A 57296-nucleotide genomic window follows, 5' to 3' on the forward strand; every position below is an offset into this window, starting at 1 on the left:
GAACGGAATGCCGCAGTCCATGCAGCGCCCGGCCTGCTTGCTGATGATCGGCAGCAGCGAACCGGGAACGTAGACCTCGTTCCAGTCCTTGACGCGATCCGCGACGGGGCGGGTCTCGGCGACCTCTCGGCCGGTGGACAGGAAGCCCTTGGGGTCAGCCATTGGTCGCCGCCTCCATCATCTTCTCGGTGGTCTCCTGCTCGGAGAGACCGGCGAGCTCAGCGGCGTCCTTGGCGGCGAGCACTGCCTTGTACGTGGTCGGGATGATCTTGCTGAAGCGGTCCACCGCAATGGACCACTCGGCCAGCAGCTTCGACGCGACGGTCGAGCCCGTCTCCTCCTGGTGGCGGCGCACGACATCGTGCAGCCACTGCTTGTCGGAGTCGTCGAGGGCCTCGACAGCGCCGAGGTTCCCCACGTTGACGTTGTCGCGGTCGAGGTCGATGACATACGCGACGCCGCCGGACATACCGGCCGCGAAGTTACGTCCGGTCTCGCCGAGCACCACCGCGTGACCGCCGGTCATGTACTCGCAGCCGTGGTCGCCCACGCCCTCCGAGACGACCGTGGCACCGGAGTTTCGGACGCAGAACCGCTCGCCGGTCCGGCCGCGCAGGAACAGCTCGCCGCCGGTCGCACCGTAGGCGATGGTGTTGCCCGCGATGGTGGAGTACTCGGCGAGGTGGTCGGCGCCCCGGTCCGGGCGGACGATGATGCGGCCGCCGGAGAGGCCCTTGCCGACGTAGTCGTTGGCGTCGCCCTCCAGCCGCAGCGTCACACCGCGCGGCACGAACGCGCCGAAGGACTGGCCGGCCGATCCGGTGAAGGTGATGTCGATGGTGTCGTCGGGCAGGCCCGCACCGCCGAACTTCCTGGTCACCTCGTGGCCGAGCATCGTGCCGACGGTGCGGTTGATGTTGCGGATCGCGACCTGCGCACGCACCGGCTGGGCGTCCTCGGCGGAGGCGGCGTTCAAAGCCTCGGCGGCGAGCTCGATCAGCTCGTTGTCGAGCGCCTTCTCCAGACCGTGGTCCTGCTCGACCAGCTGGTGGCGTACGGCGCCGTCCGGCAGCTCGGGGACGTAGAAGAGGGGCTCGAGGTTGAGGCCCTGCGCCTTCCAGTGGTCCACGGCCCGCTCGGTGTCCAGCAGCTCGGCGTGGCCGACGGCCTCTTCGATCGTACGGAAGCCCAGCTCGGCGAGGAGCTCGCGGACCTCCTCGGCGATGAACTCGAAGAAGTTGACGACGTGTTCGGCCTTGCCGGCGAACCGGTCGCGCAGCACCGGGTTCTGCGTGGCGATGCCGACCGGGCAGGTGTCCAGGTGGCAGACGCGCATCATGACGCAGCCGGAGACGACGAGGGGCGCGGTCGCGAAACCGAACTCCTCGGCGCCCAGCAGCGCGGCGATGACGACATCGCGGCCGGTCTTCAGCTGGCCGTCGGTCTGTACGACGATGCGGTCGCGCAGGCCGTTGAGCAGCAGGGTCTGCTGGGTCTCGGCGAGGCCGAGCTCCCACGGGCCGCCCGCGTGCTTCAGCGAGGTGAGCGGCGAGGCGCCGGTACCGCCGTCGTGGCCGGAGATGAGGACGACGTCCGCGTGCGCCTTGGAGACACCCGCGGCCACCGTGCCGACACCGACCTCGGAGACCAGCTTCACGTGGATACGCGCGGCCGGGTTGGCGTTCTTGAGGTCGTGGATCAGCTGAGCCAGATCCTCGATGGAGTAGATGTCGTGGTGCGGCGGCGGCGAGATCAGACCGACACCCGGGGTGGAGTGCCGGGTCTTGGCGACCCAGGGGTAGACCTTGTGGCCGGGCAGCTGGCCGCCCTCGCCGGGCTTCGCGCCCTGCGCCATCTTGATCTGGATGTCGTCCGCGTTGACCAGGTACTCGCTCGTCACACCGAAGCGGCCGGAGGCGACCTGCTTGATGGAGGAACGGCGCTCCGGGTCGTACAGCCGGTCCGCGTCCTCGCCGCCCTCACCGGTGTTGGACTTGCCACCCAGCCGGTTCATGGCGATGGCGAGGGTCTCGTGCGCCTCGCGGGAGATGGAGCCGTACGACATGGCGCCGGTGGAGAAGCGCTTGACGATCTCGGAGACCGGCTCGACCTCGTCGATGGAGATCGCTTCCCGGTCGGACCGGAAGCCGAACAGACCGCGCAGCGTCATCAGGCGCTCGGACTGCTCGTTGACCCGGTCCGTGTACTTCTTGAAGATGTCGTAGCTGCGCGAGCGCGTGGCGTGCTGCAGCCGGAAGACCGTCTCCGGGTCGAAGAGGTGCGGCTCGCCCTCGCGGCGCCACTGGTACTCGCCCCCGATCTCCAGCGCACGGTGCGTGGCGGAGATGCCGGAGGCGGGGTAGGCCTTGGCGTGCCGGGCGGCGACCTCCTTGGCGACGACCGCGAGACCGGCTCCGCCGATCTTCGTGGCGGTGCCGTTGAAGTACTTCTCCACGAAGGCGTCTTCGAGACCGACGGCCTCGAAGACCTGCGCGCCGCGGTAGGAGGCGACCGTCGAGATGCCCATCTTGGACATGACCTTCAGGACGCCCTTGCCGAGGGCGTAGATGAGGTTGCGGATGGCCTGCTCGGGCTCCAGGCCCTGGATGAACGTACCGGCGCTGACCAGGTCCTCGACGGACTCCATCGCCAGGTACGGGTTGACGGCGGCGGCGCCGTAGCCGATGAGGAGCGCGACATGGTGCACCTCGCGGACATCGCCGGCCTCGACCAGCAGACCGACCTGTGTGCGCTGCTTGGTGCGGATGAGGTGGTGGTGCACGGCGGAGGTGAGCAGCAGCGACGGGATCGGCGCGTGCTCGGCGTCCGAGTGCCGGTCGGAGAGGACGATCAGTCGGGCGCCGTCCTCTATGGCCGCGTCGACCTCGGCGCAGATCTCCTCGAGACGGGCGGCGAGGGCGTCACCGCCGCCGCTGACCCGGTAGAGACCGGAGAGCGTCGCGGCGGTCATGCCCGGCATGTCGCCGTCGGCGTTGATGTGGATGAGCTTGGCCAGCTCGTCGTTGTCGATCACCGGGAAGGGCAGGGTGACGCTGCGGCAGGTCGCGGCGGTCGGCTCCAGGATGTTGCCCTGCGGGCCGAGCGAGGAGCGCAGCGAGGTGACGAGCTCCTCGCGGATGGCGTCCAGCGGCGGGTTGGTGACCTGCGCGAAGAGCTGGGTGAAGTAGTCGAAGAGCAGCCGGGGGCGCTGGGACAGGGCCGCGATCGGCGAGTCCGTGCCCATGGAGCCGAGCGGCTCACCGGCGGTACGGGCCATCGGCGCGAGGATGACGCGCAGCTCCTCCTCGGTGTACCCGAAGGTCTGCTGGCGGCGAGTGACCGAGGCGTGGGTGTGGACGATGTGCTCGCGCTCGGGAAGGTCCTCGAGCTCGATCTCGCCGGCTTCCAGCCACTCCTGGTACGGCTGCTCGGCGGCGAGGGAGGACTTGATCTCGTCGTCCTCGATGATGCGGTGCTCGGCGGTGTCGACGAGGAACATCCTGCCGGGCTGGAGGCGGCCCTTGCGGACCACCTTCGCGGGGTCGATGTCGAGGACGCCGACCTCGGAGGAGAGGACGACGAGTCCGTCGTCGGTCACCCAGTAGCGACCGGGTCGCAGACCGTTGCGGTCGAGGACCGCGCCGACCTGGGTGCCGTCGGTGAAGGTGACGCAGGCCGGGCCGTCCCAGGGCTCCATCATCGTGGAGTGGTACTGGTAGAAGGCGCGCCGGGCCGGGTCCATGGAGTCGTGGTTCTCCCACGCCTCGGGGACCATCATCAGCACGGAGTGCGGCAGCGAGCGGCCACCGAGGTGGAGGAGCTCGAGGACCTCGTCGAAGGAGGCGGAGTCGGAGGCGTCCGGCGTACAGACCGGGAAGATCCGCTCCAGCTTCTCGGCTCCGAAGAGGTCGGACACGAGCTGCGACTCGCGGGCGCGCATCCAGTTGCGGTTGCCCTTGACCGTGTTGATCTCGCCGTTGTGCGCGACGAAGCGGTACGGGTGGGCCAGCGGCCAGCTCGGGAAGGTGTTCGTGGAGAACCGCGAGTGGACGAGCGCGACGGCCGTGGCGAAGCGCCGGTCGGAGAGGTCCGGGAAGAAGGGCTCCAGCTGGCCGGTGGTCAGCATGCCCTTGTAGACGATCGTGCGGGCGGAGAGCGACGGGAAGTAGACCCCGGCCTCACGCTCGGCGCGCTTGCGCAGCACGAAGGCCTTGCGGTCCAGCGCGATACCCGTGCTCGTACCGTCCGAGACGAAGAGCTGCGAGAAGGCCGGCATGGTGGCGCGGGCGCCGCTGCCGAGCAGATCCGGGGTGACCGGGACCTCGCGCCAGCCGAGGACGTTCAGGCCTTCCTCGGCGGCGATCGTCTCAATGTGTGAGACGGCGTTGGTGCTGTCGTCGGCCGGCAGGAAGGCGATTCCGACGGCGTACGCACCGGCCTCGGGAAGGTCGAAACCGCTGACCTCGCGCAGGAAGGCATCCGGGACCTGAAGCAGAATGCCGGCGCCGTCACCCGAGTCGGGCTCGGAGCCGGTGGCACCGCGGTGCTCCAGATTCCGCAGTACGGTCAGCGCCTGCTCGACCAGCTCATAGCTGGGAACACCGGTGAGGGTGGCCACAAACCCGACGCCGCATGCGTCGTGTTCGTTACGGGGGTCGTACATCCCCTGGGGGGTGGGGCGACCGTCCATGGGCGACCAGGCGTCGGAACGCATCGGCTCTCCCGTCGTCGTCGTGGCAAATACAGCTACCGAGGGACGACGTTGGCCCTCCGCGAAATTTCGTGCAGATTACATGATGGAGTGCTTCTCGAAAAGTGGATAGCTGGTTCCAGCATGCGGACACCGCGCGAAGCGGTGGAGGTGGGTCAAGTCGGACAGATCGTTGTCCGCAAGCCCGTCGCAGAGCAGGCCTCATTGCCCGCAGTGTGTACGGCTCATGCCCGGTGGTTAAGGACTCGAAACCGTCGAGTAAACGGCTACCTATGTAGCGCCTCGCATAGTGTCTCACTCCTCGGCGGATCCGCAGAGAGGACGTACGTCACAACTTGCGGGACCGGTGCGCATTCGACTGCCCACCGGCCCCTGGCGAGGGGCCGGTGCGCAGGTGTCGGAGGAGGGGGCGGGGTGACTGCCGGAAGGTGTCAGACCGCGGCGCCGAACAGCGCTCCGAGCCCGTAGGTGAGGGCCGCCGCCGCGCCACCGAGGACCAGCTGACGCAGCCCGCTGTACCACCAGCTGCGCGCCGTCACGCGGGCGACGAGCGCACCGCAGGCGAAGAGTCCGACGAGCGCCAGCAGCACCGCCGGCCACAGAGCGGTCGCGCCGAGCAGATACGGCAGTACGGGCAGCAGCGCGCCCAGCGCGAACGAACCGAAGGACGAGATCGCGGCGACGGTCGGCGACGGCAGGTCGTCCGGGTCGATGCCGAGCTCCTCGCGGGCATGGATCTCCAGCGCCTGCTCGGGGTCCCTGGAGAGCTGCATCGCCACCTCACGGGCGAGCGAGGGCTCCACGCCGCGCGCGACGTACAGCGCCGCCAGCTCCTCCATCTCGTCGATGGGGTGCTTGCGCAACTCCCGCCGCTCGACGTCCAGTTCGGCCTGTACGAGCTCGCGCTGGGAGGCGACGGAGGTGTACTCGCCGGCCGCCATGGAGAAGGCGCCCGCCGCGAGGCCGGCCAGGCCGGTGATGACGATGGTCTGGTGGGAGACCGAGCCACCCGCGACACCGGTCATCAGCGCCAGGTTGGAGACGAGTCCGTCCATCGCGCCGAAGACCGCGGGGCGCAGCCAGCCGCCGTTCACATCACGGTGCGTGTGATTGTCGCGGTGCGCTTCGTGGAGCGTCGCTTCGGTTTCGATGATGGACACAGTTCTCCCCTTTTCCTGCAGCGGGCCCGGTGGTCCCGCTCCCCCTTCACCCTCGAAAATACGCACGATGTAAGGGGTCCGCCAGCAAGGCAGGCCGTACTTACCTGGCCGCCGGGCGGGAGACGGTCCGGTGCCGGAGCCGGAGGGCCGTCCGGTGCCGGAGCCGGAGGGCGGTCCGGTTCCGGAGCCGGAGGGCGGTCCGGGTGACAGACACGTTTCTCAGACTCCTCGCGCGTCACATGTGGCACAGATGGAGGAACAGGCTCGGTGCGCGCGAAAGGGGCCCGCCCCATGGAGTTGATTGCATGCAATCCCGCTGATCCGGCCGGCCCCTCCTCCGCCGATATCCGCGAGCGGGCCTGCGGCGCAATGCTCGGTCTCGCGGTGGGCGACGCGCTCGGCGCTCCCGCCGAGAACATGCGGCCGTCCGAGATCCGCCGCCGGTGGGGCCGTATCGAGGGCTTTGTGAGCGAGCATCCGGCGGGCACGGACGACACGGAGTACGCCATCTTCTCCGGCCTCCTCCTCGCCCGGCACGGCTCGGCCCTGACCGTGGCCCATGTGGAGAAGGCGTGGCACCAATGGATCGCGGACCTCGACGAGGGCCCGTTCCGGGGCGCGGGGTTCAGCGAACGCGGCACGCTCGAGAACCTGCGGCGCGGGCTCGCCGCCCCCATCTCGGCGCAGCACCGGCACGCCTGGAGCGACGGCCTGGCGATGCGCGCGGCACCGTTCGGCGTCTTCGCGGCGGGCCACCCGGCGGAGGCGGCGCGGCTGGTCGCGATCGACGGCAGCGTCAGCCATGACGGCGAGGGTATCTACGGCGGCCAGGCGGTGGCGGCGGGCGTGGCCGCGGCGATGGCGGGAGCGGGTCCGGCCGGGGTGATCGGCGCGGCCCTGTCCGTGGTCCCCATGGACTCCTGGACGGCCCGCTCGCTGCGCCGCGCGGTCGTCGCGGCCCAGCACACCTACGCGGACGCGCTCTCCAAGGAACGGGCGGTTCGCTCGGCGGTCGTCATCGGCGGCTACCCGTGGACGGACCTGGCCCCGGAGGCGGTGGGCCTGGCGTTCGGCGCGTTCGCGGCGGCCCGCGGAGACTTCCGTACGTCGGTCCTGACGGCGGTCAACATGGGCCGCGACGCGGACACGACGGCGGCGGTGGCGGGCGCGCTGGCGGGAGCGGTGTCGGGCGCCACGGCGATCCCCGCCGAATGGTCCTCGGTGATCGGCCCGGTCCGCGGGAGCTGCCTCCCGTCGATGAGCGGCTACCACGTGCTGGACATCGCGGAACTCCTGACCCCGGACGACGACCCGCAGGCGGCGTCATGACGCCCGAGCACCAGGCGGCGGCCGGGCCTGAAGGCCAACCCGCGACGAGCCGCCGGGAGCCCACACGGGCCAGGCCCGAAGCGCAGAGCCCCGGAGGCCTCGACAGCCCCCGGCCCTCGCGCGAAGCACCGAGCCCCGGAGGACTGCGGGACCTCGCGCCCGACAGGCGCCCGGGCTCACGCGTAGCCCCGAATCCAGCAGGGCGGTACGACCGCGCGCCCGACGAAGCCCTCGGCACGTGCGAAACACCGAGCCCCGGAGGGCTGCAGGATCTCGCGCCCGACAGGCGCCCGGGCTCACCCGAAGCCCCGAGCCCCGCACGACCGCACGACCCCCCACCCGACGGGCGCCCCAGCACGCCCGAACCGCCCAGCCCCCCAGAACCACACCCCGCATCCGAAGGAGCCCTCGGCACGTGCGAAACACCGAGCCCCGGAGGGCTGCAGGATCTCGCGCCCGACAGGCGCCCGGGCTCACCCGAAGCCCCGAGCCCCGCACGACCGCACGACCCCCCACCCGACGAAGCCCGGGGCTCGCGCGGAGCGCCGAGGGCTTGGCGGGGGGCCGGGGGCCTGCCCCCGGTTTCGGGAAGGGGCGGGGCTGGGGAAGACCACCCGCCGCGCCCCATCGAAGGTCTCCTCCTCGGCCTCGCCGCCGGTGACGCCGCCGGGTGGCCCGCAGCCCGGCACCGCGCCGCCCGGATGCCCGAGTGGACCCGCCGTCTCACCCGTGAGCTCGACACCTTCGCCGAGCAGAACGCCACCACCACCCTCCCCGTCCCCATCGCCCTCAACCAGCCCCCCGAACCCCTCCTCCTCGGCCCCTCCGACGACGCCGAGTGGGCCGCCTTCGCCGCCGAGACCGTGCTCACCGCCGCCGGTGACCTCCTCGCCGGCCTGCCCCCCGGCCGCCGTATGCGCGCCGCCGTCGACCTCGCCTGGAACTCCCTCGCCAGCGAGATCGCCGCAGCCGCCGAGCGCGCCCCCGAGGTCGAGTCCGCCGTACTCCAACTCCGCGCCCGGATCTCCGTACGCGCCGGACTCGGCAATCTCGCCACCGGCCTCCGCCCGCCCGCCACCGGCCACGACAACCCGCACTACTTCGACGACGCCGCCTGCGTACGCGCCGCCGTTCTCGCCGTCGTCCACCCCGGCGACCCGCTCGCCGCCGCCACGCTCGCCGAGTTCGACGCGCGCTACACCCAGGACGGGGACGGAGTGCACGGCGCACGCGCCATGGCCGCCGCCGTGGCCGCGGCGCTCGGCGGCGCGTCCGTCGACGACGCGGTCGATGCCGCCCTCGCCGAGCTCCCCGACGCCACCGAGATCGGCCGCAACGCCCAGCACGCCGTGAAACTCGCCCGCGACGCGAACGGCGCCTTCGAACTCGTACCGCTCCTCGAGCACCAGATCGTCGACCACGTCTACAGCTACGGAATCGCCGCCGCCGAAACCGTCCCGGTCGCCCTCGCCCTCGCCACCGCCGCCCGCGGCCGGGTCGCCGAGGCCGTGCCCGCGGCCGCCTGCCTCTCCCGCGTCGCCGACTCCGCCCCCGCCCTCGCCGGCGCGCTGACCGGTGCGCTCGGCGGCGGCGATTCCGTCCCCGCCACCTGGCGCGACGCCTGCCGCACCCTCGCGGGCTGCGCGCTCCCCCGGCTCGCCGGCACGGATCTGGTCGAACTCGCCGGGCTGCTCGCACACACGGAACTGACTGCCCCGGGTGGACAATTCCGACATGACGACGACGACACTCGAGACGACGCTCGCACTCGATGACCGGATCGCCGGCAGCCTCATCGGAGCGGCTGTCGGTGACGCGCTCGGCGGCCCGGTCGAGGGCTACAGCCCGGAGCAGATCGTGGAACGGCACGGCGGCCGCGTCCACGGCATCGTCGGCCCGTGGAACGGCGAGGCCTGGCGCACCGCCCGCCCCATCGCGCCGTACCACAAGGGCGACGGCCACATCACCGACGACACCCTCATGACGCACGCGCTGATCCGCGTGTACGCGACCGTACGCGACCATCTCGACGCGTACGCCGTCGCCGACCACCTGGTCCCCGACCTGATGTCGACCCCCCGCTGGATCCCGGAGCTCGAGGCGGAGGCGCTGCCCCTGCAACGCGTCTTCCTCGCCGAGAAGTGGATGGTGACCCGCCTCCACTACGGTCACAACGATCCGCGCGAGGCAGGCGCGGGCAACATCGTCAACTGCGGCGCGGCGATGTACATGGCGCCGGTGGGCCTGGTCAACGCGGCGCATCCCGAGGCCGCTTATGCCGAGGCCATCGACATCGCGGGCGCGCACCAGTCCTCGTACGGGCGAGAGGCGGCGGGCGTCTTCGCGGCGGCGGTCTCCGCGGCCTGCCTGCCCGACGCCACCCCCGCCTCGGTCGTCGACACGGCTCTCTCACTGGCCAAGGACGGCACGGAGTCGGCGATCGAGGCGGTGGCCGATGCCGCGGCCGGCTACTCGGACTTCGAATCGGCCCTCGCTCCTCTCCGTACGGCGGTCGCTCCCTTCGACACGGTCGGTCCGGACTACCGCACCCCGTCCCTGGCGGCCCGCCGGCCCTCTCGGCTGCACTCCATCGAGGAACTCCCCATCGCGCTCGGAATGCTGCTGGTGAGCGGGGGCGACTACCGCCGTACGGTCCTGGGCGCCGTCAACTACGGCCGCGACTGCGACTCGATCGCGACCATGGCCGGAGCGATCGCGGGGGCGCTCCACGGAGAGTCCGCGGTCCCGCGCGACTGGGCGAAGACAGTGGCCGAGGCGAGCCGCATCGACCTGCACGGGCCGGCGCGGGAACTGGCGGCGGTCACCCGCGAGGTCTTCACCCGCGACACCGAACGACGCCGATCCCACGAGTCGGCGTTCGCGCGCCTGATGGAGGCACGATGACGAACCTGCGCCTCACCTGGGTCCAGCCGGAGGACCTGCTGGGCCACGAACTGCGCCAGGCGGAGGAGGACGGCCGCGACGCGACGGAGATCCGCACCCGCTGGCAGACGGCGGGCGGCCCCGAAACCCCACCTCACGCGGGAGCCTCCCCGACCCCGGCCCCGCCGCACCTCCGCGCCTTGGCGGTCGAGCTCCTGGCCGAACTGGCCCGGCTGCCTTCCCCGTTGAAGGACGCGGAACCAACGGACCTGCCCACGATCGCCACGGCCTGCCCCACCTGGCCGACAGCGCCGGACCCGCACGCAGCGGGAAGCCTTGCCGGCCCGGCGCCGACCGGCCCACCCCATGAGCCGGCGCAGCCGCCCGACGGCCCGCCCCCACAGGACTCGTTCGAGGCACGGAGTGCGCCCGAGCACGAAGGCAGCCCACCCCCGCCCGGCTCGCGCGAAGCAGCCTGGCCGGGGTCCGGGGGCCCGCCCCCCACTCCGGGAACGGGCGGGGCGGGGGAAAGCCACCCCCATGCCCATGCCCATCCTCACCCCCACGCCCTGCAGGCCGCCTGGCTCGGCCGTGCCGTCGGGTGTCTTCTCGGCAAGCCCGTCGAGAAGCTCCCCCTCACCGCCATCCGCGACCTCGCCCGCGCCACCGGCAACTGGCCCCTCAACACCTGGTTCACCGCCAAAGGCCTCCCCGCCGAGCTCGCCGCCGCCCACCCCTGGAACCGCCGGTCCGCCGCCACCTCCCTCGCCGAGAACATCGACGGCATGCCCGAGGACGACGACCTCAACTACCCCCTCCTCAATCTGGTCCTCCTCCAGCGCCACGGAAGGAGCTTCACCACCGACCACGTCGCCCGGCTCTGGCTCGACGAGCTTCCGGCCGGCCGGACCTTCACCGCCGAGCGCGTTGCCTACCGCAACCTCCTCTCCGGCATCGAGCCCCCGCTCACCGCCCGCCACCGCAACCCCTTCCGGGAGTGGATCGGCGCCGCCATCCGCGCCGATGTCCACGGCTGGACGCACCCCGGCGACCCCGCGGCCGCCGCCGCGCAGGCCCACCGCGATGCCGTGCTCACCCACACCGCCAACGGCGTCTACGGTGCGATGTTCATCGCAGCCACCATCGCCACCGCGGCCGGCGGCCGGAGCGACATCCACCAGTGCCTACGGACCGGCCTGCGCGTCGTCCCCCCGCGCTCCCGCCTCGCCCAAGCCGTCCGTTTCGGTATCGACACCGCGCACAAGGAACCGAACTTCGACCAGGCAGTCGACCGGCTCCACACCGTCTACGGCCACCACCACTGGGTCCATGTCATCCCCAACATCGCCCTTCTCGCCGCCGCTCTCACCCACGCCGACGGCGACTTCACCGGCTCCATCTGCCGAGCCGTGTCCGGCGGCTGGGACACCGACTCCACCGGTGCGACCGCAGGCTCCATCGCCGGGCTGCTCGCCGGCCACCCCGACGCCATCCCCGACCGCTGGACCGCACCGCTCAAGAACCGTCTCGCCACCTCCGTCGCCGGGTTCGACGGCATCGGCTTCGACACCCTCGCCCACCTCACCCACCAGGAGGCACTCCGCCCATGACCGGCATCGTGGTGCTCGGCAGCACCAACATGGACCTCGTCGCGTACGTCGCGCACGCGCCGAAACGCGGAGAGACCGTCACGGGACGTGAGTTCCGTACGATCCCCGGCGGCAAGGGCGCCAACCAGGCCGTAGCCGCCGCCCGCGCCGGCGGAGACGTCGCGATGATCGGCGCGGTCGGCTCGGACGACTTCGGCGTACGCCTGCGGCAGACGCTCGTCTCCTCCGGCGTCGACACCGACCTCCTGCGGACCGCCGACGGCCCCTCCGGCACCGCGCACATCGTCGTCGACGACGAAGGCGGCAACTCGATCGTCGTGATCCCCGGCGCGAACGGCACCGTCACCCACCTCGTCCCCGGCGACGAGGCCCTCATCGCCACCGCCGACGCGCTGCTGCTCCAGCTCGAACTCCCGCTGAGCGCCGTGCTCGACGGCGCCGAAGCCGCCCGCCGCCACGGTGTACGGACCGTCCTCACCCCCGCCCCCGCGCAGCCCCTCCCTCCCGAACTCCTCGCCGCCACCGATCTGCTGATCCCCAACGAGCACGAGGCAGCCACCCTCGCCGGCATCGCCGACCCGCATGCCGCGGCCGAGGCGCTGCTGCATCAGGTCCCCGAGGTCGTGATCACGCTCGGCGCGGCAGGCAGCCTGTACGCCCGGAGAGGGGCCGCGCCCCTCACCGTCCCGGCACCCCGGGTCACCGCCGTGGACACCACCGCGGCGGGCGACACCTTCGTCGGCACTCTCGCCGTCGCGCTCGTCGAGGGCCGCCCCGTACAGCAGGCCCTCAGCTGGGCCTCGGCCGCCGCAGCCCTCTGTGTCCAGCGCGCGGGCGCATCCACCTCCATGCCGTACCGCGCCGAGATCGACGCCTCATGACCTCCACTCCCCTGCACGGACTGCGCGTCCTCGACCTGGCCACTCTCTTCGCGGGCCCGCTCGCCGCCACCATGCTCGGCGACTTCGGCGCGGAGGTCATCAAGGTCGAGCACCCCACCCGGCCCGACCCCTCCCGCGGCCACGGCCCCACCAAGGACGGCGTCGGCCTCTGGTGGAAGCTGCTAGGCCGCAACAAACGCACCGTCACCCTCGATCTGTCCAGCCCCGGTGGCCGCGAGACCCTCCTCCTCCTCGCGAGCACCGCCGACGTGATCATCGAGAACTTCCGCCCCGGCACCCTGGAGAGGTGGCAGCTCGGCTGGGACGAACTGAGCGCGGCCAATCCTCGACTCGTCCTCACCCGCGTCACCGGCTTCGGGCAGTTCGGCCCGTACTCCCACCGCCCCGGCTTCGGCACTCTCGCCGAGGCGATGAGCGGCTTCGCCTCCATCACCGGCGAGCCCGAAGGTCCGCCGACCCTCCCTCCGTTCGGTCTCGCCGACTCGATCGCGGCGCTCGCCACCGCCTACGCCGTGATGACCGCGCTCACCGCCCGCACCGCGACGGGCCGCGGCCAGGTCGTCGACATGGCGATCATCGAACCGATCCTGACCGTGCTGGGCCCGCAGCCCCTCTGGTACGACCAGCTCGGCTACATGCAGCAGCGCACCGGCAACCGCTCCCGCAACAACGCACCACGCAACACCTACCGCACGGCCGACGGCTGCTGGCTGGCCGTCTCCACCTCGGCCCAGTCCATCGCCGAACGCGTCATGCATCTGGTCGGCCGCCCCGAGCTGATCGACGAGCCGTGGTTCGCCACCGGCAGCGGCCGCGCCGAGCACGCGGACGAACTCGACGATGCGGTGGGCAACTGGATCGCCCGCCGCACCCGCTCCGAAGCCATGTCCGCCTTCGAGAAGGCCGAAGCGGCGATCGCTCCGATCTATGACATCCGCGATGTCATGGAAGATCCCCAGTATCGGGCGCTGGACAGCATCACCGAGGTCCTCGACCCCGAGCTCGGCCCCCTCCGTATGCAGAACGTCCTCTTCCGCCTCTCCGACACCCCCGGCGCCATCCGCTGGGCAGGCCGCCCGCACGGCGCCGACACGGACGCGGTGCTCACCGAACTCGGTCTGTCCCTGGCCGATATCACCGCTCTCCGCACCCAGGGCGCCCTATGACCATCCCCCTCACCTATCTGTACGCCCCCGGGGACCGACCCGAGGTCGTGCACAAAGCCCTCGCCTCCGCCGCCGATGTCGTGATCGTCGATCTGGAGGACGCTGTGTCCCCAGGCCGCAAGAAGTACGCGCTGGCCGCCACCGTCGAACTCCTCGCCTCCCGCCATCCCCTCCCGGTCCATGTCCGTATCAACACCCCCCATGACATCGAGTCCCTCACCGGACTTCCGGGCCTCTGTGCGCTGCGTATCCCCAAGGTCGCACACGCCACTGACATTCAGCGGATCGCGGCCCGGGCCCCGGGCGTCCCGCTCTACCCGCTCCTCGAATCCGCGCTCGCCGTGGAGCACGCGTACACGATCGCCACCGCCCACCCCGCCGTCCGCGGCATCGCCATCGGCGAGTCCGATCTCCGGGCCGATCTCGGCGTACGGGACGGCACCGGCCTCGACTGGCCACGCACCCGCATCGTGATCGCCGCCCGTGCCGCGCAACTCCCACCACCCGCCCAGTCCGTCTTCCCCGACATCCGCGACCTGGACGCCCTCTACGCCTCCTGCACCCACGGCCGCTCGCTCGGCTTCCTGGGCCGGGCGGCCATCCACCCCGACCAGCTCCCGGTCATCGAGCGGGCGTTCCGCCCCACGCCCGAGGAGATCGAGGCGGCGGAGGAGATCGTCAAAGCGGCCGCCACGGACGAGGGCGCGCTGGCCCTGCCGGACGGCCGCTTCGTCGACGCGGCGGTCGTGGCCGCGGCGCAGCGCACCCTCGCCCTCGCGCGACGTGAGGAACCCTGATTCCGTACGGCTCGGCGTACTCGTCGTCCGGCCTCCGGATGCGTCGTGTTCATCCCCCGACAGGCAAAGGCCGCCGGAATCCTTGCGATTCCGGCGGCCCCTGCGTACGGCTCGTGCCGTCAGCCCTTCTTGGCCGACTCCGCGTCCGCGTCAGTCTTCTCGTCCCCGTCGGCGGGGTCCTGCGCCGTCCCGTCCGACCCGCCTTCCGACCCATCTGCCGCAGAGTCGTCGCCTCCGGCCTCCGCCGCGGGCTTCGCCACCTCCGACTTCGCCACCTTCGCCGTCTCCGGCTCGACGATCTCCTCGCGCCCCGGCCGCACCCGCGACGAGATCACGATGTAGGTCACCGCCAGCACAAAGACGACGATCGAGGTCCACACATTGAGGCGCAGCCCCAGTACGTGGTGCGCCTCGTCGACGCGCATGTACTCGATCCAGCCCCGGCCCACGCAGTACGCCGCGACATACAGCGCGAACGCCCGGCCGTGTCCCAGCTTGAAGCGGCGGTCGGCCCAGATGACAAGCACCGCGACGCCGACGCACCACAGGGACTCGTACAGGAATGTGGGGTGGTAGAGGCCGGCCTCGCGGTTGGTGCCCTCGGTGATCTTGAGGGCCCACGGCAGATCCGTCGGCTTGCCGTACAGCTCCTGGTTGAACCAGTTGCCCCAGCGGCCGATCGCCTGCGCGAAGGCGACGGCGGGTGCCAGGGCGTCCGCCCAGGCCGGCAGCGGGATCCCGCGGCGGCGGCAGCCGATCCAGGCACCGACCGCGCCCAGCGCGATCGCGCCCCAGATACCGAGGCCGCCCTCCCAGATCTTGAAGGCGTCGACCCAGTTCTCACCCTCGCTGAAGTACAGCTGGTAATCGGTGATCACGTGGTAGAGCCGGCCGCCGACGAGACCGAAGGGCACCGCCCAGACGGCGATGTCGGCCACGGTGCCGGCTTTGCCGCCCCGCGCGATCCAGCGCTTGTTGCCGTACCAGACGGCCACAAAGACGCCGATGATGATGCAGAACGCGTAGCCGCGCAGCGGGAGCGGTCCGAGATGGAGCACTCCGGTCGACGGGCTGGGAATGTAGGCGATATCCATGGCAGGTCCGACGCTACCCTGCCGGGTGGGACGTGCGGCAACCCACCCGGCAACGTCTGGGTAACGAGCCGCGGCTCGAGGCAGTCCGTCAGGCCGCGTCAGGAGGCCGGCGAAGTCGGGCTCGGCGTCGACCGCTTGGTGCCCGGCTTCTTGCCCTTGTTCGCCTCTTCGACCCACTTCTTCAGATTGGCTGTGGTGATCGGCTCGCCGCCCTTGTCCGGGAAGATCGACTCCCCGTTGAGCAGCACGGTCGGTGTACCGCGGAAGCCGCTGTTGCGGAAGGCGGTGTTCGACTTCGCCACCCAGGCGTCGTGCTTGCCGTCCTCGACGCAGCTGCGGAATTCCGGGGTGTCGAGACCCTCGACCTTCCCCGCGAGCTCGATCAGCCTGCTGTTCTTGCCGAAGGCGTCGTCCGTCTCCGCAGGCTGGTTCTGGTAGAGGACATCGTGGTACGGGGCGAACTTCCCGACGTCCTGTGCGCACGCCGCGGCATTCGCTGCGCGAAGCGAGCCGGTGCCGCCCATGTTCCCGTCGATGATGGTGGCGAGGTGGTACTCGATCTTGGCCTGACCCGTCTGCTCCAGCTCGTGGAGGGTGCCCCGGGCGACGCTCTCGAACTTCGCGCAGATCGGGCAGCGGAAGTCCTCCCACACCGTGAGCGTGGACGGAGCGTCGCTCGCGCCCACCGGGATCGCGAGCTGGTCCTTGCCCTGCACTCCCGCGGGCGCGAGGAGAGGACCGGCATCGGAGCCGCTGCCCTTCTTCCCGGAGTTGGCGGCGACCACGCCGACCACGGCGGCGAGGCCCAGTACGCCCACCACCGCCGCCGTCACGATCAGGGTCCGCCGACGCTTCTCCCGCGCCTTCTCCCGCTCACGTTCCTGCTGGAGCCGCTCGCGCGCGGTCTGCTTCTGTCCCTGGTTCTTCTCGCTCACATCCCGCAAACGAACCGGGGAGGCATGTGCATGCCTCCCCGGTCCCTTTTCCACCCGTATGGGCTACTCGCCCCTGCGTACACCCTTGGCGAGGTCGCCCGCCAGCTCCCGTACCGCCTCAAGACCCGCGGCACGGTCCGGTGCGTCGAGCATCCGCTTCACGAACGCCGAGCCGACGATCACGCCGTCCGCGAACGAGGCGACCTCCGCGGCCTGCTCGGCGTTGGACACCCCGAGGCCCACGCAGACCGGCAGTTCGGTGGTGGCCCGGGTACGCCGCACCAGGTCCTGAGCCTGCGCGCCCACGGACTCGCGGGTGCCCGTGACACCCATCAGCGAGGCCGCGTACACAAAGCCGGAACCGGCCTCAGTGATCTTCGCCAGCCGTGCGTCCTGGCTGCTCGGCGCGACGACGAAGACGGTGGCGAGGCCGTGCTTCTCGGCATGCTCGCGCCATCCGCCCGCCTCCTGGACCGGCAGGTCGGGCAGGATGCAGCCCGCGCCGCCCGCCTCGGCCAGCTCGGCGGTGAAGCGCTCGATGCCGTACCGGTCGATCGGATTCCAGTACGTCATGACGAGGACCGGCTTGCCGGTGGCCTCGTGCGCCTCGCGGACCGTACGCATCACATCGGCGATCTTGACGCCGCCGCGCAGCGCGATGTCGTCGGCCGTCTGGATGACGGGGCCGTCGAGGACGGGGTCGCTGTGCGGCAGCCCGACCTCCACCACGTCCGCGCCGCCCTCGAAGGCGGCCTTGACGGCCTCGATCCCGCCGTCGACGGTCGGGAAGCCGGCCGGGAGGTACGCGATGAGCGCGGCCCGGTTCTCGTTCCTGGCCTGCGCCAGGGTGTCGCTCAACAGCTGGATGTTGCCGCTCACTTCGCGTCCCTCCTGATCTCGGCGTAGCCGTTCTCCGCGGAGGCGTCGGCGGCGACCTTCGCGTCCCCCTCGCCGTCGTACAGCCCGAAGTAACGGGCGGCGGTGTCCATGTCCTTGTCGCCGCGGCCGGACAGATTGACGACGATCAGTCCGTCCTTGCCCAGCTCCTTGCCGACCTCCAGGGCCCCGGCCAGCGCGTGCGCGGACTCGATCGCCGGGATGATGCCCTCGGTACGGGACAGCAGGCGCAGCGACTGCATGGCCTCGTCGTCGGTCACCGCGCGGTACTCGGCCCGGCCGCTGTCCTTGAGGTACGAGTGCTCGGGGCCGATGCCGGGGTAGTCGAGCCCTGCGGAGATCGAGTACGGCTCGGTGATCTGGCCCTCCTCGTCCTGCAGGACGTACGAGCGCGAGCCGTGCAGGATGCCGGGCTCGCCCGCGGTCAGGGTGGCCGCGTGCTCGCCGGTCTCGATGCCGTGGCCCGCGGGCTCGCAGCCCACGAGGCGTACATCCGTGTCCGGGATGAACGCGTGGAACAGCCCGATCGCGTTGGATCCGCCGCCGACGCAGGCGACGGCCGCGTCCGGCAGCCGGCCGGCCCGCTCCAGGATCTGGCGACGGGCCTCGACGCCGATGACCCGGTGGAAGTCGCGGACCATCGCGGGGAAGGGGTGCGGTCCGGCGACCGTGCCGAAGAGATAGTGCGTACGGTCCACATTGGCGACCCAGTCGCGGAACGCCTCGTTGATGGCGTCCTTCAGGGTCCGGCTGCCGGAGGCGACCGGGATGACCTCGGCGCCGAGCATCCGCATCCGGGCCACGTTCAGGGCCTGGCGCTGGGTGTCGATCTCGCCCATGTAGATCGTGCACTCGAGGCCGAAGAGGGCGCAGGCGGTCGCGGTCGCCACGCCGTGCTGTCCGGCGCCGGTCTCGGCGATGACCCGGGTCTTGCCCATCCGCTTGGTGAGCAGCGCCTGACCGAGCACGTTGTTGATCTTGTGCGATCCGGTGTGGTTGAGGTCCTCCCGCTTGAGGAAGACCCGCGCACCGCCGGCGTGCTCGGCGAACCTGGGCACCTCGGTGAGCGCGCTCGGGCGGCCCGTGTAGTTGACCATCAGGTCGTTGAGCTCGGCGGCGAAGGCGGGGTCGGCCTTGGCCTTGTCGTACTCGACGGCTACCTCGTCGACCGCGGCGACGAGCGCCTCGGGGATGAACTTGCCGCCGAACGCGCCGAAGTAGCCCTCGGCGCTGGGAACCTGACCCTCCGGGTCCGGGATGAAGAAGTCGCTCGACATTGCGACGTGCTCCTTGTCGGGGCCGTATGCCCCAGAAGTCTGGCTGACACTGGTCACGGTATGCGCGTGCGCGGGTGACTGGCGGGGCGTTGCTCCCCTACCCGCCCCTTCCCGAACCGGGGCTCCGCCCCGAACCCCGCGCCTCAATCGCCGGCGAGGCTTGAGTTCCGCCGGACGGGCGGAAACTCAAGCCCGTCCGGCGATTGAGGACACGCCCGAAGGGCGTACGGGGGGTCTGGGGCGGAGCCCCGGGTTACGGGAAGGGGCGGGTAGGGGAAAGCACCCGCCGGAGACCGCCTAGTGGCAGTCGCACGCGCGGACCGCGCGCCATCGCATGCCGTTGACCTGTCCCGGCTCGGACCCGATGACATAACGCACCCGGCGGCCGTGCACCCGGCGGGCCGGGGCCCGGCAGCCGCGGGGCTTGCAGCCACGGGCGAGCCTGGCGTAGGGGTCGCGCGCGGCGATCGCCGCCAGGCTCGTCCCCGGCGCTGCGGCGAGCACCGAGCCGCGGGAGGCCGTGCCGCGGGAAACCGTGCCGGTCCTCGTGCCCCAAGGGGCGCCGAAGTCTGCCGCCGATACGCGCAGGGCCGCGTCCGCCGTCGCCGGGCGCGAGGGCGTCCGGTACGGCGGTGCGACAGTGCGGGCGGCGGCGGTCATGGGGCGGTCAGCTCCGGCCGTGCCGCAGAGCCGGGTGGGCGCCCGCGGCAACCAGGTCGGCAACGGCCGACTTCGGGTCGCGGCCGGTGACCAGGGACTCGCCGACGAGCACCGCATCGGCGCCGACGTTGGCGTAGGCGATCAGATCGTGCGGACCGCGCACACCGGACTCGGCGATCTTGACGATATGCGCCGGGATCTCGGGGGCGACCCGCTCGAAAACGGAGCGGTCGACCTTGAGCGTCTTCAGATCGCGGGCGTTGACGCCGATGATCTTCGCTCCGGCCTCGACCGCACGCTCGACCTCGTCCTCGTCGTGCACCTCGACCAGCGGGGTGAGCCCGATCGACTCGGCGCGCTCGATCAGCGAGACCAGCGCCTCCTGCTCGAGAGCAGCCACGATCAACAGCACGAGGTCGGCGCCGTAGGCCCTGGCCTCCCACAGCTGGTACGCGGTGACGATGAAGTCCTTGCGCAGCACGGGGATGTCGACCCTGGCGCGAACGGCTTCGAGGTCGGCGAGCGATCCTCCGAAGCGGCGCTCCTCGGTCAGCACGGAGATGACGGCCGCGCCGCCCGCCTCGTAGTCGGCGGCGAGCCCGGCCGGATCGGCGATCGCGGCGAGCGCGCCCTTCGACGGGCTGGAGCGCTTGACCTCGCAGATCACATGGACGCCTTCGCCGCGCAGCGCGGCGACGCCGTCCTTGGCCGCAGGAGCCTTGGCGGCACGCTCCTTGAGCTCGTCGAGGCTGACACGCGCCTGCCGCTCTGCGAGGTCGGCGCGTACGCCTTCAATGATCTCGTCGAGCACACTCACGCGAGCGGCCCCCTTCCGGGACGTGGAGATGGATCAGGATCAGCCATGTCGATGGTATCCGCAGGATGGCCTCGGGCTCACATCCGGTGGACGGCTGTCCCACTAGCTGGGACTTTACGGAGCCAGCGCGGAGCCGAATGGCAGGTTCCGGACCACGCTGAAGATCAGCAGAACACCGCCGAGCGACCACCACCACGCGGGCCCGAGGGTAATCCGCAGGGGCACTCCCCGTACCGCGCGAATCAGCCACATCACCCACACCGCGGCGAAGATTGCGTAGCCCACGACGGCCACCGCGTTGGACCCGAGGGCAGTCCCCAGATCGCCGTGGATGAACGCGTGGGCGCTGCGCAGCCCGCCGCAGCCGGGGCAGTAGATCCCGGTGAAGCGGAACAGCGGGCAGACCGGGTAGTGGCCCGGTTCATTGGGATCGACCGTGCCGACGTACGCGAAGGCCGCCGCGACCCCGGCGAGGGTCGCCAGCGGAGTGGCCAGGCGCCGCGCGAGCGGGGCCGGGCGGGGCTCGCGGGGCTCGCGGGCCGGGCCGGGCTCGCGGGCCGGTGTGGTGGAGGAAGGCATGGCGTCCACCCCGTGATTCTCTCCGTTCCTACGGAAAGGCGCAGCTCATACAGAAAGGCGCAGCCCGGTCGCGCCGGGCTGCGCCTCGTGGAGCTGAACCGCTGCGTCAGGCGGTGGTCTGCGCCTGCGCGGGCTGCGCCGTCGCCTGGGCGGCGTGGTGCCTGGCCCGCACCGAGGCCTCGGACTCCTTCGGCATGCCGAGGCCGGCGGCCTTCATGGCCGCGCCGACCACACCGCCGAGCGCGATGACGCCGATACCGGCCCAGAAGCCGAGCGGGTTGGCCGCCACCATGAAGAGGCCTGCGATGCAGAAGCCGATGAAGGCGATGGTGACACCGGTCCAGGCGGCCGGGGTGTGTCCGTGGCTGGTGCCCGACATTGATGCGCTCCTCGTCGATGTGCTGGGTGAGCTGTTGTTCGGTGGTGAGCACTGAGCTCAACGCTCATTGTCCCGTATGCCGTGCCATGGCATGACGTGGGGTCCGTCACGCCTCGCGCGTCGGGTCCTCGCCGCGGTCCAGAGCCTTCCACAGATCCTCGGGCCGGTCCGGGTCCACCACCGCGGCCTTGCGGGGCCGTGGGGTGCCGTCGCGCTCGTAGCGGCCCGACATGGCGGGCCACTGCTTGCCGTAGCGCAGCGCGAGCAGCCCGGCGAGCAGGATCAGCAGGCCGCCGGCCGCGGTCGCGTAGGGCCAGGCGGTGTGGGTGAGCGCGTCGACCGTGGCGGCCGTGTCCCCGGTGGTCTGCGCGGCCTTCTCGTCGAGAGCCGCGCTGTCGGAGGCCCCGATGAAGGCGGCGAGTGCCGCGCCCGCACCGCTCAGGGCCAGCAGGGCGGAGACGAGCAGCCGGCCTCCGCTGCGTACGGCGAAGACGGCGACGAGAGCGGCCAGACCGACGATGGCGAGCGCCGTGGGGACACCGGTGACATCGCTGCCCGCCGCGTCGAGCGGAAGGCTGCCGCCACCGACGGCGGCCTTGCCCTCGGCCCAGATCTGACCGGCGGCGATCAGCACGACGGCCGCGCCGACGGCGCCGAGGAACAGGGCGGCGGCGAGGGTGCGGCGGCTGATTGTGGCGGAGGCGGCTTCGGCGCGGGGCTGGGGTACGGGTACAGCACTCACGTACCCCACTATCCCTTACCGTCCCGTCGGCTGTTGAGGCGGTTCGCGGTGTGGACGGCACGGAGCACCGCGGCCGCCTTGTTACGGCACTCGGTGTCCTCGGCGACCGGGTCCGAGTCGGCCACCACACCCGCTCCGGCCTGCACGAATGCCGTGCCGTCGCGGAGCAGCGCGGTGCGGATGGCGATCGCGGTGTCGGAGTCGCCTGCGAAGTCGAGATAGCCGACGCAGCCGCCGTACAGTCCGCGCCGCGAGGGCTCCAGCTCATCGATGATCTGCATCGCCCGGGGCTTGGGGGCGCCGGAGAGCGTGCCGGCCGGGAAGCAGGCGGTCAGTACGTCGAAGGCGGTACGGCCCGCGGCGACCCGGCCGGTCACGGTCGAGACGATGTGCATGACGTGGGAGTACCGCTCGACCGACATGAAGTCGACGACCTCGACGCTGCCGGGCTCGCAGACCCGGCCCAGGTCGTTGCGGCCGAGGTCGACGAGCATCAGATGCTCGGCGCGCTCCTTGGGGTCGGCCATCAGCTCGTCGGCGAGGGCCTGGTCCTCCTGCGGCGTCGCGCCGCGCGGCCTGGTGCCCGCGATCGGATGCACCATGGCCCGCCCGTCCTCGACCTTGACCAGGGCCTCCGGGCTGGAGCCGACGACATCGAAGCCGTGGAAGCGGAAGAGGTACATGTACGGCGACGGGTTGGTGGCCCTGAGCACCCGGTAGACGTCCAACGCGCTTGCGTGGCAAGGCGTTTCGAACCGCTGCGACGGTACGACCTGGAAGGCCTCGCCCGCCCTGATCCGTTCCTTGATGTCCTCGACGGCGTCCTGGTAGTCCTTGCCGCCCCAGAGCGCGGAGAACTCCGGCAGCTCGGAGGGCGGCAGCGCGGCGGGCGCGGACGCCAGCGGACGCGTGAGGTCCGACTCCATGGCGTCGAGGCGTGCGACTGCGTCCGCGTACGCCTCGTCGACTCCGGTGTCGAGGTCGTTGTGGTTGATGGCGTTGGCGATCAGCAGGACGGTGCCGTCCCAGTGGTCGAGCACCGCGAGGTCCGAGGTGAGCAGCATGGTCAGCTCGGGAAGCCGCAGGTCGTCGCGCTCGCCGGGCCCGATCTTCTCGAGCCTGCGCACGATGTCGTAGCCGAGATAGCCGACCATGCCGCCGGTGAAGGGCGGCATGCCGGAGGCGAGGTCTTTCGGCGTGTGCAGCGTCTCGACGGTGGTGCGCAGGGCCTGGAGCGGGTCGCCTTCGACCGGGACGCCGACGGGCGGGGTGCCGAGCCAGTGCGCCTGGCCCTCGCGCTCGGTGAGGGTGGCGGCGCTGCGTACGCCGATGAAGGAGTACCGGGACCAGGAGCGCCCGTTCTCGGCGGACTCCAGCAGGAAGGTGCCCTCACGTTCGGCGGCGAGCTTGCGGTAGAGCCCGACCGGGGTGTCGCCGTCCGCGAGGAGCTTGCGGCTGACGGGGATGACACGGCGGTCGGCGGCGAGCTTGCGGAAGGTGTCGAGATCCATGGCGCCCGACCCTACTGGCCCAGAGGAAGGACGTCGGCGTCGAAGCAGGTGCGGTCCCCGGTGTGGCAGGCGGCCCCCACCTGGTCGACCTTGACGAGCACCGCGTCGGCGTCGCAGTCCAGGGCGACGGACTTGACGTGCTGGACATGGCCGGAGGTGTCGCCCTTGACCCAGTACTCCTGGCGGCTGCGGGACCAGTAGGTGCAGCGGCCGGTGGTCAGGGTGCGGTGCAGGGCCTCGTCGTCCATCCACCCGAGCATCAGCACCTCACCGGTGTCGTACTGCTGCGCGATGGCCGGAACCAGGCCGTCGGCGCTGCGCTTGAGGCGGGCGGCGACGGCGGGATCGAGGGAACCTGTGGGGACACTGCTGGTCATACGGCCATTGTGCCGTGCCCGCCGGGGTCGCCGGGCGGTGCGTCCACTGGGCGGACTCGGTGCCGCGGCCGTACGCTGGCAGTCATGTCGACCCATGCAAGGCGTGAACGGCTTCTGCTCGCCGACCTGTTGGAGGCGGCGGGTCCCGAAGCTCCGACCCTGTGCGACGGCTGGAACACCCGGCAGCTCGCCGCCCACGTGGTGGTCCGCGAGCGGCGGGTGGACGCGGCGGGCGGGATCGTGCTGAGCGCGCTCAAGAGCCGCCTCGACCGGGTGCAGGCGGAGTTCGCCGAGAAGCCGTACGAGGAGCTGATCCAGCTGATCCGTACGGGTCCGCCGCGGATGTCCCCGTACGCGATCAAGCAGATCGACGAGGCCGCGAACAGCGTCGAGTTCTTCGTCCACGCCGAGGATGTGCGGCGGGCGCAGCCGGACTGGACGCCGCGCGAACCGGACCGGATCTTCGAGAACGCCCTGTGGTCACGGCTGGAGAAGGCGTCCCGGCTGCTGGGCCGCAGGTCCCCGGTCGGGCTGGTGCTGCGCCGTTCGAACGGCCAGACGGCGGTCGGTCACCGCGGCACCCCGGTGGTGACGGTGACCGGGGAGCCGAGCGAGCTGACGATCTTCATGTTCGGGCGGCAGGAAGCGGCGCAGGTGGACCTCGAGGGCGACAAGGACGCGATCACCCGGCTGCACGAGGCCAAACTGGGGCTGTAGCCCGGCGGCGCCTGAGCGTGCCGGACCGGCGGCGGCTCAGCGCGGCAGCTCGGCGCTGCGCAGCCCCTTGGAGCACAGTGCGTGGACCGCCCCGAGGGCGCAGACGGCCGCGCTGACGGTGAAGACCGGCACGGTGCCCCACAGGCCGACGGCCGCGCCGGTCACCGGGTAGCTGAGCGGCGCGCCGCCGAGGCTGAAGAAGGTCGAGACCGAGGTGACCCGGCCGAGGGAGGCCGGATCGGTCCGGGTCTGCACGAGCGCGTCGCACAGCGCGCCGCTCAGCCCCGCGAGCAGTCCGATCACCACGGCGACACCGACCGCGGCGGCGATGTGCGCCACCACGGCGAGAGCGGCGATCGCCCCGGCTCCGACGATCAGCCCGAGTCCCTGGACGATTCCGGCGTGCGCGATCCGGCCCCGTACCGGTCTCCTCGGCGGTCAGCCGCGGCAGATATTCGCAGCTGAAGTCGGTCCCGCGCCATGCGGCCCCAGACGGACTGCGCGTCGAGGTAGCGGCGGTAGAGCTCGACGCGCTGCTCCAAGGACATCCGGGTGACGGCCGCATGGGTGGCGATCTTCTCGGGTGTGTCCTGGAAGTCCTCGTCGCGGATGCTCAGGCCGTCGGAGGCGACCTGCCACCAGCGCCACGACCGTCCTTGCTCCGCCGCTCGGCCGCCCTGTCGAGCCAGGGGGCCACAGGTCACCAGCGCACGGGCAGCTTCCGTACGCCCCTGATCAGCATTCCGGGCATCCATGGCAGCTCGGCCTCGTCGGCGTCCGGCGCGACGTCCGGGCAGCGCTCCAACAGTGTGCGGATCGCGATACGTCCCTCGAGCCGGGCCAGCGGCGCGCCCAGGCAGTAGTGGAGGCCGTGGCCGAAGGCGATATGGCCGCGGGCGTCCCGACGGATGTCGAACCGGTCCGGGTCCTTGAAGCGCTCCGGGTCGCGGTCGGCGTCGGCCATGGCGATCAGGACGGTGGAGCCCGCCGGGATGACCGCACCGCCCATCTCCACGTCCTCCAGGGCGAGGCGGTCGGTGCAGGTCTCGACCGGTCCGTCGTAGCGGAGCATCTCCTCGACCGCCCCGTCGAGCAGACCGAAGTCGGCGCGCAGGGCGGCGAGTTGGCCTGGGTGTGCGAAGAGGGCCCGCATGCCGTTGCCGATCAGATTGACCGTGGTCTCATGACCGGCGATCAGCAGCAGTACGGACATGCCGATCAGCTCGCGCGGCGAGAGCCGGTCGCCGCCCTCGTCCACTGCGTGGATCATCGCGCTGAGCAGATCCTCGCCGGGCGCGGCCCGCTTGGCCGCGATCAGCTCGCCGAGGTACGCCGGCACCTCCTCGTACGCACGGGCCTCGGCCTCCGGGCTGGTGCGCGCGACCATCTCGTTGGACCAGCCGCGGAAGGCGTCCCGGTCCAGCTCGGGCACGCCGAGCAGTTCGCAGATGACCGTCATCGGCAGCGGGAAGGCGAAGGAGTCGATCAGATCGGCCCGCCGCTCCTCGTCCGCCAGCATCGCGTCGATCAGTCCGTCGGTGATCTTCTGGATGCGCGGGGCCAGGGTGTCGATACGGCGCGGGGTGAACTCCCGGGCGACCAGCCGGCGTAATCGCGTGTGGTCCGGCGGGTCGGACATCAACATGTGCGCGAGGGCGGGCTGGTCCTGATCGGTGTTGATGATCTGGCCGATGCTCCCGGACTTCATCCAGGCCCGGCTGAGCCGCGGGTCGGTGAAGGCGGCGCGGCAGGCGTCATGTCCGACGACGAGCCAGAGCTCCTCGCCGTCCGGGGCGCGTACCTGGTGGACGGGACCATCGGCGCGCAGCCGGGCGTAGACGGGATAGGGATCGCGAACGAAATCCGGGCTGAGCTCGAGCAGATCGACGATGGGCCGGGCCGCCATGCCGTTCCCCCGTTCCTAGGGTCGAACGGCACGCTACCCGGCCCGTCTCCCAACGAACGTCAGTTTCAGGTCAGTTGTCCACGATGGTCAGCGGACGGGGTGGCCCGCCTCCCGGAGGGTGTCCTTGACCTGGGAGATCCGCAGATCGCCGAAGTGGAAGACCGAGGCAGCCAGGACCGCGTCCGCGCCCGCCGCGATGGCCGGCGGGAAGTCGGAGAGCTTGCCGGCGCCGCCGGAGGCGATGACCGGGACGGTGACGTGCTTCCGTACCGCGGCGATCATCTCCGTGTCGTAGCCGTCCTTCGTGCCGTCCGCGTCCATCGAGTTGAGCAGAATCTCGCCCGCGCCCAACTCGGCGGCCCGGTGGGCCCATTCGACGGCGTCGATGCCGGTGCCCTTGCGGCCGCCGTGCGTGGTGACCTCGAAGGAGCCTTCCGGAGTACGACGGGCGTCGACCGACAGGACCAGTACCTGGCGGCCGAAGCGCTCGGCGATCTCGCGGATCAGCTCGGGACGGGCGATCGCCGCGGTGTTGACGCCCACCTTGTCGGCGCCGGCCCGCAGCAGCTTGTCGACGTCGTCGGCGCTGCGCACGCCGCCGCCCACGGTCAGCGGGATGAAGACCTGCTCGGCGGTGCGGCGCACCACGTCGTAGGTCGTCTCACGGTTGCCGGAGGAGGCCGTGATGTCGAGGAAGGTCAGTTCGTCGGCGCCTTCGGCGTCGTACAGCTTGGCCATCTCCACGGGGTCGCCCGCGTCGCGCAGATTCTGGAAGTTGACGCCCTTGACGACCCGGCCGTTGTCCACGTCCAGGCAGGGGATCACTCGGACCGCGAGAGTCATCCGGCACCTCCTCGGTACGCCTCGACCTCGACCTCGACGACCAGGCTCGGGTCGACGAAGCCGGAGATGATGAGCATCGACGCGGCCGGGCGGACCGTGTCGAACAGCTCCTTGTGGGCACGGCCGACCTCGTCCACGTCCCGGGCGTGGGAGAGGTACATCCGCGTACGCACCACATCCTCCCGGCCCAGGCCGAGTTCCTTCAGGGCGTCGAAGGCGACGCCGAACGCGGTGACCGTCTGGTCGTAGGGGCCGCCCGCGGCGATCTCGCCGCCGGCGACCGAGGTGCAGCCGGAGACCAGGACCAGGCCGTTCGGCAGTTCGACCGCGCGCGAGTAGCCGAAGGCGTCCTCCCACGGTCCGTCGGAGCCGATGCGCCGTACGGCAGGGGAATCGGAGAAGGAATCGGTCATTCCGACACCGCCGCGAGGGCCTCTTCCAGGGTGAACGCCTCGGCGTACAGCGCCTTGCCGACGATCGCGCCCTCGACGCCCTCGGGGACGAGCGAGGAGATCGCCCGCAGATCGTCGAGTGAGGAGACGCCGCCGGAGGCGACGACGGGCTTGTCGGTCGCCGCGCAGACATTGCGCAGCAGCTCCAGGTTGGGCCCCTGGAGGGTGCCGTCCTTGGCGATGTCGGTGACGACGTAGCGGGCGCAGCCCTCGGAGTCGAGGCGGGCGAGCGTCTCGTAGAGGTCGCCGCCGTCGCGGGTCCAGCCGCGGCCGCGCAGCGTCGTACCGCGTACGTCGAGGCCGACCGCGATCTTGTCACCGTGCTCGGCGATGACCTTGGCGACCCACTCGGGGGTCTCCAGCGCGGCGGTGCCCAGGTTGACCCGGGTGCAGCCGGTGGCCAGCGCGGCTGCGAGCGAGGCGTCGTCGCGGATGCCGCCCGACAGCTCGACCTTGATGTCCATGGCGCCGGCGACCTCGGCGATCAGCGCGCGGTTGTCGCCGGTGCCGAAGGCCGCGTCCAGGTCGACGAGATGCAGCCACTCGGCGCCCGATCGCTGCCAGGTCAGAGCGGCTTCGAGCGGAGAGCCGTACGAGGTCTCCGAACCGGACTCGCCATGAACGAGGCGTACGGCCTGGCCGTCGCGGACGTCGACTGCGGGGAGGAGTTCAAGCTTCGGCATTACAGCGTCTCAATCCAGTTGGTCAGCAGCTGGGCGCCGGCGTCGCCGGACTTCTCGGGGTGGAACTGGGTGGCCCACAGCGCGCTGTTCTCCACGGCGGCGACAAAGCGCTCGCCGTGCGTGGCCCAGGTGACCTGGGGCGCGCGGATGGCGGGGTTGGTGACCTCCAGGTCCCATTCGTGCACGGCGTAGGAGTGCACGAAGTAGAACCGGGCGTCGGCGTCGACTCCGGCGAAGAGCCGGCTGTCGGCGGCCGCCTCGACGGTGTTCCAGCCCATGTGGGGCACGATCGGGGCCTTCAGCGGGCCGACCGTGCCGGGCCACTCGTCGAGGCCCTCGGTCTCGACGCCGTGCTCGATGCCGCGTGCGAAGAGGATCTGCATGCCGACGCAGATGCCCATGACGGGCCGGCCGCCGGAGAGCCTGCGGTCGATGATCCACTCGCCACGGGCCTTCCTGAGGCCGTCCATGCAGGCGGAGAAGGCTCCGACGCCGGGGACGAGCAGCCCGTCGGCGTTCATGGCCTTGTCGTAGTCACGGGTGATCTCGACGTCCGCGCCGACCCGGGCGAGGGCTCGCTCGGCCGAGCGGACATTGCCGAATCCGTAGTCGAAGACGACGACCTTCTTGGGCACGGTCATTCCCAGATCCCCTGAATCCGCAGGACACCGGCGACCAGGCACATCGCGGAGGCGATACCGAGAAGCCCGATCAGGCCCATGGGCATCTTCTGCTTGGAGAAGGAGTACACACCGCCGGCGAGGAAGAGACCGACGACGATCAGGATGGTGGAGAGGCCGGTCATGAGTTTAGAGGGCGCCCTTCGTGGAGGGGAGGATGCCGACGGCGCGTGGGTCGCGCTCGGCGGCGTAACGCAGGGCGCGGGCCAGCGCCTTGAACTGGCACTCCACGATGTGGTGCGCGTTGCGGCCGTACGGGACGTGGACGTGCAGCGCGACCTGGGCCTGCGCGACGAAGGACTCCAGGATGTGCCGGGTCATCGTCGTGTCGTACGAGCCGATCATCGGCGCCATGTTCTCGGGCTCGGTGTGCACGAGGTAGGGACGTCCGGAGAGGTCCACGGTGACCTGGGCGAGCGACTCGTCCAGCGGCACGGTGCAGTTGCCGAAGCGGTAGATGCCGACCTTGTCGCCGAGCGCCTGCTTGAAGGCGCCGCCGAGCGCGAGGGCCGTGTCCTCGATGGTGTGGTGCGAGTCGATGTGCAGATCGCCCTCGGTCTTCACGGTGAGGTCGAACAGGCCGTGGCGGCCGAGCTGGTCGAGCATGTGGTCGTAGAAGCCGACCCCGGTCGACACATCGACCTTTCCGTGGCCGTCGAGGTCGATCTCGACGACGACGGACGTCTCCTTGGTGGTGCGTTCGACCCGTCCTACGCGGCTCATGCGCTCTGCTCCTTCTCGCTGCGTTCCTTCATGAGGGCGCGTACCGCCTCGAGGAACGCGTCGTTCTCTGCCGGGGTTCCCGCGGTGACCCGCAGCCAGCCCGGTACGCCGTTGTCACGGACCAGGACGCCCCGGTCGAGGATCTGCTGCCAGACCTCGTGGGCGGCCCCTTCGCCGTCGAAGCGTCCGAACTGCACAAAGTTGGCGTCGGACTCGGTGACCTCGTAGCCGATCGCCCGCAGCTCGCCGACCAGGCGGTCCCGCTCGGTCTTCAGCTGCTCGACATACCCGAGCAGCGTATCCGTGTGCTCCAGCGCGGCGAGCGCGGTGGCCTGTGTGACGGCGGACAGGTGGTACGGCAGGCGCACCAGCTGGACGGCGTCGACGACCGCCGGGTGCGCGGCCAGATAGCCCAGGCGCAGACCGGCCGCGCCGAAGGCCTTGGACATGGTGCGCGAGACCACCAGGTTCGGCCGGTCCTCGATCAGCGGCAGCAGCGAGGGGCGGTGACTGAATTCGACGTACGCCTCGTCGACCACGACTATCGCCCCGGCAGTGTCAGCCCTGGCCGCCTGCGCCGCCTCGTACAGGGCGAGGACGGTGTCGGCCTCGACCGCGGTGCCCGTGGGGTTGTTGGGCGAGGTGATGAAGACGACGTCCGGCCGGTGCTCGGCGATGGCAGCCTCGGCGGCCGCCACGTCGATGGTGAAGTCCTCGCCGCGCGGCCCGGAGATCCAGCCGGTGCCGGTGCCGCGCGAGATCAGGCCGTGCATGGAGTACGAGGGCTCGAAGCCGATGGCGGTACGGCCGGGTCCGGCGAAGGTCTGCAGCAGCTGCTGGATGACCTCGTTGGAGCCGTTGGCCGCCCAGACGTTGGCGAGAGAGACCTCGTAACCGGCGGTGCGGGTGAGATAGCGGGCCAGCTCGGTGCGGAGCTCGACCGCGTCCCGGTCGGGGTAGCGGTTCAGCTCGCGGGCGGCCTCGCGGACGCGTTCGGCGATGCGCTCGACCAGTGGCTCGGGCAGCGGGTAGGGGTTCTCGTTGGTGTTCAGACGTACGGGCACGTCGAGTTGGGGCGCGCCGTACGGGGACTTGCCACGCAGCTCGTCCCTGATGGGCAGGTCGTCGATGCCGAAGGTCACTTGCCGGGCACCTCCCACTCGGTGCGCCGGTCCGGTTCGCCTTCACCGCTGCGCTGATCCAGTTCGCCTCCGGCGAAACGCGCCTTCACGGCGGCGCCGTGCGCGGGCAGGTCCTCGGCCTCGGCGAGCGTCACCACGTGGTGCGTCACCTCGGCGAGAGCGTCTCGCGTGTAGTCCACGATGTGGATGCCGCGCAGGAAGGACTGCACGGACAGGCCAGAGGAGTGGCAGGCACAGCCACCGGTCGGCAGGACATGGTTGGAGCCCGCGCAGTAGTCGCCGAGCGAGACCGGCGCCCACGGGCCGACGAAGATCGCGCCGGCGTTGCGGACCCGGGCGGCGACGGCGGAGGCGTCGGCGGTCTGGATCTCCAGGTGCTCGGCACCGTACGCGTTGACGACCCGCAGGCCCTCTTCGACACCGTCGACCAGGACGATCGCGGACTGCTTGCCGCTCAGTGCCGGGACGATCCGGTCCTCGATGTGCTTGGTGGCCGCGACCTGCGTTTCGAGCTCCCTCTCGACCGCGTCCGCCAGCTCCGTGGAGTCGGTGACCAGCACGGCGGCGGCCATCGGGTCGTGCTCGGCCTGGCTGATCAGGTCGGCGGCGACGTGCACCGGGTCGGCGGTGGAGTCGGCGAGGATCGCGATCTCGGTCGGCCCCGCCTCGGTGTCGATGCCGATCCGGCCGGCGAAGTACCGCTTGGCAGCGGCGACCCAGATATTGCCCGGCCCGGTGACCATATTGGCGGGGGCGCACTCCTCGGTGCCGTACGCGAACATCGCGACGGCCTGTGCGCCACCGACGGCGTACACCTCGTCGACGCCGAGCAACGCGCAGGCGGCGAGGATCGTCGGGTGCGGAAGGCCCCCGAACTCTTTCTGCGGCGGGGACGCCAGCGCGATGGAGTCGACGCCCGCCTCCTGGGCCGGCACCACGTTCATGATCACGGAGGAGGGGTAGACGGAGCGGCCGCCCGGTGCGTACAGACCGACGCGCTCGACCGGCACCCACTTCTCGGTGACGCTGCCGCCGGGGACGACCTGTGTGGTGTGCTCGCTGCGGCGCTGCGCGCGGTGGACGATTCTGGCGCGCCGGATCGACTCCTCCAGAGCGGCCCTGACCTCGGGGTCGAGCTGCTCCAGTGCGTCGGCGAGGGCCTTCGCACCCACCCTCACCTGCTCCAGCTTCACACCGTCGAACTTCTCCGCGTAGTCGATCAGCGCCGCCGTGCCGCGATGATGCACGGCCTCGCAGATGGGCCGCACCTTCTCCAGGGCGGCTTCCACGTCGAACTCGGCACGGGGCAGCAGGTCGCGCAGGGCGGCACCCTCGGGGAGGGCGTCGCCACGCAGGTCGATTCGTGAGATCACGGAACCAATTCTCTCAGACCGGAATCGGCCGCTGGTCTCCCGTATCACTGGCTGATACATGCCCCAGTACATGTTCATGACCACTAGCGTTCAGTCCGTCACTCAGCGGGAAGAACAGCTGTACGAGCCAAGGAAGCGGAGGAGCGGCAGTGACCGAGCCGCTGGACGACGGGGCTCCGGACGGGCTGCGCCCGACCGAGCTGCGAATGTGGAACGCATTCCGAAACGGGAGTACGTACGACCTGAGCGACGCCAATCCCCTGCTGAACGATCCCTTCTCACCGCGCCCCTGGGGCCCCGAGCGCAGTGTGCGCGCCGGCATCGTCGCCCGGCTGCTGCTGAGCGGCCCGGCCGCGCGGCCGGGCCGGGTCGCCGCGCTCAAGCTCCGTGGGGTCCAGATCACCGGGACGCTCAAGCTCGCGGGCGGCAGCATCGCCCCCTACGTCGAGCTGAACGGCTGCCGCTTCGACAGCGAAGTGCTGATGCCCGAGGCGCACTTCACCACGGTGCGCATGGTGGGCTGTGCGATCCCGCGGCTCGAGGCGGCCCGGCTGCGTACCGAGGGCGATCTGCATCTGCCGCGCTGCCGGGTGGAGCACGGCATCCGGCTCACCGACGCGCAGATCGGCACGGATCTGCTGATCAACCAGATCAATGTCAGGCCGGACCGGCGCGGCCGCGCGATCACCGCGGACGGGATGTCGGTCGCGCAGGATCTGCAGGCCGAACTGATCGAGACGTACGGCGAGTTCAGCCTGCGCGGCGCGAAGGTCGGGGTCTCGCTGAGCCTGCGCGGCAGCAGGCTGCGGGCGGCGGCGGAGCGGCGTGCACTCAATGCCCCGCAACTGAGTGTGGAGCGGACGCTCTATATGACGGGCGCGTGGGTGAGCGAGTCCACGGGCAATCAGGGCACCACGCCCCCTTTCGGCATCGGCATCGGCAATGCGGCCACGCCGTCGCGCGGCACGCGGCTGCAGCCCTTCGAGTGCCACGGCGGGGTGCGGCTGGACGACGGGCGGTTCGGCGACGCGGTCGACTTCCACCGGGCGCGGTTCGTCCTGAGCTCGCGCGAGGAGCTGTCGCTGCGCCGGATCGCCACTCCGGAGCTGCGGTTCAACGCGGAGCGCCCGGAGGAGGGGCGCGTCGTGCTGAACGGCGCGAAGGTGGTGACGCTGATCGACATGGCGGCGAGCTGGCCGGGTCCTGGCGGGCTTGCGATGGGCGGCTTCGTGTACGAAAACCTCGTCCCGTACGAGGAGTTCCCGCTCGGGCGGCGCCTGGAGTGGGTGGCGTCGGCGACCCCGGAGTACTCACCGGAGCCGTACGAACGGCTGGCGACCGTGCTGCGCAACAGCGGCGAGGACGCGGACGCGCGCGAGGTGCTGCTCGCCAAGCAGCGCCGCCGCCGTGAGACGCTTCCGCTGGCCGCGAAGCTCTGGGGCTATCTCCAGGACTGGACGGTGGCGTACGGCTACCGGCCCGGCCGGGCGGCCCTGTGGATGGCGGTGCTCTGGGCGCTGGGCGCGCTCGCCTTCGCGCAGGTGGAACCGGCGCCGATCAAGGCGGACGAGCATCCGGAGTGGAATGCCGCGCTGTACGCCCTGGATCTGCTGGTGCCGGTGATCAATCTCGGCCAGGACGGCTACTGGCGGCTGGACAGCCACTGGCAGTGGGCCTCGGCCGCGCTGATCCTGCTCGGCTGGATCCTCGCGACGACGGTCGCGGCGGGCGCGTCCCGCCTGCTCAGACGCGGCTGAACCACCTGTCGTACGACCTCTTTCTTTACGCTCTCTTGGCTTTCGCCAGGACAACCATTCTGCCGCTACGAAAGCTTCACAGCTGTCCTCTGGCGCGTCTTCCAGCCACAGCTTTCAATGGTCCACACCATGCCATTGCTCCGCGCCATGATCCGCACCGCGCGCATGATCCGTCATACGCCGCAGCTCGCCGACGGCTTGCCGCCGGACACCGCGGTGCTGCTCGACGCCCCCGACGGGCGGCTGGGCCCGGCGCTGGTCGCGGCCGCGTTCGGTGAGTACGAGCCGGCCGCCAAGCTGCTCGCGATCACGCGCGAGGGGGCCGAGTGGGAGAACCGCGACCGGTACGTCACACGCCTCGCGGCCTTTGCGCTGAACCGCGACGAGTGGCTGACGAGCTGGCTCGCCGCGGCGCCCCGCGACCCCGACGCGCTGGTCCTCAAGGCCGAACTCGCCGTCCGCAGGGCCTGGGAGTCGCCCGCACGCGCCGAGCGGCTGCGGGAGATCGGGCCGCTGATCGACGCGGCGGCGGACGGCGATGCGAACGACCCGGTGCCGTGGCGCATCTCGCTGGACCACGCGCGCGGTACGCATGCCACGCACACGGCCTTCGAGTCGCTCTGGGAGCAGGCGGTGCGCCGCTCCTCCCACCACTACGGCTGCCATGTCGCGGCGCTGCAGTACCTGTCCGCCCAGTGGTACGGCTCGCACCGCGAGTGCTTCGACTTCGCCGAGCAGGCGGCGGCGGACGCGCTGCCGGGCTCACTGGTGCAGGCGCTGCCGGTGCGCGCGGCCTTCACGCAGTTGCTGACCGGCGAGACCACCTCCGTACAGGACGACCGGATCGACGCGGCGGCGGATCTCGCGATCGCGCTCTCGACGGACTACGCGGCCGGGGATCCATGGCCGGCCGAGGTACGCAATCTGCTGGTGTACGTGCTGGTGGGGCGGGGGCGGTGGGCGGAGGCGCTGGAGCAGTTCCGGCTGATCGGCCCGTACGCCACGTCCTTCCCCTGGACCTACGTGACCGACGATCCGCTGGGTCAGTTCCTCGATACGAGGGACGGCGTACGGATCCAGATCGCCTCTTCGATGCCACTGCGTGGACGGGCCGGACGAAGCTGGTCCTTCGGCCATTAGGCTTGACCGTTGTGACCACCGCACGTCTCCCCCTCTTTCCGCTGAACTCGGTGCTGTTCCCGGGCCTCGTCCTGCCCTTGAACGTCTTCGAGGAGCGTTATCGCGCCATGATGCGCGAGCTGCTGAAGACGGACGAGTCCGAGCCTCGCCGTTTCGCCGTGGTCGCCATCCGCGACGGCCGCGAGGTCGCGCCGACCGCGCCCGGCATGCCGGACCCGACCGCGCTGCCCGAACGCGGCCCGGCGGCGGGCTTCGGCTCCGATCCGATCCAGGCCTTCCACCACATGGGCTGTATCGCGGACGCGGCAACGATCCGCGAGCGCGCGGACGGCAGCTTCGAGGTGCTCGCGACGGGTACGACGCGGGTCAAGCTTCTCTCGGTCGACGCGAGCGGCCCGTATCTGACGGCCGAGCTCGAGGAGATCCCGGAGGAGTCGGGGGACGGCGCGGGCGCGCTCGCCGAGGGCGTGCTGCGGGCCTTCCGCAGCTACCAGAAGCGGCTGGCGGGCGCGCGTGAGCGCTCGCTGTCCACCGGTGCGGATCTGCCGGACGAGCCCTCGGTGGTCTCGTACCTGGTCGCCGCGGCGGCCGTACTGGACACTCCCGCGAAGCAACGGCTGCTGCAGGCCCCGGACACGGCGACCCGACTGCGGGAGGAGCTGACGCTCCTGCGCGCGGAGACCGCGGTGATCCGCCATCTTCCGTCGCTGCCCGCGGTCGATCTGACCCGGGCGCCGACGAGCCCCAACTGACGGGAGTAGCTTGCGGTGCCGAAGAGAACCAAGAAGTCCGGCGGCCCCGGGGGCACGCCCGCCACGGTCGCGCTGGCCGCGGCGGGCACGGAGTTCAGCGTGCACGCGTACGACCACGATCCCGCGTCCGCCTCGTACGGCGATGAGGCGGCCGAGGCCCTCGGTGTCTCTCCCGACCGGGTCTTCAAGACCCTGGTCGCGGACGTCGACGGCGAACTGACCGTGGCGGTGGTCCCGGTGGCCGGACAGCTGGACCTCAAGGCGCTGGCAGCGGCGGTCGGCGGCAAACGCGCGACGATGGCGGATCCGGCGGCGGCGGAACGTACGACGGGCTATGTACGGGGCGGTATCTCGCCGTTGGGCCAGCGGAAGCGTCTGCGTACGGTCCTGGACGCGTCGGCTTCCGTCCACGCCACGATCTGCGTCTCGGCGGGCCGCCGCGGACTGGAGGTCGAACTCTCCCCGACGGACCTGGCGACGCTGACGTCGGCGGTACTGGCACCGATCGGGCGGGCGTAGGGGCTCGACGGGGCGGCTGTCCTCGGCTACGACCGTAGGAACACTCCGACGGGGAGAGGACGGCGCATGTCCAAACGAACCCGCAAACGGAAGTGGCGCATCCGAAAGCACCGGGCCAACCACGGCCGCCGCCCGGCGTGATCCCGGGGCTCCGCCCCGGACCCCGCGCCTCAATCGCCGGCGGGGCTGAATCTTTCAGCCCGTCCGACGGTTGAGGACATGCCCGAAGGGTGTACGGGGGTCTGGGGCGAAGCCCCCAGTCACGGGGAAGGGCGGGTAGGGGAACAGACCCCCGCAGGCGTCAGGCCGCGCCCGGCCCCGGCGGCTGCTCCGTCCCCGGCGCCCCGTACTGCGGCGGCCACTCCGGTTCCGGGTCCCGCGGACCGAACAGGGCCGTCAGCGCCAGGTGTACCACCATCGCCGCCACCGACCACGCCAGCAGCGCCCCCTTCGCCCTCAGCTCCAGGTACGCGTCGAAGGTCACCCCCTGGCCGACCTCCCGCGCATGCGCGACCACATCCTGCGTGGGGCCGAACCACACCCCGATCCCCCACGCGAGCAGCGAGCCCAGCAGTCCGCCCACGGCCAGCGCCACCACCAGGGCGATGCCCCCGCGCCTGCGGAACCAGAAGACCGCCGCCGCGCTCACCGCGCCGAAAGCGAGTGCCAGCAGCACGAAGGCACCGTCCGCGCCCACCGCCTCCTCGCCCTCCGTGTCCTTGAGGAAGACCGCCTTGTCGTTCGAGATCAGCGGCACGCGCGGCGCCAGCCACAGCCACAGCAGCCCCAGTGCCACGCCCAGAACCGCCACGGCCACCAGCACCACGGCCGCGTCCCGCAGGTCGGCCTTCAGCTCGGGGCTCTCCTCCGCGTCCTCGGCGTCCTTCGCATCCTTCGCGTGCAGGGACGCGTGGCCCGTCGGCGGCGACTGCCAAGGGTCGTCGTTCGGCGAATGCTGATGAGGCTGGTGCGGCGGTGTCAGAGGTGCGGTCACACCGCCATCGTGCCAGGCGTGCCGGAACGCCGCCTCACCGGACTGCCGCCCGCCGGTACGCCCACGTCGCGACCGTCAGCGAGACAACACCCACCAAGGCGCAGACCGCGAGGTCCAGCCCGACGACCGCCCAGTCCGGACGCGCGTCGAAGGACCGCGCGAGGGCCTCGACGCCGTACGTGGAGGGCAGCAGATCACGTGCGTACGAGATCGGCCCCGGCAGCCGGTCGGCCGGCAGCACCCCCAGCAGCAGCGCCGCGGACATGCCCAACTGGCCGAGCAGCGTGGCAAGTTCCTGACGGGGCGCGAGCAGCCCGAGCGCCGCGCCCAGCCCGGCGAGAGCCGCACCGGCGAGCGGGATCACCGCGGCCAGCACCCATAGATGCGTCAGCGGCAGCTCGAACAGCACGCTGCCGGCGACCGCCGTGACCACCGTGCCGGGCACGGTGAAGGAGGCGTACGCACCGGCAGCGCCGAGCACCACCGCGGCCGGCGGCACCGGCAGCGTGGCGTAGTGGTCGAGGCCGCCGCTGGCGCGCAGCTGCCCGAAGTACTGGGCGAGCAGATTGAGCGCGACGAAGGCGACGACGAGCACGCTCGACCCCGCGACGACAGCGCGCGCCTCCGCGCCCCCGTCGACGACCCCGCGCATCAGGACCATGATCCCGATCGACTGGAAGGTCGCCACGAAGAGCAGCGGGATCCGGGCGACGCGTGCTCGGGACAGCTGCGCGCGGTACACGGCGCCGAGCGCCGGCAGCAGCCGCGCCCGCGGCGCGAGCGGCGCGGCGGCCGCAGCCTCTGCCCCGCCATCCGCTCCGGCCCGTCCGGCCTGTCCCGCCTGTCCGGCCTGTTCCGCCTGCTCGGCCACCGCCTCCGCGGGCACGGTGCTCACGCCTTGACCAGCCCCTTCGTCGCGTTCCCGCCGAGTGCCAAGTACACGTCCTCCAGGCTGGGCGTGGCCAGCGTGAAGTCGTCGAGAGCCGCGAACGCCGCGCCACCCGTCACCGCCGCGACCGCCGCCCGTGCCTCGTCCGGTGCGAGCCTGAGCACCCAGCGGCGCCCGGACTCCTGCGCGGACCCGCACAGCGCGGCGACCTCGGGCACATCCAGCGGTGCCCGCTCGCGCCACACCAGCTCGACCCGTACCTCGCCCGCGACCCGTTCCTTCAGCCCGGTCGGGGTGTCGCAGGCGATGACGCGGCCCCGTTCCAGTACAGCGACCCGGTCGAGGACGGTCTCGGCCTCGATGACGTTGTGGGTGACGAGCAGCACGGTCGCCCCGTGCTCCGCGCGCCGCCGGTCGACCGCGGCCCATACCGCGCGCCGCGCGACGGGGTCCATGCCGGTGGTCGGCTCGTCCAGTACCAGGACCGGCCGCTCTCCGACCAGCGTCGTCGCGAAGCAGGCCAGCCGTCGCTGCCCGCCGGACAGCTTCTTCAGGGGGCGTGCGGCGAGCCCGGTCAGCCCGAGCTCCTCCAGTACGGCGTCACGCTCGGCCCGTGCGTCCCGTACGGACAGTCCGCGCAGCCGCCCCGTCGTCTCGGCGGCGAGTGCGACGGTCAGCTCGTCGAGAGCGGTGGACTCCTGCCCGAGATAGCCGATGAGCCGGGAGGCCCGCTCCGGATGACGTACGAGATCGTGGCCGAGCACCTCGACGCTGCCGGCGTCCGGGCGCATCAGCCCGGTGAGCTGTCGTACGAGGGTGGACTTGCCGGCGCCGTTGGGCCCGAGCAGGCCGAAAATCTCCCCGCGTCGGACATCGAGACTGATCCCGTCGGTGGCACGCACCTCAGGGGTCCCCGGCGTCCCCCGCCTGCCGCGCACGGCGGGGTACGTCTTGACGAGATCCCGCACCACGCACACCGTACTCACGAGGTACGAGACTACGGGGTCCGGCCGCCCGGAATGCCCTCGGGCCCCGGCTACTCCCTTGCTGTTGCCGCTCTACTCACCGGCCGGGGCGTGCTCGGCGGCCGCCCGTACGTCGATCTCGCGCCAGAATCCCGCCCGGATCGCATAGCGGTCGTGCTCGTCGATCTGGTCGTCCTTGTGCGCAAGCAGCCCGAAGCGGGCCGCGTACCGCAGCAGTTCACCGTCGATGCGGTGCGGGATCCGCGGGTACATGGTGGACAGCTTCTGCACATGGCTGGATTCCGGCAGCCGTTCCATCCAGCGGCGGGCGAAGACCTGGCCGACCTCGAAGGGGTCGCCGCCGACCGTGGTGATGTCCTCCTCGCGGTCGGCCCAGCGCTGCTCGGCGCTGGTGAGCTGGGCCAGTGTCGGCAGCGACGCGGTCTCCGGCGGTTCGCCCAGCGCCCCGCCGTTGCCGCCGGGGCGCTCGACCCAGCCCTTGTCGGAGGACCAGCGCAGGGTGGCGCTCGTCGGGTGCGGTCCGGTGTGCGGGCCGGGCGCGCGCAGGCCCGCCAGATCCTTGGGGGTGGGGACGCCCTTGGTGGAGGCGGGGACGGGGACGGCCTCGACACCGTTCTCGGAGGTCGCGGGCGATCCGTTGTGTGCGGCCTCGGCCGCCCGCTCCTGCGACGCGGCGAGCGCCGACTCGGGCAGCGGCGCGGAGAGAATCGCCGCGATCTCGGGGCGTGGCACGGGCGGTGGCGCGCAGATGCCGGTGAGCTCCTTGGGCCGCACGGCCCGGGTGATCCACACCCGGTCGAGCACCCGCCGCTCGTCGGCCTCGGCGACCAGGTCCTCGGACTGGTTGTAGTCGCCGTCGGCGGCCTGCACCGCCCAGAGATGGACGGCGACGCCGTGCTCCTTGGCGGACATCAGCCCGGGAAGCAGGTCTCCGTCGCCGGTCACCAGCACGACGTCCGAGCAAGCGCGATTTCTGGCCAGTTCGGTGAGCTCGGCATGCATCGCCGCATCCACGCCCTTCTGCGCCCAGCGGCCGTCGCTCCGGGTCAGTGCGCCGAGCCGGACCGTCACCCGCGGCATGACACGCAGCCGCCGGTGCTCGGGCTGCGGTACGCGGTCAGGGGCGCCGTCGAACCAGTAGATACGCAGCAGCGGTCGCTCCGTATCTGCTTCGGCGAGGTCGCGAAGGCCCTGGATGAGGGCGGCGTGGTCGACGGTGATCCGGGAACGCGCCGGTTCTCCGGCGAGAAGGCTCGCGGCGGCGCCCAGCAGATATCCGGCGTCCACCAGGACAACGCAGCGGTCCACGCGTTCCACCCTCTTTCGGGAACTTCGGGATCGGGGAATGTTCCGGATCGGGGATTGTTCCGGGTTTCCTTCGAGTCTGCCCGACCGCAAGAGGGTTAACGGCCGGAACTCGATCATCGGCGTGGCGGAAGCCCGGCACAGGGCGCGACATGGGCCCTTTACCCACCGCAATGATCCAAAATGCGGCAGTTCTGCGGGTATGTGAGTCTGGCAGCGGCCCTGGCCCCGAGAAATCCCACAGGAGGCATCACCATGGCCAAGAACAAGAACCGCAAGCAGAGCAGCCAGCAGCAGGACCGCTCCTCCTCCGCCGCCGAGCGCGGTGGCGAGCAGGCCAAGTCCACCGCCTACGAGTCCCAGGCGCAGCCTCAGTCGCAGGCCCAGGGAAGTCCGGCGGATGTTGCCCGCAAACACCAGCGGCGCTTCGGCCACAACTGATCGCGCAGTAAAGACGCAAGGGGCGCGCCCGTGACGACGGGCGCGCCCCTTGCGGCGTTTGTGCGTACAGGCCGACGGGCTTACGGGCCCACCGGCCTACGGCTCACGAGCACACGGGCACTAGCCGGCCAGGCAGGACGGACCGAGCAGCACCTTCAGATCGCCGAAGAGAGCCGGGTCCGGCTGGACACGGTGCCGGTCGAGCCGGAGCACCGTGGTCTTGCGGGGGCCCTGCAGCTTGATCCTCACCTCGGTGTTGCCCCTGTGGTGGCTGAGGATCTCACCGAGCCTGCTGATCATCGGCGGGGTGACCTTCACCGTCGGGATGGTGACGACCACCGGGGCGTTGGTGCCTGCCGAGGAGATGTCGGGAACCTGCATTTCCATGGCGACGAGGCGCGGGATGTCCTCGCGCTTGTCGAGCCGTCCCTTGACGAACACCACGGTGTCCTCGACGAGCTGGGTCGACACCAGTTGGTACGTCGCCGGGAAGAACATGCACTCGATGGAGCCGGCCAGGTCCTCGACGGTGGCGATCGCCCAGGCGTTGCCCTGCTTGGTCATCTTCCGCTGCAGGCCGGAGATGATGCCACCGATGGTGACGACCGCGCCGTCCGCATGTTCACCGCCGGTGAGCTGGGAGATCGCGGCGTCCGTCTTGTCGCTCAGGACGTGCTCGATACCGAAGAGCGGATGGTCGGAGACGTAGAGACCGAGCATCTCGCGCTCCTGCGCGAGCAGATACGACTTGTCCCATTCGATGTCGGAGAACTCGACGTCGAGCCCGAAGCCCGGCTCGGTGCTGTCCTCCTCGCCCATCCCGCCGAAGAGGTCGAACTGACCCTCGGCCTCCTTGCGCTTGACCGCGACCACGTTGTCGATCATCGGCTCGTGGTGCGCGACCAGACCCTTGCGGGTGTGGCCCATCTCGTCGAAGGCGCCGGCCTTGATGAGCGATTCGACGGTCCGCTTGTTGCACACGACCGCCTCGACCTTGTCGAGGAAGTCCGGGAAGGTCGCGTACTTCCCCTTCGACTTACGGCAGCGGATGATCGAGTCGACGACGTTCGTGCCGACGTTCCGCACGGCGGAGAGACCGAAAAGGATCACATCGTCGCCCTGGGCCGCGAAGTTGGACTGCGACTCGTTCACATTGGGCGGCAGCACCTTGATGCCCATGCGGCGGCACTCGTTCAGATAGACGGCGGACTTGTCCTTGTCGTCCTTGACCGAGGTGAGCAGCGCGGCCATGTACTCGGCCGGGTAGTTGGCCTTGAGATATGCGGTCCAGTAGGTGACCAGCCCGTACGCGGAGGAGTGCGCCTTGTTGAAGGCGTATCCGGCGAAGGGGACCAGCACGTCCCACAGCGCCTGGATGGCCTGGTCGCTGAAGCCGTTCTTCTTGGCGCCGGCCTGGAAGAGGACGAAGTTCTTCGCCAGCTCGTCGGCCTTCTTCTTGCCCATCACGCGGCGGAGGATGTCGGCCTCGCCGAGTGAGTACCCCGCGATGATCTGGGCGGCCTTCTGCACCTGCTCCTGATAGACGATCAGGCCGTAGGTGAGGCCGAGGACCTCCTTGAGCGGCTCCTCCAGCTCCGGGTGGATCGGGGTGATCTCCTGCTGCCCGTTCTTGCGCAGCGCGTAGTTCGTATGGGAGTTCATGCCCATCGGGCCCGGCCGGTACAGGGCCGAAACGGCGGAAATGTCCTCGAAGTTGTCGGGCTTCATCAGCCGCAGCAGCGAACGCATCGGGCCGCCGTCGAACTGGAAGACGCCGAGCGTGTCACCGCGGCAGAGCAGTTCGTACGTCGTGGGGTCGTCCAGCGGGAGAGCGAGCAGGTCGAGCTCGACGCCCTTGTTCGCCTTCACCATCTTGACGGCGTCGTCCATGATGGTCAGGTTCCGCAGGCCCAGGAAGTCCATCTTCAGCAGGCCGAGCGACTCACAGCTCGGGTAGTCCCACTGCGTGATGGTCACGCCGTCGGTGTGCCTGACCCAGACCGGGACGTGGTCGGTGATCGTCTCGCTGGACATGATCACGCCGGCCGCGTGCACGCCCATCTGCCGGACCAGGCCCTCGACGCCCTTGGCGGTGTCGATGACCTTCTTCACGTCCGGCTCGTTCTCGTACATCCCGCGGATCTCGCCGGCCTCGCTGAAGCGCGGGTGCTTCGGGTCGGTGATGCCGTTGAGGTCGATGCCCTTGCCGAGGACGTCGGCGGGCATCGCCTTGGTGAGCCGGTCGCCCATCGCGTACGGGTAGCCGAGCACCCGCGCGGAGTCCTTGATGGCGTTCTTTGCCTTGATCTTGCCGTACGTACCGATCATGGCGACCTTGTCGGCGCCGTACTTCTCGGTGACGTACCTGATCACCTCACCGCGCCGGCGCTCGTCGAAGTCGATGTCGACATCGGGCATGGAGATGCGCTCGGGGTTGAGGAAGCGCTCGAAGATCAGGCCGTGCTCGATCGGGTCGAGGTCGGTGATGCCCATGGCGTACGCGACGATCGAGCCGGCCGCGGAGCCTCGGCCCGGGCCCACCGCGATGCCGTTGTTCTTGGCCCACATGATGAAGTCGGCGACCACGAGGAAGTACCCCGGGAAGCCCATGTCGATGATGATGCCCATCTCGTACTCGACCTGCTTGAGCCGGTCGTCCGGGATGCCGCCGGGGTAGCGCCGGGCCATGCCGCGCATGGTCTCCTCGCGGAACCACGTCACCTCGGTGTAGCCCTCGGGCACCTCGAACTTCGGCATCAGGTTGCGCTCTTCGAACCAGCCCTCGGTGTCGATCTGCTGCGCGACCAGGAGGGTGTTGGCGCACCCCTCCTGCCAGGCGTCCGAGGAGTCCACTGCGTACATCTCGTCCGTGGACTTCAGGTAGTAGCCGGTGCCGTCGAAGCGGAAGCGGTCCGGGTCGGAGAGGTTCTTGCCGGTCTGGATGCAGAGCAGGGCGTCGTGGGCGCCGGCCTCGTGCGCGTAGGTGTAGTGCGAGTCGTTGGTGACGATCGGCGGGATGCCGAGCTTCTTGCCGATCTCCAGGAGGCCGTCGCGGACCCGGCGCTCGATCTCGATGCCGTGGTCCATCAGCTCCAGGAAGTACTTGTCCTTGCCGAAGATGTCCTGGTACTCGGAGGCCGCCTTGAGCGCCTCGTCGAACTGGCCGAGGCGCAGCCGCGTCTGGAGCTCGCCGGAGGGGCAGCCGGTGGAGGCGACGAGCCCCTCCGACCACTGGGCGATGGTCTCCTTGTCCATCCGCGGCCACTTCTGCAGCCAGCCCTCGGCGTACGCGTCGGAGGAGAGCCGGAAGAGGTTGTGCAGACCGGTCTTGTTGGCCGCCCAGATCGTCTTGTGGGTGTAGCCACCGGAACCGGAGACGTCGTCCCGCTTCTGGTGCGGCTGGCCCCACTGGATCTTCCGCTTGTTCCGCCGGGACTCGGGGGCGACGTACGCCTCGATGCCGATGATCGGTGTGACGCCCGCCTTCTTGGCCTGATGGAAGAAGTCGTACGCGCCGTGGAGGTTGCCATGGTCGGTCATGGCGATGTGCGACATGCCCATCTCGTTGCAGGCATCGAACATGTCCTTGAGCCGCGCGGCACCGTCCAGCAGGGAGTACTGGGTGTGGACGTGAAGGTGCGTGAAAGGCGGCTTGGTCACGGCGGAATGCCTCCGGAGAACGGTGGGCGACAGGCTGCGGGCAGTCTGGGGGGACAGCGTGGAAGTCTACGTCTCCGCGCTGACAGTCGGCGGGCACTCCCGAGTACCTTCGTCCGTTGAAGGGGCGGAACTGCCCGCCCCATTTGTCATGCACCAGGAGGCACCCAGCGATGTCGGTACCGCGACCCGCCGAGGTCACAGCTGAAGAGCGCGGCGAGCAGATTCTCACCGTTTTCGACACCGCGTTCGGCGAGCTTCTGGCCGCCGACCCGGCCGCGTTCCGGGTGAAGTTCCGGAAGATGGCCGCCTCGGCCTTCGCCTTCTACCGGGGCACCGCCTGCCTGTTCTACAACGACCTGGAGCGGGAGCAGCACGGCGGGCCGTTCCTCGACGACCGCACCGGCCGGGTGTGGATCCACGGCGATCTGCACGCCGAGAACTTCGGCACGTACATGGACGCCAACGGCCGGCTGATCTTCAACGTCAATGACTTCGACGAGGCGTACGTCGGCCCCTTCACCTGGGACCTGAAGCGGCTGTCCGCCTCGCTGGCGCTGATCGGCTACACCAAGGCGCTCAGCGACGAGCAGATCACCGAGCTGGTGCGGATCTACGCCGCGGCCTACCGCGAGCGCATCCACGCCCTGGCCACCGGCGCCAAGAACGACGAGGTGCCGCCCTTCACGCTGGACACCGCCGAGGGCCCGCTCCTCGAGGCGCTGCGCGACGCCCGCTCGCTCACCCGCTTCTCGCTGCTGGACTCGATGACCGAGATCCGTGACTTCGAGCGGCGTTTCGCGCCCGGCGGCGGCTCCATCGAGCTGGACGCGGCGACCCGTTACAAGGTGCTCGCCGCCTTCGACGGCTATCTGGAGACCCTGCCCGAGTCCAGCCTGACCAGGCCCGACTCGTACCGGGTCAAGGACGTCGTGGGACGGCGTGGCATCGGCATCGGCTCGGCCGGCCTGCCCTCGTACAACATCCTGCTCGAGGGCAACAGCGACGCCCTCGAGAACGATGTCGTGATCTATATGAAGCAGGCGCAGACCCCGGCGGTCTCCCGGCACATCACCGACGCCGCCGTGCGTGAGTACTTCCAGCACGAGGGTCACCGCACGGTGATCTCGCAGCGCGCGCTCCAGGACCACGCCGACCCGTGGCTGGGCTGGACCGAGCTGGACGGCTCGGGCCAGCTGGTGGCCGAGGTCTCGCCGTACGCGGTGGATCTGGACTGGTCGGACATCGACGATCCGGAGGAGATCGCGGCGGTCGTCGCCGACCTCGGCCGGGCGACGGCCACGATGCACGGCGCGGCGGACTACGAGAGCGGTCACTCGTTGGTGCCGTTCTCCACGGAGCGGGCCATCGACGCGGCGATCGCGGCCGACGAGGACAGCTTCGGCGAGCTGCTGGTGGAGTTCGCGCACAACTACGGCGCGCGGGCGCGGGCGGACCACCAGATCTTCGTGGACCTCTTCCGTAACGGAAGGATTCCGGGTCTCTAGGGTCGGCCGGAGCCGGGCCGGATCCGGCCGGGAGCCAGGCCGGATCCGGCCGGGAGCCAGGCCGGATCCGGCCGGGAGCCAGGCGGAATCCTTAGGTATCGCTTACAGAGACGCATGGGACACTCCCCGGTGATGGACATGAGCGAGGCGCAGCTCAGGGGGCTGCGGGCAGCGATCTTCACGGCACTGGTCGTGACGCTGTCCGCTGCCTCCCATGTCCTGCTGTCGCGGGTCCCGCTTCCGCTGACGACCGTCGCCGGACTCGCGGCGGGTGTCTTCGCCGTGGCGTACGCGCTGTCGGGTCGGGAGCGCGGCTTCTGGCGGATCGCGGGCCTGCTCGTTCCGCTGGAGCTGGCCGCCGACACCGTCTTCACCACCGGCCAGGACGTCTGTTACGGCCCCGGCGGCGGACCGGTCGCCGGTTCGCTGCGCTCGGTCGGCTTCGATGTGCTGTGCGGCGGCGGTGTCGGCACGGCACTGCCCGGGGTGGCCGTCCCCGAAAGGGGCGCGGCCGCTCTGCTGCACTCCACGGACCCGGCCCTGCCCTGGCTGCTGCTCGCCGTGCATGTGTCGCTCGGGCTGCTCGCCTCGGCCTGGCTGCGGCGCGGCGAGTCGGCGCTGGCCGGACTGGTGCGGGCGGTCGGCGCGTTCGCGTTCCGGCCGCTGCTGCTCGCGGTCATCGCGGTGGGCACGGCCCACCGTGCCGTGGGCCGCGGAGCGCGCCCCGCGCCCCGTCGGCCCCGTACCTCCCGCACCTGTCTGCTGGTGCACTCCGTCGGCCGGCGGGGACCGCCGCGCTCAGCCGCAGTTTTCGGTTGAGCCCGCAGTCCCCATTTTCCGTATCTCCTGATACGACATCACACGGAGTGAAACAGCATGAGTGCACGCAACAGCCAGGCCAACAAGGCGGCGGCCCGCGAGCGGCTGCGCCAGGAGCGTGAGCGCCAGGCCAAGAAGGACAAGACGCGCCGGCAGCTGATCGTCATCGGTTCGACGGTCGTGGTCCTCGCGATCGCGGGTGGCATCGGTTACGCGATCATGCAGGCCAACAAGCCGACCCACTGGGAGTCGGTGAAGGACGAGAAGAACGTCACCGCGCCGAAGAACACCGAGGGCGAGAACGGGACGACCGTCGTCATCGGCAAGCCGACCGCGAAGAAGACCCTGGAGCTGTACGAGGACTCGCGCTGCCCGGTCTGCGCGAGCTTCGAGCAGACGGTGGGCGCGACGGTGAAGAAGGACGTCGACGCCGGCAAGTACAAGATCAAGTACATCGGCGCCACGTTCATCGACGGCGAGAAGTCCATCAACGGCCAGGGCTCGAAGAACGCGCTGAGCGCGCTGGGCGCGGCGCTGAATGTGAGCCCGGAGGCGTTCGCCGAGTACAAGACCGCGCTGTACTCGGCGAAGTTCCACCCGAAGGAGACGGACGACAAGTTCTCCAAGGACTCGTACCTGCTCGAGATCGCGGACACCGTGCCGGCGCTGAAGGGCAACAGCGAGTTCAAGAAGAACGTGGAGGACGGGACGTTCGACGGCTGGGCGATGAAGATGACGGACGCGTTCAACAAGAGCGGGGTCACGGGCACGCCGGCGCTGAAGATGGACGGCAAGGCGGTCACGGCGCAGGGCAGCAAGAACCCGCCGATGACGGTGGAACAGTTCAATGAGGCGATCACCAAGGCGCTGAAGGCCTGACGGCCTGACGGCCTGAGCGTGGGGTGTGGAGGCATCAGCCCCCACACCCCACCTCTTTTTTTTGGGGGGGGTCGCCCTCAGTTCAGGGAAGGGGCGGGGTGGGGTGGGGGGAACACCCCCCTTCACCCGGTTCCGACCGGTTACCACCACGCCCCCACCCGACCCACAAGCAACACCCCGGTAGACCGTTCCCCATCACCCGGCGAACTTTCCCCATTCGCTCACCCATTCGTCTTACCGATCAGTAGTCTGATCGGCCGTGACCAGTCGACTCTCCTCAACTCCCAGCCGCCGCACGGTCGTCAAGGCCGCCGCCGCCACCGCTGTCGTCGCCGCTCCCACCCTCGCGGCCGCCACCTCCGCAAACGCCGCCTCCGCCCAGGAGGCCCCCGCCTTCCTGCACGGCCTGGCCTCCGGCGACCCGCTGCCCGACGGCGTGCTGCTGTGGACACGCATCACGCCCACCCCCGATGCCGTGCCCGGCTCGGGCAAGGGCCCGGACACCGCGGTGGGTTGGGAGGTCGCCGAGGACAAGGGATTCACCCGTGTCGTCGCCCGCGGCACCACCACCTCGAAGGCCGCCTCCGACCACACCGTCAAGGTTGACGTAAGGGGCCTGCGCCCGGCGACCGCCTATTACTTCCGCTTCACCGCCGGTACCGCCCTCTCCCCCGTCGGCCGCACCCGCACCGCCCCGGCCACCGACGCCGCCACACCCGGCGTCCGCTTCGGTGTGGTCTCCTGCGCCAACTGGGAGTCCGGCTACTTCTCCGCGTACCGGCATCTGGCCGCCCGTGCCGACCTCGACGCGATCCTCCATCTCGGCGACTACATCTACGAGTACGCCACCGGCGGCTACCCGGAGCCGAAGTACGTCGTACGGCAGCACTCGCCGAAGAACGAGATCACCACGCTCGCCGATTACCGCACCCGCCACGCCACGTACAAGACGGACACCGACCTGCAGACGCTGCACGCCGCGCATCCGGTGATCGCGATCTGGGACGACCACGAGTTCGCGAACGACGCCTGGTCGGGCGGCGCGGAGAACCACACCCCGGGCACCGAGGGCGAGTGGGCGGCCCGCGCAGCCGCCGCCCGCCAGGCCTACTTCGAGTGGATGCCCGTACGTGCCTCCACCGAGGGCACCGTCTACCGCCGGCTGCGCTTCGGCAAGCTCGCCGATCTGCACCTGCTCGATCTGCGGTCCTTCCGCTCGCAGCAGACGACGGTCGGCAACGGCAGCGTGGACGACCCGGAACGTACGATCACCGGCCGCGCCCAGCTGGACTGGCTGAAGTCCGGCCTGGCCGGATCCGACGCGGCATGGAAGCTGGTCGGCACCTCGGTGATGATCTCGCCGGTCGCCTTCGGCTCCGTACCGGCCCATCTGCTGGAGCCGATAGCCGAGTTGCTCGGCCTGCCCAAGGAGGGCCTCGCGGTCAACGTCGACCAGTGGGACGGCTACACGGACGACCGCAAGGAACTGCTCGCGCATCTGACGCAGCGCGGCATCGAGAACACCGTCTTCCTCACCGGCGACATCCACATGGCCTGGGCCAACGACGTCCCGGTCAAGGCCGCGACGTATCCCTTCTCGGAGTCCGCCGCGACCGAGTTCGTGGTGACGTCGGTGACCTCCGACAACCTGGACGACATCCTCCATGTCGCGCCGGGCACGGTCTCGTTGGTGGCCTCCGCCGCCGTCAAGGCGGCCAACCGCCATGTGAAGTGGCTGGACATGGACTCGCACGGCTACGGCGTCCTCGATGTCACCGCCGAGCGCTCGCAGATGGATTACTACGTTCTGTCCGACAAGACGAAGCAGGACGCGACCTCGAAGTGGGCTCGCTCCTACCGGACGCTCAGTGGAACGCAGAAGGTCGAGCGGGTGAATCAGCCGGTGCGCTGACGGCGAATTCCAGCCACTCCGCGATGTGTTAACCAGTGATCACATCGAGACGACGGGTGGTGTGATCCGTGGCTTGAATGCGGACACACCACCCGTCTCTGTAGCCCCACTTGTTACGTGAGGATCTCAACCCCCGGACAGGGCACGGGCGTTTATCCCGGTTGTCCGCAGTTCTACGCGGGTTGATTGGGCTTGATCGCCTCTCATCAGGCCCTGTCATGCACCCGTAATCTCCCCGCGGTGGCCAGAAAAAGGCCACTCCCCCACCCCCACGCGAGGAGACACCGTGCGGACTCTTGCCCGAATATCGCCGCGTTTGCGCAACCGCGTACTCGGTACAGCAATCATGGCCGGAACCCTGGCCCTCTCGCCGCTCTCCGCCCCCACGGGGATCGCCGCCACCAAGGCACCCGCCGCCAAGGCCGTCTCCAAGGTGTCCAACGCCTCCGACAAGTGCGCCGAGGACGCCGGCACGAGCGCCGCCGCCCGTAAGGCCCGCCCCATCGGCGGCGTCCAGGCCCACGAGCCCAATGAGGTCACCGCCGCCAAGGCCAAGGCCATGGACGCGGATCTGAAGAAGAGAGTCGAGGCGGCCCGGACCGACGGCCGCAGACTGTCGGTCGCCGCCGCGACCACCATCCCGGTCTACTTCCACGTCATCCACAGCGGTTCGACCGGCAAGCTCACCGCCACCGACATCTCCAAGCAGATCTCGGTCCTCAACGCGGCCTACGCAGGCCAGGGCACCGGCAACACCAACTCGAGCTTCCAGTTCTCGCTGGCCGGCACGGACTACACGGACAACGCCACCTGGTACAACGGCATCCAGCCGGGCTCCTCCGCCGAGACGGCCATGAAGTCGCAGCTGCGCAAGGGCGGCGCCGGCGCACTCAACTTCTACACCGCCAGCCTTGGTGGCGGCCTGCTCGGCTGGGCCACCTTCCCGTCCTCGTATGCCTCCGACCCGTCCGACGACGGTGTGGTGGTCCTCGACACCTCGCTGCCGGGCGGTTCCGCGACCAACTACAACGAGGGCGACACCGCCACCCACGAAATCGGCCACTGGATGGGGCTGTACCACACCTTCCAGGGCGGCTGCACCGGCAGCGGCGACTACGTCTCGGACACCCCGGCCGAGAAGACCGCCGCGACCGCCTGCCCGACCGGCCGTGACAGCTGCACCAACAAAACCGGTGTGGACCCGATCCACAACTTCATGGATTACACCTACGACCCGTGCATGTACCAGTTCACCGCGGGTCAGGTGCAGCGGATGAAGGACAGCTGGACCGCCTACCGGGCGGGCTGACACCAGGCTGCCCGCCGCACCCGCGGCGGGCAGCCGTTCACTGGTCCTGCTGGAGCGTCTCCAGGAATCCCAGCGCGATCCGCCAGGTCCGCTCGGCCGACTCCTCGTCGTAGTCCGGCAGTTCGGGGTCGGTGTACAGATGCCCGGCCCCGGGATAGCGGTAGATCTCCACATCCGCGCCCGCCCGCTGCATCTGCAGATACCAGGCGCTCAGCCAGTCGTGCGGCTCGAACGGGTCGGGGTCCGCGACATGCAGCTGTACGGGCAGCTCGTCCACGCTCGCACCCTCCGCGATGTCGGACGTGCCGTGCATCAGCAGCAGCCCGCGGGCCTTCTCGTCGCCCAGCGCGAGGTTCTGCGCGATCGAGCCACCGAGGGAGAAGCCCGCGTACACCAGCCCCTCGTCGGAGTGGGGCGCGGCAGCCAGGATCGCGCGGCGCAGCAGCTCCTCCTGGCCGATCTTGTCCTTGAGCTCCCTGCCCTCCTCGACGGTCTCGACGGTTTGTCCCTCGAAGAGGTCGGGCACGCGAACCTGGTGTCCGGCGGCGCGCAGCCGCTCGGCTGCCGCGTGCACGGCCGGACGCAGACCGTAGACCGAATGAAAGAGCATGATGTTCATTCGGCCATCCTGCCAGTTGCTGTCGGAGTCAATCGGAGTCAATCGGAGTCATGGAGAACGCATTGCGCCCGTTGACCGTGGTCGGTGGCTCGGTCGTGCTCACCCTGCTGCTCGGCTGGGTCGTCGACCTGCTGCTGCGCCGCGTGGACGCCCGCCACCCCGAGACCCCCCTGTGGGGGCTGCTGCGCCGCTGCCGGCTGCCCCTCCAGGTCGTCCTGCTCACCGCCCTGCTGAGAGGGACCTACCGCGAGACGAAGTGGCAGCTCATCGAGGAGTACGAGGCCGGCATCGGACATGCCCTGTCGCTGGTTCTGATCAGTGCCGGCGCATGGCTGGTGGTACGGATGGTCTCCGCCGCCGTGGAGTCCACGTACGCCCGCTACGCGTCGTCGACCCGCGATCCGGCCCGGGTACGGCGGGTGCGAACGCAGGTCACGCTGATCATGCGGATCGTCATCGCGGTCGTCGTGGTGGTGGCGGTCGCCGCGATGCTGCTGACCTTCCCCGGTATGGAGAAGGTCGGCGCCTCGATGCTGGCCTCCGCGGGCATCATCGGCATCGTCGCCGGTGTCGCCGCGCAGTCCACGCTCGGCAATCTCTTCGCCGGATTCCAGATCGCCTTCGGCGACATGGTGCGGATCGGGGACACGGTGGTCGTGGACGGCGAGTGGGGAGTGATCGAGGAGGTCACGCTGACGTTTCTGGCGGTGCGGACCTGGGACGAGCGGCGGATCACCATGCCGGTGTCGTACTTCACCAGCAAGCCCTTCGAGAACTGGTCGCGCGGCGGGGCGCAGATGACCGGAACGGTCTTCTTCCATCTGGACCACTCGGCGCCGGTCGCCCTGATGCGCGAGAAGCTGCACGACATCCTGCGGGAGTGCGCGGCGTGGGACGGCCGGGACTGGAGCCTGGCGGTGACGGACACCACGCCCACCACGATGCAGGTACGGGCGGTGGTCACGGCCAAGGACGCCGACGACATCTGGACGGCACGGTGTGCCGTACGGGAGCAGATGATCGCGTGGCTGTCCGAGAAGCATCCGTACGCGCTGCCGCGGATCGCGACGTCGCCGGGTGTGCTGCCGCCGGACGGATCGTGGCCGGCGCGCGCGGAGCCCGCACCGGATGTGGACCTGCCCGAGCAGGGCGACGGAGACCACGACGGGGAGACGCAGCCGCGGACGGGCCGGGGCTGACGTCCGGTCGCCGCAAGGCTCCCCGCCGCGCCGCCACGCACCGCGAGCCACGCACCGCGAGCCGCGAGCCGCGAGCCGCGAGCCGCGAGCCGCGAGCCGCGACCACCCCGTCACCGCATGCTGCGTACGTCCAGGTGTCGCAGGATCCGGTCCACCACCTCCGGGTTCGCGCCCGGTTCGTTGCGGGCCGAGAGCACCTCGTGGCGCGCCGCCGACATCATCTCCCGCTGGATCCGCTGCACTGTCCTGAGGCGTTCCTCCCGCTTCGCGAACCACTCGCGCCGCTCGTCGTCGACGATGTCCGGGCTGATCCTCGCCCCCATGTCGTACGCCCCGCGCAGCAGCCGATCGCTGATGTCCTCCGGCAGTTCCTCCACCGCCTCGATCTCCCGCAGCCGGTGCTTCGCCGCCTTCGCCGCGCGGCGGGCCAGGCTCCGCTCCAGTTCCCGCTCGGCGTCCGCGTCCGCGCGTACGCCGAGCCGCCGTACCAGCCAGGGCAGCGTCAGCCCCTGGAGAACGAGCGTGGCCAGGATGACCGCGAAGGCGATGAAGATGATCTCGTCCCGCGCCGGAAAGTCCGCCCCGCTGTCCGTCTTCCGCGGAATGGCGAGCGCCAGCGCGACCGATGCCACGCCGCGCATCCCCGACCACCACATGACGACGGTCTCCCGCCAGCTCACGGGGATTTCCTCGTTGTAGTCCCGCAGGTTGTGCAGTCTTTTGGCGAGCCAGGTCGCAGGCATCAGCCACAGCAGCCGTACCACCACGACGACCGCGACGATCACCGCGCCCCACTCCAGCATCTGCGCCTCGCGCCCGTTGGCCGTGCCGAAGACGTGGTGCAGTTCAAGTCCGATGAGACCGAACGCGACTCCGGTCACCAGCATGTCGACGATCTGCCAGAAGGTGTTTCCGGCCAGCCGCCCCATCACGTCGTCGGCGTCGGCGGTGTGCTCGGCCAGGAAGAGCGCGGTGGTGAGGACGGCGAGCACGCCCGACCCCTTCAGCTCCTCCGCGAGCACATAGCTGACGAACGGCACCATCAGCGAGAGGCCGATCTGCAGTGTGGCGTCGCCGAGCATGCTCATCAGCTTGTTGGAGAGCCAGCCGAGGGCGAGCCCCACCGCCACGGCCACCACGCCCGAGAGCACCAGCTCCCCCACCGCGGCCGGCCAGGAGAACGTCCCGCTCACCGCGGCGGCGATCGCCACGTGGTAGAGCACGATGGCCGTGACGTCGTTGAAGAGCCCCTCGCCCTCCAGGATGGAGGTCAACCGCCGTGGCAGTCCGAGCGACCCGGCGACGGCGGTCGCGGCGACCGGGTCCGGCGGCGCGACGAGCGCGCCCAGCGCGACCGCCGCGGCGATCGGCAGCCCCGGCACGATCGCGTTGGCGACGGCCGCCACCGCCGCCGTCGTCACAAAGACCAGCGCGACCGCGAGCAGCAGGATCGGCCGGATGTTGGCCGTGAACTGCCGCCAGGAGGTGCGCTGTACGGAGGCGTACAGCAGTGGCGGCAGCAACAGCGGAAGGATGAGATCCGGCGGCACGTCGACGTTCGGCACGATCGGCACAAAGGCCAGGGCGATCCCGGCCAGTGTCATCAGCACGGGCGCGGGCAGACCGAGACGCTCGCCCAGCGGCACCGTCACCACGGCCCCCAGCAACAGCGCGAACAGCAGCGCCAATTGGTCCACGGTGTACCCTCCGGCGGTGGGAAACCTCGACGATCAGATCCTCAAGCCTGCCACGCAAAGCACCTCAACCTTCCCAACATCCCCTATGGCAAGGATCTCTGATTCACCATCTTGAACAGCCATCGGATGTTTAGTGGCGCGAGAGGCCTTCCGGTTCTGCTGGGGCACGGGCACCATGCGGGCATGAGACGACGTGACGTACTCGGTTCCGCGGCCGGCACCGCTCTCTGGCTGGCGGCGTCCCCCACTGCCTGGGCCGCGCCCGCATCCGCATCCGCGCCCCACCGCAACTCCTCCGCGGAGGCCGACCCGTACGAGGAGACGGTCAGGGCGGCAGCCATGGTCTGGCGCAGGCTCCCCACGTCCTGGCAGGAAGGCCCCTTCCTCGCCAACGGCCGCCTCGGCGCCCAGCTCTACGCCGGCAGGACGGCGAACACCCTGAAGCTGATGCTCAGCCACTCCGAGGTCCAGGACCAGCGCGGCCAGTGGCGCGGCGGCATCGGCTACTCCCGCCTGCCCATCGGCTGTTTCACCCTCACTTTCGCCGGCGGGATCACGGCCGTCGACTGGACGCTTGAGCTGTACGACGCCGAACTGCGCGGCACCATCACCACCACTCGCGGCAGCGTCACCTTCTCCGCCCTCGTCCACAGCGAGACCTCGGCACTGCTGATCTCGACCCGGCCGAGCGCCGGCGAGGAGGAGGCCGCGTGGTCCTTCCAGTGGCTGCAGGCGGCCACCACCCGCACGAGCGGCAAGCCCGCCGATTACACCCCGAACCCGGACCCGGTTGTCGGCGACGGCTACGTCGAGCAGCCGCTGCTCGCGGGCGGCGGCTGGACGACGGCCTGGCGCGAACGGCGCGCGGGCACCGGCCGGCTGCTCGCCGCGCATCTGGTGTACCGGTTCCCCGGCAGGCTGTCCGAGGCGACGGACCAGGCTATACGTAACGTCGAACGCACCCTCGCCACCGACACCGGCCGCCTGATTGCCCGTCACCGCGACTGGTGGCACCGCTACTACCGGCGCAGCTTCCTCTCCGTACCCGACAAACGCCTCCAGGCCTTCTACCTCATCCAGCTCTACAAACTGGCCTCGGCCACCCGCGCCGACGGTCCGACGATCTCCGAGTGGGGCCCGTGGTTCCCGGAGGTCGGCAACAACTGGACGGCGGTCTGGTGGAACCTCAACGTCCAGATCGGCATGGCTCCGATCCATGGCTCCAACCACCCCGAACTCGACTCGGTGACGGGCGCGTTCCGCCGCTTCGAGCAGAATCTGCCGCTGTCCATGCCCGTGGACTACCGGGACGGCAAGGGCTACGCGCTGGGCCATCCATCGGACTGGCAGCTGCGCGCGGGTGACACATACGACGTCGGCATCCCCGGCTCGGGCCGGATCTCCGACAACTTCGGCAATCTGACCTGGGCCCTGCACAATGTCTGGCTCGCCTACCGCCACTCCATGGACCGCGCGATCCTGCGCGACGTCGTGTACCCGATCCTCGCCAAGGCGATCCATTTCTACGACCACTTCCTGCACGAGGGCGGCGACGGCCGACTGCATCTGCTGAAGACCCGCTCGCCCGAGTACGCGGACGCCGCGGACTGTACGTACGATCTCTCCCTCATCCGCTGGGGCGTACGCACACTGCTGGAGTCGGCCCGGCTGCTGCACATCGACGATCCGCGCGCGCCGCGCTGGCGCGACATCGCGGCGCGTCTGACGCCGTACGCGGAGGATCCGGCGGCCGGAGTCATGATCGGCAAGGACGTCCCGCTCGCCGACTCGCACCGGCACCACTCCCATCTGCTGTGGCTCCATCCGCTGCGCGAACGGAGCTGGGACCGTGCGGGCGACCGGGATGTGATGCGGCGCAGTGTGGACCACTGGGTGAGCATGCAGCAGCGCTGGCACGGCTACAGCTACGCGGTCGCGTCCTCGATGTACTCGGTGATGGACGCCCCGGAGAAGGCGTTGGACTCGCTGACCTTCTTCACCGACCTGGGCGTCGTCGACAACTGCCGGATGACGGTCAACACCATGTACCGCGAGGGCAATAACTTCGCCGTGGAGAGCCCGCTGACCGGCGCACAGTCCATGCTGGACATGGTGGTCCAGAGCCACGAGGGCGTGGTCAAGGTCTTCCCGTCGGTCTCCACACGCTGGCCTGACGCCTCGATCGCGAACCTCCGCACCCAGGGCGCGTTCCTGATCGACGCGGACCGCGCGGCCGGCGCGACCCGCTGGATCCGCATCCACAGCGAAGCGGGCGCCCCGCTGGTGGTGGACCACGGAATGAAGGGCATGCTTTCGGTCCGCGACGAACACGGCCGCCCCCTGCCCTGGCGGTCCCTCACACCGACTCGCGCAGCCATCCAACTCCCGCGCCACGCAACAGCGGTGATCACGACGAAGGGCACGCACCCGTCCCCACCGAGAGAGGTCCCACCGCTGGGCACCTGGACGCGCTGGGGCCTACCGCGCTGAGGGGCGGGGCGCCCAGAGGGGTCTGCCCCCACCACGCGGCGAAGCCGCACATCGATACAGCGGGTAGGGCGGGGCAGGG

Annotated in this window: 52 protein-coding genes (1 of these 52 cut by a window edge); 20 read left to right on the top strand and 32 right to left on the bottom strand. The window is 70.4% G+C overall.

The window, feature by feature from the left end; all coding sequences use genetic code 11:
- From ACFYXH_RS17700 to ACFYXH_RS17710, 3 genes are all read right to left on the bottom strand, one after another.
- Positions 1 to 162, bottom strand: the beginning of a protein-coding gene (locus tag ACFYXH_RS17700) for a glutamate synthase subunit beta (RefSeq protein WP_389563452.1). 1299 nt of this gene lie to the left of the window's left edge; the window shows 162 of its 1461 coding nt (coding positions 1–162); it begins with the start codon at positions 160 to 162; its stop codon lies beyond the left edge, outside the window.
- Entirely contained in the window at positions 155 to 4714 is a 4560-nt protein-coding gene (gltB, locus tag ACFYXH_RS17705) for a glutamate synthase large subunit (protein ID WP_389563454.1), read from the bottom strand. Before gltB ends, ACFYXH_RS17700 begins: the two co-directional genes overlap by 8 nt.
- Before the next feature lie 428 nt (positions 4715 to 5142).
- Positions 5143 to 5871: a VIT1/CCC1 transporter family protein gene (locus ACFYXH_RS17710; protein ID WP_389563456.1), complete on the bottom strand. Its 729-nt coding sequence runs from the start codon at positions 5869 to 5871 to the stop codon at positions 5143 to 5145.
- Between the two features lie 291 nt (positions 5872 to 6162).
- Between ACFYXH_RS17710 and ACFYXH_RS17715 the strand changes: the two genes are divergently transcribed.
- From ACFYXH_RS17715 to ACFYXH_RS17745, 7 genes are all read left to right on the top strand, one after another.
- Complete coding sequence (locus tag ACFYXH_RS17715) at positions 6163 to 7200, top strand: ADP-ribosylglycohydrolase family protein (protein ID WP_385309344.1); 1038 nt, start codon at positions 6163 to 6165, stop codon at positions 7198 to 7200.
- A 572-nt stretch (positions 7201 to 7772) separates the two neighbouring features.
- On the top strand, positions 7773 to 8975 hold the full coding sequence (locus ACFYXH_RS17720; RefSeq protein WP_389563902.1) for an ADP-ribosylglycohydrolase family protein: 1203 nt from the start codon (positions 7773 to 7775) through the stop codon (positions 8973 to 8975).
- Positions 8935 to 10104 (top strand): ADP-ribosylglycohydrolase family protein, encoded by a 1170-nt coding sequence (locus ACFYXH_RS17725; RefSeq protein ID WP_389563458.1) that lies wholly within the window; start codon positions 8935 to 8937, stop codon positions 10102 to 10104. Before ACFYXH_RS17720 ends, ACFYXH_RS17725 begins: the two co-directional genes overlap by 41 nt.
- On the top strand, positions 10101 to 11693 hold the full coding sequence (locus ACFYXH_RS17730) for an ADP-ribosylglycohydrolase family protein (RefSeq protein ID WP_389563460.1): 1593 nt from the start codon (positions 10101 to 10103) through the stop codon (positions 11691 to 11693). The genes ACFYXH_RS17725 and ACFYXH_RS17730 overlap by 4 nt, the downstream gene beginning before the upstream one ends.
- A complete protein-coding gene (gene rbsK, locus ACFYXH_RS17735; RefSeq protein WP_389563462.1) occupies positions 11690 to 12574 on the top strand; it encodes a ribokinase in 885 nt (294 codons plus the stop codon). The genes ACFYXH_RS17730 and rbsK overlap by 4 nt, the downstream gene beginning before the upstream one ends.
- Positions 12571 to 13761, top strand: a complete 1191-nt coding sequence (locus ACFYXH_RS17740) for a CaiB/BaiF CoA transferase family protein (RefSeq protein WP_389563464.1) — start codon at positions 12571 to 12573, stop codon at positions 13759 to 13761. The genes rbsK and ACFYXH_RS17740 overlap by 4 nt, the downstream gene beginning before the upstream one ends.
- Complete coding sequence (locus ACFYXH_RS17745) at positions 13758 to 14558, top strand: HpcH/HpaI aldolase/citrate lyase family protein (protein ID WP_389563466.1); 801 nt, start codon at positions 13758 to 13760, stop codon at positions 14556 to 14558. The genes ACFYXH_RS17740 and ACFYXH_RS17745 overlap by 4 nt, the downstream gene beginning before the upstream one ends.
- Positions 14559 to 14677: 119 nt before the next feature.
- Here ACFYXH_RS17745 and lgt read toward each other — a convergent pair whose 3' ends face one another.
- The 11 genes from lgt to hisI form a co-directional block, all read right to left on the bottom strand.
- Complete coding sequence (gene lgt, locus ACFYXH_RS17750; RefSeq protein WP_389563467.1) at positions 14678 to 15652, bottom strand: prolipoprotein diacylglyceryl transferase; 975 nt, start codon at positions 15650 to 15652, stop codon at positions 14678 to 14680.
- A 98-nt stretch (positions 15653 to 15750) separates the two neighbouring features.
- A complete protein-coding gene (locus tag ACFYXH_RS17755; RefSeq protein WP_389563469.1) occupies positions 15751 to 16587 on the bottom strand; it encodes a DsbA family protein in 837 nt (278 codons plus the stop codon).
- A gap of 63 nt (positions 16588 to 16650) precedes the next feature.
- Positions 16651 to 17466, bottom strand: coding sequence for a tryptophan synthase subunit alpha (trpA, locus tag ACFYXH_RS17760; RefSeq protein ID WP_389563471.1), 816 nt, complete (start codon positions 17464 to 17466; stop codon positions 16651 to 16653).
- Positions 17463 to 18761 (bottom strand): tryptophan synthase subunit beta, encoded by a 1299-nt coding sequence (gene trpB / locus ACFYXH_RS17765; protein ID WP_389563475.1) that lies wholly within the window; start codon positions 18759 to 18761, stop codon positions 17463 to 17465. The genes trpA and trpB overlap by 4 nt, the downstream gene beginning before the upstream one ends.
- A gap of 297 nt (positions 18762 to 19058) precedes the next feature.
- On the bottom strand, positions 19059 to 19265 hold the full coding sequence (gene trpM / locus ACFYXH_RS17770; RefSeq protein ID WP_389563904.1) for a tryptophan biosynthesis modulator TrpM: 207 nt from the start codon (positions 19263 to 19265) through the stop codon (positions 19059 to 19061).
- 163 nt (positions 19266 to 19428) lie between these two features.
- Entirely contained in the window at positions 19429 to 20238 is an 810-nt protein-coding gene (gene trpC, locus ACFYXH_RS17775; RefSeq protein ID WP_389563476.1) for an indole-3-glycerol phosphate synthase TrpC, read from the bottom strand.
- Between the two features lie 114 nt (positions 20239 to 20352).
- A complete protein-coding gene (locus ACFYXH_RS17780) occupies positions 20353 to 20817 on the bottom strand; it encodes a DUF2752 domain-containing protein (protein WP_389563477.1) in 465 nt (154 codons plus the stop codon).
- 106 nt (positions 20818 to 20923) lie between these two features.
- Complete coding sequence (locus ACFYXH_RS17785) at positions 20924 to 21196, bottom strand: HGxxPAAW family protein (RefSeq protein ID WP_327322981.1); 273 nt, start codon at positions 21194 to 21196, stop codon at positions 20924 to 20926.
- A 106-nt stretch (positions 21197 to 21302) separates the two neighbouring features.
- A complete protein-coding gene (locus tag ACFYXH_RS17790; protein ID WP_389563480.1) occupies positions 21303 to 21947 on the bottom strand; it encodes a TIGR02234 family membrane protein in 645 nt (214 codons plus the stop codon).
- Positions 21947 to 23449 carry an anthranilate synthase component I gene (locus tag ACFYXH_RS17795; RefSeq protein WP_389563481.1) on the bottom strand — a complete coding sequence of 501 codons (1503 nt, stop codon included), beginning with the start codon at positions 23447 to 23449 and terminating at the stop codon, positions 21947 to 21949. Before ACFYXH_RS17795 ends, ACFYXH_RS17790 begins: the two co-directional genes overlap by 1 nt.
- An 11-nt stretch (positions 23450 to 23460) precedes the next feature.
- Positions 23461 to 23826 carry a phosphoribosyl-AMP cyclohydrolase gene (gene hisI, locus ACFYXH_RS17800; protein WP_327322984.1) on the bottom strand — a complete coding sequence of 122 codons (366 nt, stop codon included), beginning with the start codon at positions 23824 to 23826 and terminating at the stop codon, positions 23461 to 23463.
- Positions 23827 to 23910: 84 nt separating this feature from the next.
- On the opposite strand from hisI, the gene ACFYXH_RS17805 reads away from it, so the two are divergent.
- Positions 23911 to 24543: a TIGR03085 family metal-binding protein gene (locus tag ACFYXH_RS17805; RefSeq protein ID WP_389563483.1), complete on the top strand. Its 633-nt coding sequence runs from the start codon at positions 23911 to 23913 to the stop codon at positions 24541 to 24543.
- Between the two features lie 36 nt (positions 24544 to 24579).
- On the opposite strand, the gene ACFYXH_RS17810 is transcribed toward ACFYXH_RS17805, so the two are convergent.
- The 11 genes from ACFYXH_RS17810 to hisD all read right to left on the bottom strand — a co-directional run bounded on the left by ACFYXH_RS17810 (position 24580) and on the right by hisD (position 32345).
- A complete protein-coding gene (locus tag ACFYXH_RS17810; RefSeq protein ID WP_389563484.1) occupies positions 24580 to 24885 on the bottom strand; it encodes a hypothetical protein in 306 nt (101 codons plus the stop codon).
- 32 nt (positions 24886 to 24917) lie between these two features.
- Positions 24918 to 25247: a hypothetical protein gene (locus ACFYXH_RS17815; RefSeq protein ID WP_389563486.1), complete on the bottom strand. Its 330-nt coding sequence runs from the start codon at positions 25245 to 25247 to the stop codon at positions 24918 to 24920.
- The gene (locus ACFYXH_RS17820) at positions 25244 to 26449 is read right to left on the bottom strand and encodes a cytochrome P450 (protein WP_389563487.1); all 1206 of its coding nucleotides are present in this window, start codon (positions 26447 to 26449) and stop codon (positions 25244 to 25246) included. Before ACFYXH_RS17820 ends, ACFYXH_RS17815 begins: the two co-directional genes overlap by 4 nt.
- 87 nt (positions 26450 to 26536) lie before the next feature.
- Positions 26537 to 27292, bottom strand: a complete 756-nt coding sequence (gene hisF / locus ACFYXH_RS17825) for an imidazole glycerol phosphate synthase subunit HisF (RefSeq protein ID WP_389563488.1) — start codon at positions 27290 to 27292, stop codon at positions 26537 to 26539.
- Positions 27289 to 27705, bottom strand: a complete 417-nt coding sequence (locus tag ACFYXH_RS17830; protein ID WP_327322989.1) for a RidA family protein — start codon at positions 27703 to 27705, stop codon at positions 27289 to 27291. Before ACFYXH_RS17830 ends, hisF begins: the two co-directional genes overlap by 4 nt.
- Positions 27702 to 28427 (bottom strand): bifunctional 1-(5-phosphoribosyl)-5-((5-phosphoribosylamino)methylideneamino)imidazole-4-carboxamide isomerase/phosphoribosylanthranilate isomerase PriA, encoded by a 726-nt coding sequence (gene priA / locus ACFYXH_RS17835; RefSeq protein ID WP_327322990.1) that lies wholly within the window; start codon positions 28425 to 28427, stop codon positions 27702 to 27704. Before priA ends, ACFYXH_RS17830 begins: the two co-directional genes overlap by 4 nt.
- A complete protein-coding gene (gene hisH / locus ACFYXH_RS17840) occupies positions 28427 to 29068 on the bottom strand; it encodes an imidazole glycerol phosphate synthase subunit HisH (protein ID WP_327322991.1) in 642 nt (213 codons plus the stop codon). The genes priA and hisH overlap by 1 nt, the downstream gene beginning before the upstream one ends.
- Positions 29065 to 29232 carry a hypothetical protein gene (locus tag ACFYXH_RS17845; protein WP_327322992.1) on the bottom strand — a complete coding sequence of 56 codons (168 nt, stop codon included), beginning with the start codon at positions 29230 to 29232 and terminating at the stop codon, positions 29065 to 29067. The genes hisH and ACFYXH_RS17845 overlap by 4 nt, the downstream gene beginning before the upstream one ends.
- Before the next feature lie 4 nt (positions 29233 to 29236).
- Positions 29237 to 29830, bottom strand: coding sequence for an imidazoleglycerol-phosphate dehydratase HisB (gene hisB / locus ACFYXH_RS17850; protein WP_389563491.1), 594 nt, complete (start codon positions 29828 to 29830; stop codon positions 29237 to 29239).
- Positions 29827 to 30972 carry a histidinol-phosphate transaminase gene (locus ACFYXH_RS17855; RefSeq protein ID WP_389563493.1) on the bottom strand — a complete coding sequence of 382 codons (1146 nt, stop codon included), beginning with the start codon at positions 30970 to 30972 and terminating at the stop codon, positions 29827 to 29829. The genes hisB and ACFYXH_RS17855 overlap by 4 nt, the downstream gene beginning before the upstream one ends.
- Entirely contained in the window at positions 30969 to 32345 is a 1377-nt protein-coding gene (gene hisD / locus ACFYXH_RS17860; RefSeq protein WP_389563494.1) for a histidinol dehydrogenase, read from the bottom strand. Before hisD ends, ACFYXH_RS17855 begins: the two co-directional genes overlap by 4 nt.
- Positions 32346 to 32494: 149 nt before the next feature.
- Between hisD and ACFYXH_RS17865 the strand changes: the two genes are divergently transcribed.
- From ACFYXH_RS17865 to ybaK, 4 genes are all read left to right on the top strand, one after another.
- Positions 32495 to 34102 carry an oxidoreductase gene (locus ACFYXH_RS17865; RefSeq protein WP_389563495.1) on the top strand — a complete coding sequence of 536 codons (1608 nt, stop codon included), beginning with the start codon at positions 32495 to 32497 and terminating at the stop codon, positions 34100 to 34102.
- Positions 34103 to 34219: 117 nt separating this feature from the next.
- A complete protein-coding gene (locus ACFYXH_RS17870) occupies positions 34220 to 35242 on the top strand; it encodes a hypothetical protein (protein ID WP_389563497.1) in 1023 nt (340 codons plus the stop codon).
- A gap of 11 nt (positions 35243 to 35253) precedes the next feature.
- Entirely contained in the window at positions 35254 to 35994 is a 741-nt protein-coding gene (locus ACFYXH_RS17875; protein WP_327322997.1) for an LON peptidase substrate-binding domain-containing protein, read from the top strand.
- 15 nt (positions 35995 to 36009) lie between these two features.
- Positions 36010 to 36513 carry a Cys-tRNA(Pro) deacylase gene (gene ybaK, locus ACFYXH_RS17880; protein ID WP_389563500.1) on the top strand — a complete coding sequence of 168 codons (504 nt, stop codon included), beginning with the start codon at positions 36010 to 36012 and terminating at the stop codon, positions 36511 to 36513.
- 301 nt (positions 36514 to 36814) lie between these two features.
- Here ybaK and ACFYXH_RS17885 read toward each other — a convergent pair whose 3' ends face one another.
- From ACFYXH_RS17885 to ACFYXH_RS17900, 4 genes are all read right to left on the bottom strand, one after another.
- Entirely contained in the window at positions 36815 to 37507 is a 693-nt protein-coding gene (locus ACFYXH_RS17885) for an ABC transporter permease (RefSeq protein WP_389563503.1), read from the bottom strand.
- A 34-nt stretch (positions 37508 to 37541) separates the two neighbouring features.
- Positions 37542 to 38402 (bottom strand): ABC transporter permease, encoded by an 861-nt coding sequence (locus ACFYXH_RS17890; protein ID WP_389563506.1) that lies wholly within the window; start codon positions 38400 to 38402, stop codon positions 37542 to 37544.
- Positions 38399 to 39373 carry an ABC transporter ATP-binding protein gene (locus tag ACFYXH_RS17895; protein ID WP_389563906.1) on the bottom strand — a complete coding sequence of 325 codons (975 nt, stop codon included), beginning with the start codon at positions 39371 to 39373 and terminating at the stop codon, positions 38399 to 38401. Before ACFYXH_RS17895 ends, ACFYXH_RS17890 begins: the two co-directional genes overlap by 4 nt.
- An 81-nt stretch (positions 39374 to 39454) precedes the next feature.
- Entirely contained in the window at positions 39455 to 40699 is a 1245-nt protein-coding gene (locus ACFYXH_RS17900; protein ID WP_389563509.1) for an NYN domain-containing protein, read from the bottom strand.
- A 243-nt stretch (positions 40700 to 40942) separates the two neighbouring features.
- Between ACFYXH_RS17900 and ACFYXH_RS17905 the strand changes: the two genes are divergently transcribed.
- On the top strand, positions 40943 to 41128 hold the full coding sequence (locus ACFYXH_RS17905) for a hypothetical protein (protein ID WP_389563512.1): 186 nt from the start codon (positions 40943 to 40945) through the stop codon (positions 41126 to 41128).
- Between the two features lie 120 nt (positions 41129 to 41248).
- On the opposite strand, the gene dnaE is transcribed toward ACFYXH_RS17905, so the two are convergent.
- Positions 41249 to 44788: a DNA polymerase III subunit alpha gene (gene dnaE / locus ACFYXH_RS17910; protein WP_389563514.1), complete on the bottom strand. Its 3540-nt coding sequence runs from the start codon at positions 44786 to 44788 to the stop codon at positions 41249 to 41251.
- A 170-nt stretch (positions 44789 to 44958) separates the two neighbouring features.
- Here dnaE and ACFYXH_RS17915 point away from each other — a divergent pair, with 170 nt between their 5' ends.
- From ACFYXH_RS17915 to ACFYXH_RS17935, 5 genes are all read left to right on the top strand, one after another.
- On the top strand, positions 44959 to 46293 hold the full coding sequence (locus tag ACFYXH_RS17915; RefSeq protein WP_389563517.1) for a DUF2252 domain-containing protein: 1335 nt from the start codon (positions 44959 to 44961) through the stop codon (positions 46291 to 46293).
- Between the two features lie 132 nt (positions 46294 to 46425).
- Complete coding sequence (locus ACFYXH_RS17920) at positions 46426 to 47112, top strand: hypothetical protein (RefSeq protein ID WP_389563909.1); 687 nt, start codon at positions 46426 to 46428, stop codon at positions 47110 to 47112.
- Between the two features lie 57 nt (positions 47113 to 47169).
- A complete protein-coding gene (locus ACFYXH_RS17925) occupies positions 47170 to 47991 on the top strand; it encodes a DsbA family protein (RefSeq protein WP_389563520.1) in 822 nt (273 codons plus the stop codon).
- A 259-nt stretch (positions 47992 to 48250) separates the two neighbouring features.
- A complete protein-coding gene (locus tag ACFYXH_RS17930) occupies positions 48251 to 49903 on the top strand; it encodes an alkaline phosphatase D family protein (protein WP_389563523.1) in 1653 nt (550 codons plus the stop codon).
- Between the two features lie 286 nt (positions 49904 to 50189).
- Positions 50190 to 51212, top strand: coding sequence for a zinc metalloprotease (locus ACFYXH_RS17935; protein WP_389563526.1), 1023 nt, complete (start codon positions 50190 to 50192; stop codon positions 51210 to 51212).
- A 37-nt stretch (positions 51213 to 51249) separates the two neighbouring features.
- Here the strand turns inward: ACFYXH_RS17935 and ACFYXH_RS17940 are convergent, their stop codons facing one another.
- Positions 51250 to 51831 (bottom strand): dienelactone hydrolase family protein, encoded by a 582-nt coding sequence (locus ACFYXH_RS17940; RefSeq protein WP_389563529.1) that lies wholly within the window; start codon positions 51829 to 51831, stop codon positions 51250 to 51252.
- A gap of 50 nt (positions 51832 to 51881) precedes the next feature.
- Here ACFYXH_RS17940 and ACFYXH_RS17945 point away from each other — a divergent pair, with 50 nt between their 5' ends.
- Positions 51882 to 53030 carry a mechanosensitive ion channel family protein gene (locus ACFYXH_RS17945; RefSeq protein ID WP_389563532.1) on the top strand — a complete coding sequence of 383 codons (1149 nt, stop codon included), beginning with the start codon at positions 51882 to 51884 and terminating at the stop codon, positions 53028 to 53030.
- A 110-nt stretch (positions 53031 to 53140) separates the two neighbouring features.
- Here ACFYXH_RS17945 and ACFYXH_RS17950 read toward each other — a convergent pair whose 3' ends face one another.
- The gene (locus ACFYXH_RS17950; protein WP_389563535.1) at positions 53141 to 54727 is read right to left on the bottom strand and encodes a Na+/H+ antiporter; all 1587 of its coding nucleotides are present in this window, start codon (positions 54725 to 54727) and stop codon (positions 53141 to 53143) included.
- A 183-nt stretch (positions 54728 to 54910) separates the two neighbouring features.
- Between ACFYXH_RS17950 and ACFYXH_RS17955 the strand changes: the two genes are divergently transcribed.
- Positions 54911 to 57217, top strand: coding sequence for a hypothetical protein (locus ACFYXH_RS17955; RefSeq protein WP_389563538.1), 2307 nt, complete (start codon positions 54911 to 54913; stop codon positions 57215 to 57217).
- Positions 57218 to 57296 lie beyond the last annotated feature (79 nt).

Source organism: Streptomyces sp. NPDC002730, from assembly GCF_042888805.1.
Taxonomy (GTDB): Bacteria; Actinomycetota; Actinomycetes; order Streptomycetales; family Streptomycetaceae; genus Streptomyces.

Excerpts from the sequence above, each read along its gene's own strand:
- ACFYXH_RS17945 (WP_389563532.1), top strand. The coding sequence starts at position 51,882 with ATGGAGAACGCATTGCGCCCGTTGACCGTGGTCGGTGGCTCGGTCGTG.
- ACFYXH_RS17730 (WP_389563460.1), top strand. The coding sequence starts at position 10,101 with ATGACGAACCTGCGCCTCACCTGGGTCCAGCCGGAGGACCTGCTGGGC.
- hisI (WP_327322984.1), bottom strand. The coding sequence starts at position 23,826 with ATGACCAGCAGTGTCCCCACAGGTTCCCTCGATCCCGCCGTCGCCGCC.
- trpB (WP_389563475.1), bottom strand. The coding sequence starts at position 18,761 with ATGTCGAGCGACTTCTTCATCCCGGACCCGGAGGGTCAGGTTCCCAGC.
- priA (WP_327322990.1), bottom strand. The coding sequence starts at position 28,427 with ATGCCGAAGCTTGAACTCCTCCCCGCAGTCGACGTCCGCGACGGCCAG.
- ACFYXH_RS17905 (WP_389563512.1), top strand. The coding sequence starts at position 40,943 with ATGGCCAAGAACAAGAACCGCAAGCAGAGCAGCCAGCAGCAGGACCGC.
- rbsK (WP_389563462.1), top strand. The coding sequence starts at position 11,690 with ATGACCGGCATCGTGGTGCTCGGCAGCACCAACATGGACCTCGTCGCG.
- hisH (WP_327322991.1), bottom strand. The coding sequence starts at position 29,068 with ATGACCGTGCCCAAGAAGGTCGTCGTCTTCGACTACGGATTCGGCAAT.
- ACFYXH_RS17830 (WP_327322989.1), bottom strand. The coding sequence starts at position 27,705 with ATGACCGATTCCTTCTCCGATTCCCCTGCCGTACGGCGCATCGGCTCC.
- ACFYXH_RS17925 (WP_389563520.1), top strand. The coding sequence starts at position 47,170 with ATGAGTGCACGCAACAGCCAGGCCAACAAGGCGGCGGCCCGCGAGCGG.
- ACFYXH_RS17745 (WP_389563466.1), top strand. The coding sequence starts at position 13,758 with ATGACCATCCCCCTCACCTATCTGTACGCCCCCGGGGACCGACCCGAG.
- ACFYXH_RS17715 (WP_385309344.1), top strand. The coding sequence starts at position 6,163 with ATGGAGTTGATTGCATGCAATCCCGCTGATCCGGCCGGCCCCTCCTCC.
- hisB (WP_389563491.1), bottom strand. The coding sequence starts at position 29,830 with ATGAGCCGCGTAGGACGGGTCGAACGCACCACCAAGGAGACGTCCGTC.
- ACFYXH_RS17725 (WP_389563458.1), top strand. The coding sequence starts at position 8,935 with ATGACGACGACGACACTCGAGACGACGCTCGCACTCGATGACCGGATC.
- ACFYXH_RS17920 (WP_389563909.1), top strand. The coding sequence starts at position 46,426 with ATGGACATGAGCGAGGCGCAGCTCAGGGGGCTGCGGGCAGCGATCTTC.
- gltB (WP_389563454.1), bottom strand. The coding sequence starts at position 4,714 with ATGCGTTCCGACGCCTGGTCGCCCATGGACGGTCGCCCCACCCCCCAG.
- ACFYXH_RS17870 (WP_389563497.1), top strand. The coding sequence starts at position 34,220 with ATGGTCCACACCATGCCATTGCTCCGCGCCATGATCCGCACCGCGCGC.
- ACFYXH_RS17940 (WP_389563529.1), bottom strand. The coding sequence starts at position 51,831 with ATGAACATCATGCTCTTTCATTCGGTCTACGGTCTGCGTCCGGCCGTG.
- ACFYXH_RS17780 (WP_389563477.1), bottom strand. The coding sequence starts at position 20,817 with ATGCCTTCCTCCACCACACCGGCCCGCGAGCCCGGCCCGGCCCGCGAG.
- ACFYXH_RS17805 (WP_389563483.1), top strand. The coding sequence starts at position 23,911 with ATGTCGACCCATGCAAGGCGTGAACGGCTTCTGCTCGCCGACCTGTTG.
- ACFYXH_RS17955 (WP_389563538.1), top strand. The coding sequence starts at position 54,911 with ATGAGACGACGTGACGTACTCGGTTCCGCGGCCGGCACCGCTCTCTGG.
- ACFYXH_RS17820 (WP_389563487.1), bottom strand. The coding sequence starts at position 26,449 with ATGGCGGCCCGGCCCATCGTCGATCTGCTCGAGCTCAGCCCGGATTTC.
- ACFYXH_RS17845 (WP_327322992.1), bottom strand. The coding sequence starts at position 29,232 with ATGACCGGCCTCTCCACCATCCTGATCGTCGTCGGTCTCTTCCTCGCC.
- ACFYXH_RS17785 (WP_327322981.1), bottom strand. The coding sequence starts at position 21,196 with ATGTCGGGCACCAGCCACGGACACACCCCGGCCGCCTGGACCGGTGTC.
- ACFYXH_RS17915 (WP_389563517.1), top strand. The coding sequence starts at position 44,959 with ATGTCGGTACCGCGACCCGCCGAGGTCACAGCTGAAGAGCGCGGCGAG.
- ACFYXH_RS17740 (WP_389563464.1), top strand. The coding sequence starts at position 12,571 with ATGACCTCCACTCCCCTGCACGGACTGCGCGTCCTCGACCTGGCCACT.
- hisF (WP_389563488.1), bottom strand. The coding sequence starts at position 27,292 with ATGACTCTCGCGGTCCGAGTGATCCCCTGCCTGGACGTGGACAACGGC.
- ACFYXH_RS17795 (WP_389563481.1), bottom strand. The coding sequence starts at position 23,449 with ATGGATCTCGACACCTTCCGCAAGCTCGCCGCCGACCGCCGTGTCATC.
- lgt (WP_389563467.1), bottom strand. The coding sequence starts at position 15,652 with ATGGATATCGCCTACATTCCCAGCCCGTCGACCGGAGTGCTCCATCTC.